59 protein-coding genes (1 of these 59 running past the window's edge) are annotated in these 57,671 nt (G+C 43.3%); 17 read left to right on the top strand and 42 right to left on the bottom strand.

Annotation, left to right across the window (positions count from 1 at the left end):
• Positions 1-891: the end of an ABC transporter substrate-binding protein gene (locus ABE021_RS07620; protein ID WP_430287858.1), read on the top strand. It extends 918 nt beyond the left edge of the window; 891 of the gene's 1,809 nt are visible here — the last part of the coding sequence; the start codon falls outside the window, past its left edge; its stop codon occupies positions 889-891.
• Between the two features lie 93 nt (positions 892-984).
• Here ABE021_RS07620 and ABE021_RS07615 read toward each other — a convergent pair whose 3' ends face one another.
• Complete coding sequence (locus ABE021_RS07615) at positions 985-2,178, bottom strand: DUF4317 domain-containing protein (protein ID WP_430287857.1); 1,194 nt, start codon at positions 2,176-2,178, stop codon at positions 985-987.
• A gap of 263 nt (positions 2,179-2,441) precedes the next feature.
• On the opposite strand from ABE021_RS07615, the gene ABE021_RS07610 reads away from it, so the two are divergent.
• On the top strand, positions 2,442-2,864 hold the full coding sequence (locus ABE021_RS07610) for an organic hydroperoxide resistance protein (RefSeq protein WP_430287856.1): 423 nt from the start codon (positions 2,442-2,444) through the stop codon (positions 2,862-2,864).
• A gap of 205 nt (positions 2,865-3,069) precedes the next feature.
• A complete protein-coding gene (locus ABE021_RS07605; protein WP_430287854.1) occupies positions 3,070-3,561 on the top strand; it encodes a hypothetical protein in 492 nt (163 codons plus the stop codon).
• A gap of 67 nt (positions 3,562-3,628) precedes the next feature.
• Here ABE021_RS07605 and ABE021_RS07600 read toward each other — a convergent pair whose 3' ends face one another.
• The 4 genes from ABE021_RS07600 to ABE021_RS07585 all read right to left on the bottom strand — a co-directional run bounded on the left by ABE021_RS07600 (position 3,629) and on the right by ABE021_RS07585 (position 7,144).
• Entirely contained in the window at positions 3,629-4,378 is a 750-nt protein-coding gene (locus tag ABE021_RS07600) for an alpha/beta family hydrolase (protein ID WP_430287853.1), read from the bottom strand.
• A 30-nt stretch (positions 4,379-4,408) separates the two neighbouring features.
• The gene (locus ABE021_RS07595; RefSeq protein WP_430287852.1) at positions 4,409-5,026 is read right to left on the bottom strand and encodes an NUDIX hydrolase; all 618 of its coding nucleotides are present in this window, start codon (positions 5,024-5,026) and stop codon (positions 4,409-4,411) included.
• Between the two features lie 147 nt (positions 5,027-5,173).
• Positions 5,174-5,950 carry a TatD family hydrolase gene (locus ABE021_RS07590; RefSeq protein WP_430287851.1) on the bottom strand — a complete coding sequence of 259 codons (777 nt, stop codon included), beginning with the start codon at positions 5,948-5,950 and terminating at the stop codon, positions 5,174-5,176.
• 117 nt (positions 5,951-6,067) lie between these two features.
• Positions 6,068-7,144, bottom strand: a complete 1,077-nt coding sequence (locus tag ABE021_RS07585; RefSeq protein ID WP_430287850.1) for a helix-turn-helix transcriptional regulator — start codon at positions 7,142-7,144, stop codon at positions 6,068-6,070.
• Between the two features lie 286 nt (positions 7,145-7,430).
• Between ABE021_RS07585 and ABE021_RS07580 the strand changes: the two genes are divergently transcribed.
• Positions 7,431-8,615 (top strand): YhgE/Pip domain-containing protein, encoded by a 1,185-nt coding sequence (locus tag ABE021_RS07580; protein WP_430287848.1) that lies wholly within the window; start codon positions 7,431-7,433, stop codon positions 8,613-8,615.
• 46 nt (positions 8,616-8,661) lie between these two features.
• On the top strand, positions 8,662-9,201 hold the full coding sequence (locus tag ABE021_RS07575; protein ID WP_430287847.1) for a PadR family transcriptional regulator: 540 nt from the start codon (positions 8,662-8,664) through the stop codon (positions 9,199-9,201).
• Between the two features lie 142 nt (positions 9,202-9,343).
• On the opposite strand, the gene ABE021_RS07570 is transcribed toward ABE021_RS07575, so the two are convergent.
• Entirely contained in the window at positions 9,344-10,033 is a 690-nt protein-coding gene (locus ABE021_RS07570) for a type 1 glutamine amidotransferase domain-containing protein (RefSeq protein WP_430287846.1), read from the bottom strand.
• A 74-nt stretch (positions 10,034-10,107) separates the two neighbouring features.
• On the opposite strand from ABE021_RS07570, the gene ABE021_RS07565 reads away from it, so the two are divergent.
• A complete protein-coding gene (locus ABE021_RS07565; protein WP_430287845.1) occupies positions 10,108-10,443 on the top strand; it encodes a MerR family transcriptional regulator in 336 nt (111 codons plus the stop codon).
• Between the two features lie 56 nt (positions 10,444-10,499).
• On the opposite strand, the gene ABE021_RS07560 is transcribed toward ABE021_RS07565, so the two are convergent.
• The 7 genes from ABE021_RS07560 to ABE021_RS07530 form a co-directional block, all read right to left on the bottom strand.
• Positions 10,500-11,330 carry a MetQ/NlpA family ABC transporter substrate-binding protein gene (locus tag ABE021_RS07560; protein WP_430287844.1) on the bottom strand — a complete coding sequence of 277 codons (831 nt, stop codon included), beginning with the start codon at positions 11,328-11,330 and terminating at the stop codon, positions 10,500-10,502.
• Positions 11,331-11,346: 16 nt separating this feature from the next.
• A complete protein-coding gene (locus ABE021_RS07555; protein WP_430288179.1) occupies positions 11,347-12,009 on the bottom strand; it encodes a methionine ABC transporter permease in 663 nt (220 codons plus the stop codon).
• Positions 12,002-12,748 (bottom strand): methionine ABC transporter ATP-binding protein, encoded by a 747-nt coding sequence (locus tag ABE021_RS07550; RefSeq protein WP_430287843.1) that lies wholly within the window; start codon positions 12,746-12,748, stop codon positions 12,002-12,004. The genes ABE021_RS07555 and ABE021_RS07550 overlap by 8 nt, the downstream gene beginning before the upstream one ends.
• A 143-nt stretch (positions 12,749-12,891) precedes the next feature.
• Complete coding sequence (locus tag ABE021_RS07545; protein WP_430288178.1) at positions 12,892-13,407, bottom strand: DUF1456 family protein; 516 nt, start codon at positions 13,405-13,407, stop codon at positions 12,892-12,894.
• Positions 13,408-13,666: 259 nt separating this feature from the next.
• Positions 13,667-14,194, bottom strand: coding sequence for a HEAT repeat domain-containing protein (locus ABE021_RS07540; RefSeq protein WP_430287842.1), 528 nt, complete (start codon positions 14,192-14,194; stop codon positions 13,667-13,669).
• Between the two features lie 137 nt (positions 14,195-14,331).
• Complete coding sequence (locus ABE021_RS07535) at positions 14,332-14,877, bottom strand: histidine phosphatase family protein (RefSeq protein WP_430287841.1); 546 nt, start codon at positions 14,875-14,877, stop codon at positions 14,332-14,334.
• A gap of 367 nt (positions 14,878-15,244) precedes the next feature.
• Positions 15,245-16,123: a LysR family transcriptional regulator gene (locus tag ABE021_RS07530; protein WP_430287840.1), complete on the bottom strand. Its 879-nt coding sequence runs from the start codon at positions 16,121-16,123 to the stop codon at positions 15,245-15,247.
• Positions 16,124-16,257: 134 nt separating this feature from the next.
• Between ABE021_RS07530 and ABE021_RS07525 the strand changes: the two genes are divergently transcribed.
• Positions 16,258-17,448, top strand: coding sequence for a coenzyme F420-0:L-glutamate ligase (locus ABE021_RS07525; RefSeq protein ID WP_430287838.1), 1,191 nt, complete (start codon positions 16,258-16,260; stop codon positions 17,446-17,448).
• A 225-nt stretch (positions 17,449-17,673) separates the two neighbouring features.
• Here the strand turns inward: ABE021_RS07525 and rlmH are convergent, their stop codons facing one another.
• From rlmH to ABE021_RS07510, 3 genes are all read right to left on the bottom strand, one after another.
• The gene (rlmH, locus tag ABE021_RS07520; RefSeq protein ID WP_430287837.1) at positions 17,674-18,153 is read right to left on the bottom strand and encodes a 23S rRNA (pseudouridine(1915)-N(3))-methyltransferase RlmH; all 480 of its coding nucleotides are present in this window, start codon (positions 18,151-18,153) and stop codon (positions 17,674-17,676) included.
• Between the two features lie 79 nt (positions 18,154-18,232).
• On the bottom strand, positions 18,233-18,397 hold the full coding sequence (locus ABE021_RS07515; RefSeq protein WP_430287836.1) for a CxxH/CxxC protein: 165 nt from the start codon (positions 18,395-18,397) through the stop codon (positions 18,233-18,235).
• A gap of 165 nt (positions 18,398-18,562) precedes the next feature.
• Complete coding sequence (locus ABE021_RS07510; RefSeq protein ID WP_430287834.1) at positions 18,563-19,867, bottom strand: S1C family serine protease; 1,305 nt, start codon at positions 19,865-19,867, stop codon at positions 18,563-18,565.
• A gap of 161 nt (positions 19,868-20,028) precedes the next feature.
• Between ABE021_RS07510 and ABE021_RS07505 the strand changes: the two genes are divergently transcribed.
• The gene (locus tag ABE021_RS07505; protein ID WP_430287833.1) at positions 20,029-20,196 is read left to right on the top strand and encodes a hypothetical protein; all 168 of its coding nucleotides are present in this window, start codon (positions 20,029-20,031) and stop codon (positions 20,194-20,196) included.
• A gap of 114 nt (positions 20,197-20,310) precedes the next feature.
• On the opposite strand, the gene ABE021_RS07500 is transcribed toward ABE021_RS07505, so the two are convergent.
• The 13 genes from ABE021_RS07500 to rpsF form a co-directional block, all read right to left on the bottom strand.
• Positions 20,311-21,099 (bottom strand): MBL fold metallo-hydrolase, encoded by a 789-nt coding sequence (locus ABE021_RS07500; protein ID WP_430287832.1) that lies wholly within the window; start codon positions 21,097-21,099, stop codon positions 20,311-20,313.
• A gap of 12 nt (positions 21,100-21,111) precedes the next feature.
• A complete protein-coding gene (locus tag ABE021_RS07495) occupies positions 21,112-21,930 on the bottom strand; it encodes a two-component system regulatory protein YycI (protein ID WP_430287831.1) in 819 nt (272 codons plus the stop codon).
• The gene (locus ABE021_RS07490; protein ID WP_430287830.1) at positions 21,917-23,251 is read right to left on the bottom strand and encodes a YycH family regulatory protein; all 1,335 of its coding nucleotides are present in this window, start codon (positions 23,249-23,251) and stop codon (positions 21,917-21,919) included. The genes ABE021_RS07495 and ABE021_RS07490 overlap by 14 nt, the downstream gene beginning before the upstream one ends.
• Positions 23,248-25,077, bottom strand: coding sequence for a cell wall metabolism sensor histidine kinase WalK (walK, locus tag ABE021_RS07485; protein WP_430287829.1), 1,830 nt, complete (start codon positions 25,075-25,077; stop codon positions 23,248-23,250). The genes ABE021_RS07490 and walK overlap by 4 nt, the downstream gene beginning before the upstream one ends.
• Positions 25,078-25,081: 4 nt before the next feature.
• Positions 25,082-25,792 carry a response regulator YycF gene (yycF, locus tag ABE021_RS07480; RefSeq protein WP_430287828.1) on the bottom strand — a complete coding sequence of 237 codons (711 nt, stop codon included), beginning with the start codon at positions 25,790-25,792 and terminating at the stop codon, positions 25,082-25,084.
• A gap of 232 nt (positions 25,793-26,024) precedes the next feature.
• Positions 26,025-27,314, bottom strand: coding sequence for an adenylosuccinate synthase (locus ABE021_RS07475; RefSeq protein WP_430287826.1), 1,290 nt, complete (start codon positions 27,312-27,314; stop codon positions 26,025-26,027).
• Positions 27,315-27,437: 123 nt separating this feature from the next.
• The gene (dnaB, locus tag ABE021_RS07470; protein ID WP_430287825.1) at positions 27,438-28,790 is read right to left on the bottom strand and encodes a replicative DNA helicase; all 1,353 of its coding nucleotides are present in this window, start codon (positions 28,788-28,790) and stop codon (positions 27,438-27,440) included.
• Positions 28,791-28,805: 15 nt separating this feature from the next.
• Positions 28,806-29,252: a 50S ribosomal protein L9 gene (gene rplI / locus ABE021_RS07465; protein WP_430287824.1), complete on the bottom strand. Its 447-nt coding sequence runs from the start codon at positions 29,250-29,252 to the stop codon at positions 28,806-28,808.
• A 2-nt stretch (positions 29,253-29,254) separates the two neighbouring features.
• Complete coding sequence (locus ABE021_RS07460) at positions 29,255-31,225, bottom strand: DHH family phosphoesterase (protein ID WP_430287822.1); 1,971 nt, start codon at positions 31,223-31,225, stop codon at positions 29,255-29,257.
• A gap of 12 nt (positions 31,226-31,237) precedes the next feature.
• Positions 31,238-32,236 carry a YybS family protein gene (locus ABE021_RS07455; RefSeq protein ID WP_430287820.1) on the bottom strand — a complete coding sequence of 333 codons (999 nt, stop codon included), beginning with the start codon at positions 32,234-32,236 and terminating at the stop codon, positions 31,238-31,240.
• Positions 32,237-32,374: 138 nt separating this feature from the next.
• Positions 32,375-32,611, bottom strand: coding sequence for a 30S ribosomal protein S18 (gene rpsR, locus ABE021_RS07450; RefSeq protein ID WP_191691937.1), 237 nt, complete (start codon positions 32,609-32,611; stop codon positions 32,375-32,377).
• Positions 32,612-32,653: 42 nt separating this feature from the next.
• Positions 32,654-33,175 (bottom strand): single-stranded DNA-binding protein, encoded by a 522-nt coding sequence (gene ssb, locus ABE021_RS07445; RefSeq protein ID WP_430287819.1) that lies wholly within the window; start codon positions 33,173-33,175, stop codon positions 32,654-32,656.
• Between the two features lie 44 nt (positions 33,176-33,219).
• Complete coding sequence (gene rpsF / locus ABE021_RS07440) at positions 33,220-33,507, bottom strand: 30S ribosomal protein S6 (protein ID WP_430287818.1); 288 nt, start codon at positions 33,505-33,507, stop codon at positions 33,220-33,222.
• A gap of 251 nt (positions 33,508-33,758) precedes the next feature.
• Between rpsF and ABE021_RS07435 the strand changes: the two genes are divergently transcribed.
• Positions 33,759-34,343: a DUF3267 domain-containing protein gene (locus ABE021_RS07435; RefSeq protein WP_430287817.1), complete on the top strand. Its 585-nt coding sequence runs from the start codon at positions 33,759-33,761 to the stop codon at positions 34,341-34,343.
• A 113-nt stretch (positions 34,344-34,456) separates the two neighbouring features.
• Here ABE021_RS07435 and ychF read toward each other — a convergent pair whose 3' ends face one another.
• On the bottom strand, positions 34,457-35,557 hold the full coding sequence (ychF, locus tag ABE021_RS07430) for a redox-regulated ATPase YchF (RefSeq protein ID WP_430287816.1): 1,101 nt from the start codon (positions 35,555-35,557) through the stop codon (positions 34,457-34,459).
• Positions 35,558-35,649: 92 nt separating this feature from the next.
• A complete protein-coding gene (locus tag ABE021_RS07425) occupies positions 35,650-35,853 on the bottom strand; it encodes a DUF951 domain-containing protein (protein ID WP_430287815.1) in 204 nt (67 codons plus the stop codon).
• Positions 35,854-35,984: 131 nt separating this feature from the next.
• On the opposite strand from ABE021_RS07425, the gene yyaC reads away from it, so the two are divergent.
• Positions 35,985-36,626, top strand: coding sequence for a spore protease YyaC (gene yyaC, locus ABE021_RS07420; protein WP_430287814.1), 642 nt, complete (start codon positions 35,985-35,987; stop codon positions 36,624-36,626).
• Here yyaC and ABE021_RS07415 read toward each other — a convergent pair.
• The 11 genes from ABE021_RS07415 to rpmH all read right to left on the bottom strand — a co-directional run bounded on the left by ABE021_RS07415 (position 36,537) and on the right by rpmH (position 46,852).
• Positions 36,537-37,241, bottom strand: coding sequence for a DUF554 domain-containing protein (locus tag ABE021_RS07415; RefSeq protein ID WP_430287813.1), 705 nt, complete (start codon positions 37,239-37,241; stop codon positions 36,537-36,539). The two genes, yyaC and ABE021_RS07415, sit on opposite strands and share 90 nt — an antisense overlap.
• A gap of 63 nt (positions 37,242-37,304) precedes the next feature.
• Entirely contained in the window at positions 37,305-38,147 is an 843-nt protein-coding gene (locus ABE021_RS07410; protein ID WP_430287812.1) for a ParB/RepB/Spo0J family partition protein, read from the bottom strand.
• Positions 38,140-38,901 (bottom strand): ParA family protein, encoded by a 762-nt coding sequence (locus ABE021_RS07405; RefSeq protein WP_430287811.1) that lies wholly within the window; start codon positions 38,899-38,901, stop codon positions 38,140-38,142. The genes ABE021_RS07410 and ABE021_RS07405 overlap by 8 nt, the downstream gene beginning before the upstream one ends.
• 145 nt (positions 38,902-39,046) lie before the next feature.
• A complete protein-coding gene (gene noc / locus ABE021_RS07400) occupies positions 39,047-39,910 on the bottom strand; it encodes a nucleoid occlusion protein (protein ID WP_430287810.1) in 864 nt (287 codons plus the stop codon).
• 220 nt (positions 39,911-40,130) lie between these two features.
• A complete protein-coding gene (gene rsmG, locus ABE021_RS07395; RefSeq protein ID WP_430287809.1) occupies positions 40,131-40,847 on the bottom strand; it encodes a 16S rRNA (guanine(527)-N(7))-methyltransferase RsmG in 717 nt (238 codons plus the stop codon).
• Positions 40,848-40,902: 55 nt separating this feature from the next.
• Complete coding sequence (gene mnmG, locus ABE021_RS07390) at positions 40,903-42,792, bottom strand: tRNA uridine-5-carboxymethylaminomethyl(34) synthesis enzyme MnmG (protein ID WP_430287808.1); 1,890 nt, start codon at positions 42,790-42,792, stop codon at positions 40,903-40,905.
• A 57-nt stretch (positions 42,793-42,849) separates the two neighbouring features.
• On the bottom strand, positions 42,850-44,235 hold the full coding sequence (gene mnmE, locus ABE021_RS07385) for a tRNA uridine-5-carboxymethylaminomethyl(34) synthesis GTPase MnmE (protein ID WP_430287807.1): 1,386 nt from the start codon (positions 44,233-44,235) through the stop codon (positions 42,850-42,852).
• A 399-nt stretch (positions 44,236-44,634) separates the two neighbouring features.
• Positions 44,635-45,441 (bottom strand): RNA-binding cell elongation regulator Jag/EloR, encoded by an 807-nt coding sequence (jag, locus tag ABE021_RS07380; protein WP_430287806.1) that lies wholly within the window; start codon positions 45,439-45,441, stop codon positions 44,635-44,637.
• A complete protein-coding gene (gene yidC / locus ABE021_RS07375) occupies positions 45,438-46,220 on the bottom strand; it encodes a membrane protein insertase YidC (RefSeq protein WP_430287805.1) in 783 nt (260 codons plus the stop codon). The genes jag and yidC overlap by 4 nt, the downstream gene beginning before the upstream one ends.
• A gap of 74 nt (positions 46,221-46,294) precedes the next feature.
• Positions 46,295-46,639, bottom strand: coding sequence for a ribonuclease P protein component (rnpA, locus tag ABE021_RS07370; RefSeq protein ID WP_430287804.1), 345 nt, complete (start codon positions 46,637-46,639; stop codon positions 46,295-46,297).
• A 78-nt stretch (positions 46,640-46,717) separates the two neighbouring features.
• Positions 46,718-46,852: a 50S ribosomal protein L34 gene (gene rpmH / locus ABE021_RS07365; protein WP_025784280.1), complete on the bottom strand. Its 135-nt coding sequence runs from the start codon at positions 46,850-46,852 to the stop codon at positions 46,718-46,720.
• A 519-nt stretch (positions 46,853-47,371) separates the two neighbouring features.
• Between rpmH and dnaA the strand changes: the two genes are divergently transcribed.
• From dnaA to ABE021_RS07330, 7 genes are all read left to right on the top strand, one after another.
• Entirely contained in the window at positions 47,372-48,721 is a 1,350-nt protein-coding gene (gene dnaA, locus ABE021_RS07360) for a chromosomal replication initiator protein DnaA (RefSeq protein ID WP_430287803.1), read from the top strand.
• A 173-nt stretch (positions 48,722-48,894) separates the two neighbouring features.
• The gene (gene dnaN, locus ABE021_RS07355) at positions 48,895-50,031 is read left to right on the top strand and encodes a DNA polymerase III subunit beta (protein WP_430287802.1); all 1,137 of its coding nucleotides are present in this window, start codon (positions 48,895-48,897) and stop codon (positions 50,029-50,031) included.
• Positions 50,032-50,129: 98 nt separating this feature from the next.
• The gene (gene yaaA / locus ABE021_RS07350; RefSeq protein WP_430287801.1) at positions 50,130-50,369 is read left to right on the top strand and encodes a S4 domain-containing protein YaaA; all 240 of its coding nucleotides are present in this window, start codon (positions 50,130-50,132) and stop codon (positions 50,367-50,369) included.
• Positions 50,359-51,483, top strand: a complete 1,125-nt coding sequence (gene recF / locus ABE021_RS07345) for a DNA replication/repair protein RecF (protein WP_430287800.1) — start codon at positions 50,359-50,361, stop codon at positions 51,481-51,483. The genes yaaA and recF overlap by 11 nt, the downstream gene beginning before the upstream one ends.
• 79 nt (positions 51,484-51,562) lie before the next feature.
• Positions 51,563-53,485, top strand: coding sequence for a DNA topoisomerase (ATP-hydrolyzing) subunit B (gene gyrB / locus ABE021_RS07340; protein WP_430288177.1), 1,923 nt, complete (start codon positions 51,563-51,565; stop codon positions 53,483-53,485).
• A gap of 79 nt (positions 53,486-53,564) precedes the next feature.
• The gene (gene gyrA / locus ABE021_RS07335; RefSeq protein ID WP_430287798.1) at positions 53,565-56,117 is read left to right on the top strand and encodes a DNA gyrase subunit A; all 2,553 of its coding nucleotides are present in this window, start codon (positions 53,565-53,567) and stop codon (positions 56,115-56,117) included.
• 111 nt (positions 56,118-56,228) lie between these two features.
• Positions 56,229-57,341: an HD-GYP domain-containing protein gene (locus ABE021_RS07330; protein ID WP_430287796.1), complete on the top strand. Its 1,113-nt coding sequence runs from the start codon at positions 56,229-56,231 to the stop codon at positions 57,339-57,341.
• Positions 57,342-57,671 lie beyond the last annotated feature (330 nt).

The following is a 57,671-nucleotide window of genomic DNA, read 5'->3' as shown; positions in this document are numbered from 1 at the left end:
GACAAGGATTCTGTACCGGATCATCGGACATATAGTTTGCATGAACATATTAAAAGTGCTGAAATCGTAACTGACTTGGCGGAATTGGAAAAAACAACTCTGTCAGGTAGTGGGGAAACGGTTCAAGACGCTCTTGAAAATGATCTGGATACGAAGCTGTCTGCACTTGTTGAAAACAAAACAGAAGCTGACAATTCAAAAGGAAGCTACCAAGTAGTTAAAGTAACCACAACAGAACCATTCCCTCAAGTGTTGAACTATTTAGCTCACCAATCTGCAGGAATCGTTTCAGAGAAACAAGTGAAGAGCATAAACACGTATGACGTTGCATCCTTTAACATAGACACGGATATTCCATATGGAGATCAGCGCACTGTAACAGAGGGTGCCAATTACAATAATCAGTTGTATGCAAGCGGACCTTACATTCTTGTGAAGAAAAACGATTACCAAGCAGATTTCGTTAAGAATCCCGGCTATCGCACAGGCAGTGATGTTGAACCTAAGATCTCAAACGTAACGGTGCGCTTCATCGATGATGCAGATAGTGCCCTGTCTGCCTTACGCAACGGTGAAATCCACATCTTTAATGGAGTTCCGGAAACGAAGTACGACCTTGTAGAAAAGGCGGAAAATTTGCAGCTTCAAAAGAGCGACAGCAACGCTGTGACTTACTTGCAATTCAACACAGCCGGCCGAGAAGTATCACAGAGTGAAAACCTGCGGAAGGCGATCCTGTTTTCCATCAATCAAGACGAGTTCTTGAACTATTACCAAGGGAACAAGAAAAAGGCCTATTCGACAGTCAGCCCACTCGTAGACACAGGAAACGAGCTCATAGCTGATTCTGATAAAGTAAAAGAATTTTTGGAAGCTTATCACAAAGAATAAAAGAAATCCGCACACCAACCTGATTCTTCAAGGTTGGCGTGCGGGTTTTTACTTTTGCTTTAAGTAATCCGGAATACTCAAGAATTCACACACTTAAGACTCAAACAACTCTTCTTCCATCAACGTAAACCCTTCGATCATCGTATCTTCTTCCACCTCGATCAAGAGACAGCGTTTGCCGTTATAATTGACTTGTTTCACATATTTTAAATCTTGTGGACTGATTGATATATTCGCGACTTTCGTGCTGATTTTTATAGATTTAGATGTGTAACTCGGGACGACATGGCTCGCTTTCAACTCGAAGTATTCATCTTCAACTACAGATTGGAATGCTTGTTGTACTTTTTCGGTATCGACGTCTTCCGCCCCACTCAATTTCAATACACGTTCCATTTCTTTCGTATCCAATGTCGGAATGTAGTCCTCATCTTCCCCTTCATTTTCAACGGTTGTCATTCGGTTGAGCTCATCATAGACGTTAGCCAGCATTTTGGTATTGACTTCAGCCCCTACGACATGCTTGACGATTTCTTCAAAGACCGCTTTGTCATCTTCAGCAGTCATGATTTCTTCACCATCCAACACTTTTTCAATAAATTGATAATCCGGTTTGTTCGCCTTACCCGCAGCATACAAAATGTGATTCACATCTGCTGCATTGTCCGTGAAACAAGGGAACAAAAACCCACCGACAGGCGAAGCCAGTTTGACGACAGGGTCCGTCATTTCGCTGGACTTGAACTCCCGCTCGATAAAGTCAAACACGAGTGAACTCTTCGGCAGTTCGGTATGGTTCATGCTGCAAAGAATGAACGGTGTTGTATACGCTTCATCACCTTCAGCCATTTCCAACTCTTCCAAGTTCTTTTTCGTCGGCTTATAATACTTCCCGCGAATGAACGTAATGACCAAGTCTTTTTCATATGGCGTATCCTTGACCATTTTCTGGGCGATCAACTGCATGTTCTCTTTCCAGTCATCCGCTTCTTTTGTATGGAGTCCAGCATATAAAAGTTGTTGAGTATTATCCGTCTGCCCTTCTTTTACTTCCGCAAATCGAACCTCGAATAGCTTCATGGCCAATTTTCCGCCTAACACCTTTTTGAAGTTCGCTAAAAACAACTCTTGTTGCTCCCGCTCCATTAATCCGAATGCTTGGCTCTCCTCGTGATAGATTTCATCACTTTCCTGACGAACGTACACATTATAGATGTCCGTAATCATAAGTAAATCCGTATCCACTTTAAATTGCTTGCGAATTTCAGCAATGTCTTTTTTATTCATATAAAGTCCCTGCTTCCTATCTATAAGATCGATTGTTCCGGGTCTGCCTTAGCTCATATCCAACTTAGAGGTTTCCAAGTTCACGGCTCGCTTTTGACACTCTTACATTATAGCAATAGTTGGATCCATGAAAGTAATCTTGAGCGCTCCTGTTCCTTTGTATGAAACTTCTGCAGTGTCAAACTGCTTCCTGTGCTTAAAAAACTGCACACAGGGTAAACATGGACCATAGCACAAAATAGAAGACGAGGAGAAGTGATACCATGTCAGAAACACTATTCACATCAACAGCAACAGCTAAAGGCGGACGTGAAGGACACGTGGAATCATCCGATAGCGTCGTCAGCTTCGACACGGCAATGCCAGGAACACCAAGAGCTAAAAAGCTGGAACACTCCACCAATCCCGAGCAATTATTTGCTGCAGGCTACGCAGCATGCTTTGACGGGGCACTTCAATTGGTTGCTGGTAAAGAGAAGGTCAAATTCGAATCTGAGGTCACTGCAAATGTCAGCCTTCAGAAAGACGAAACAGACCAAGGCTTCAAATTAGCCGTGAAGCTGCAAGTGAAAGGGACAGGCATTGAAAAAGACCAGTTGCAAGAGTTGGTCGAAAAAGCTCACAAGGTCTGCCCATACTCGAAAGCAACGCGAGACAACATTGAAGTTACATTGGAAACCCTTTAAACCGAAAAACGTTTTAACAACTAAAACCCCAACGTGAACAGGCGTTGGGGTTTTGGCATTCTTCATAATAGGTGGTCTAACAAATAAATGATAGCGGATACTCTATAAGGGCATGGAAAAGATTCTATTAATCTGTCACCGTAGGGCCGAAACAACATAGGCTAGATAGACAGGAGAGACTGCTTAACAAACAGGAGGAATCAGAATGATGAACTATCAAGCCTTTACAGGCATCGTGACTGCCATCAATGACTTTTCAGCTGGCCAGTATAATGAAATGGGCTGTTATAAGCTGCTGTCCGTTGATAATGGCTATGGAAACGCAGTGAATTTTGTAGTGGCGCCTGCTACTTACTTTGTGGATCAGGCAGTGGTATCCATCGGGGACCAGGTGACCGGATTTTACGACGGGAATGCTCCGGCCCCGCTCATCTTCCCACCGCAATTCAATGCGCTGATCATGTACAAAAACACGCCTGGGCAATTTGTGAAAGTGGATCATTTTGATGACCAATTAGTGAGCAGTGATCATACGTTACAGTTGAATATGAATCCCGCTACTAAAGTCATCCTGAAAAACGGGCAGCCTTACACGGGTAGCCTGTCCAATAGGGACCTGCTAGTCGTATATGGCGCAACAACTCGAAGTATTCCTGCGCAGACGACACCTTACCAAATCGTCGTGTTATGTCCGTGATTGCACCCTGCATGTGGATGAAGTTTCCGCATGCAGGTTTTTCACGTCAGCGTCCGTATAATTCTCTTCACTCATCCAGTTTCCCCAAAAGTCCGACTACGTATTTGACGGTTTCCTGAATCTGCTGTTCCCCTGAAAGTGAAGATTCTCCATCTCCCTTTTGATGGCCATACTCTCCAAATCCACTGTGGTTTCCACCTTTTATAACGATGAATTCAGCATCGCTCGGCATCATCTGCTTTGCGTCTTTCACTTTTTCCAAATCAGCAACTTTGTCATTGCTTCCCCACAGTGACAACACCTTCAACGCGGAATCACTTAAATCCGTTTTACTCTGCGGATAGGACGCAAGTAAGACAAGTCCTTCTATTTCCTTATGATCCAACGCATAATCCGCGGCCATTACACCACCTAATGAGTGGCCGCCAATGATCCACCTCTTGATCTCTGGATGATCACTAATGATCTTATCGGCACGATCAGGAGAAAGAATCGCTAAGTTGAACGGGAGATCTGCCACGAGGACAGGATATCCCTTTGCTGCAATTTCCTTTGCCATCTTTGCATAAGCAGGAGCCTCTACCTTGGCGCCCGGATAGAAAATGAAACCGATATCGCGTGCTTCGGCAACCGGTTCAAAGAGGAGATCTCCTTCTCGTTTAACGGTTACCTGATCATCGGATTGTAAGCTTTTCATTTCAAGGGGAATTGCCTCATAAGAAGTGCTGACAAAGAGGAAAAATCCAGCCGCCGCAATCAGCAGAAGCGCTGCCATTCCGATAAGGATCTTAACCGTCCAAGACTTCTTCTCTCTCATTTCCAACCTCCCTTTAACAGACATCCACCCTTATTTAATCAGATCGATAAAGTGTTTCAATATGCGAGCTGTCAATCCCCAAACAATATACTCTTCATACTCATAGAACCACTCTTCCTGTGTACGCGTTCCCCATTGGTACTGCTGGCCATTGTAGATCTTATCGAACGGGAAGTCCGGCAACGGCGCGGGTTGAACAGGAACTCTGTGCAAAACAGGTTCGTGTTCAAGTAACCACTGCAATGGAATCGCAAAGACTTCCTCGACTTCGTCTTTATTAAAAGAGTGGATAATTTCACGATAGTCGCATACCGCCACAAAGGGATAGACGACAAACGATGGAGACGCAATATATGGACTCAGCTTTCCAATGACCTTGACTGTGTCCGGATCAATCCCTAATTCTTCATGCGTTTCCCGCAGTGCAGCGTCCATCGGCGAAGCGTCTGCCAAGTCAATCCGACCTCCTGGAAAACTGCTGTCTCCCGGCTGTTTACGCATTGTCAGGGAACGTTTCTCAAAAACCACGTGCCACTCACCTGATTCTTGAACAAGCGGCACCAATACCGCAGCGCGAAATGCAGTATCCTCCCCAATGAACATGGACTTATTGTCATCCAGCTGTTTCTTCAGATCCTCCAAAAACATACAGTTTCTACACCTCCATGCTTTCTCATAACGCTATCGTATCATTGGCAGGTGAATAATTAAAGAAGCGCATTAGGACACGTTTTGAGCCGTTCATAGAATGTATACACTATATGCATGCAGTCTGGCATCACCACATCCTCTTCCTTACAACCGATAAAAATTCCGGGTTGTCTCATAGATTTGGTGATAGGTTTTTTCTAAGCTTATTCCCTTAATATGCGCAATGGTGTATAGACTCTGGTGCATCATGGAGGGATGCGTCATTTTCTTTGCAAATTGGCCTTTAAATGGCCAAGGTCCGTCCGTTTCCACCATTAACTGCGAGAGTGGAGTCTGTTTGACTATATGCTGAATCTCTTGTTCATACGTGACATCCGGTGTAACCGATAGAACGTATCCATTCCGAAGCATACGCTCTAGAACTGCGTCATCCCCTTTAAACCAATGGAAATGCGCTTTTGTAATGTCGTAGCTTTCCAGCAGGTCACATACGAGCTCCGCGTCTTGGTAAACGGCATGCAGGACAATGGGTAAATCACACGCTACAGCCTTTTGCATAAAACGCTCCAGCAGAACCACATATGGCCCCACATCCATCTCCGGTTCATCCTGACGCAAATAATACGGAAGGCCGACTTCTCCTACTGCAACAAGAACGTCCCGATTGGCATCAATCAGTTGCATTATTCCTTCAATTTCCCTTTCACTTGGCAGTAACTGTTCTGGATGATATCCAATAGCTGGCTTTATCCGACTGTCCATTTGGGCAAATTCCAATTGCCTAAGTGAAGAGGCTAAATTGGTTGAGACAGCAATCAGTGATTCAGCAGACGTTTGTTCTAACCCATTTAGAATTTGAAGACGTTCAGTATCCGCATACATATCTAAGTGAATGTGGGCGTCGATTATTTTCCGGTACATTCGTTATCACCTGCTTGTATAGTTTGGTTTTGCAAGCGCTGACGGTTTAAGTATTCCGCTCCCAAGCTGTCCTCTACATGATAACTGCTGCTTCTATACAAGGACATTCCTGTACATCTACCTCACTTTATTGATCAGCTCCATATATTGTGTATCTCCATACCCGATCATCGGAAAAATCTCAAATAATCGCTTAAGCAATTCCGATTGAGACAGCTGTCTATTTCTTGCGATGTATTTAGTGACCGGATTGTTGTCTGTCTGCATTTCTAGATATAACCCGATTGCCTGGTACATCAGGGGCATCACTTGATGACTTGGCTTTTTATGGTTCACGAGTACATTGTCATAGATTGAATGATAGCTGCCTAAAACTAGTTCCGTTTGAGTTACTTTAAACTCGTCTTCCCTGAAACTATTTAAAAACACCGTACCTTTATACTCCGACTGCTCAAGATACGCCAGAACGGTCAGAAGATTCATCTGACAAAACATATCTTCACCAAACCATAAAACTATATAGTTATAGTTTTTTTGATCAAGTACCGTCAATGGCTGGATCACTTTGCCGATGTAACTTTCAATAGATACATCATGTCCAAAAGCTCGTGTTCGAATGAACGTTGAATCGAAAATTGGAGTTGTCGTTTCATGGACACACATCGCTTCATTGAATGGGGCATAATCGGAATTCCCCATCAGTTTTTTACTTTTGAACTCCTCATACATGACCTGTCCATTTAAGATATTCAGTACATCTTGGTCAAATAATTCACTTTTCTTACTTTGTAAATGTGAAACTTCCGTCTCTCTCGGAGCAGTCATACGATTCCCACCCTCTCCTGAATACGTCATTAGCTTGGTAATGGATTGAACTGGCATTTGACGACGTTGAAGCTCACTTGGACTGATGCCAAAAACTGATTTAAAAGCTCTGCTATACGCTTCTTGCGATGAATAGTTATAGTCGGTAGCAATATCGATGATTTTGCGATTCATTACTAAATCTTCCGTGGACAAATATAATCTTCGCAGCAAAATGTAACGTCTCATACTGATACCGGTGACCTGATGAAACTTAAAAGAACAGTAGTAAGGAGAATACCCCATATGACTTGCTAACCCCTCTAAAGAGAACTCCTCTTTTAACCTGTCCTCTATCCAATCAATCATGTGCTGGATGTACTCATTCAATTTCATCACTCCCGAATACCAGTATACGGTGTCGCTAGTCTAATCATATGATAGTTGTTGCGCTGAGGACCGACAGAGATAGACTTTCCTCATTTTTTCCGTCGGCTTGCACATTCAATTAAAAAATTTCCACATCTCACGTTCTACAAATCCCATTAAATGCTCCCCCGACCTAATCAGTTGACTTCTTAGAAAAAAAGAATAAAATAATGACATACTTTAAACAAAGTACTTTTATGAAAGTCGAATTGTTAACGTGTATTTTGAAAGGGAAAGAGGAAAAAACATGAAATTCACACAGTTTCTAAAAACGAGAGGTTCAATTGCCGCCATCATCATGGGCGTATTCTATGCAATTGCCATGCTGGGAATTTTCTTACCTGGTTACACGGCAATCCCACGAAATATTGATAAATTACCGATTGCCATCGTCAATGATGACGCGGGTGAATATGGAGCAACGATTGCAGAGCAACTGCAAAAGAATTTACCTTTTAAAGAAGTAGAGACAGATATCACGAATAAGAAGGCGTTAAAAGAATTGGAGAAAAATGAGTTAGCCTTAGTCGTACATATTCCCGAATCATTTTCTGCGGCTATGCAAAACGGTGAGACGTCATCCAGTATTGACTTTACAATTAATGAAGCAGGAGCAACAGTCATTTCTTCTTCTATGAAATCCGTTGTTGCGGAAATCAATAACCAGCTCAGTCAGCAATTCTCTCAGCAAACTGCTCAGAGCGTACTAATGAACTTCAATGTGCCAGAAAAGCAGGCTGCTGAATTAGCCGAAAAAATTGAAACTGCTTATGTAGGAAATGTAGTGACAATCAATAAGATTCCTGATGGTATGCATAATAATATGCTTCCTATGTTCCTGACCATGGCGAGTTACATTGGGGCGATGATCGGTTCCATGCAATTAGTGGATGCCTTTAAAGAGAGCCGGGGAAAAGCTAGCAAAACCCGGTTATTCATCTATCTGCAATTGACTGCTCTTTTGATCGCCGTGTTATCCTCGTTGGCTGCGACAGGAATCACCTATTTAGTGAATGAGCCGAGCGGAAGCCTGTTCATGAGTATAGTCGGGCATCAAACCCTTATTTACATGGCTAGTTTCAATTTCACAGCGATTCTGATTTTCTTACTCGGACCCGCTGGTATGATTCTCAATATTCCCCTTATCTTCGTCCAAACGTTAGCCAATGGGGCAGTCATCTCACGTGATATGATGTACGCACCATATGAATGGGCAAGCCATATCACACCTATGTATTACTCCGTACAGGGTTACGTAGCAGATCTTTACGGAAGTATTAGTGCAAGTCCATTCCTTTGGTCACTAACTGCAGTCGGTTTAGGTGCCATGATCATCAATATCATCATCGTTGCGACCGTTCACAAATCCAAGCCGTCCGACAAGTCCGCAGCGAGGACTGAAATAGAAGAAATCACTAAAGTGTTGTCTTAACCATGTTATAATAAGAATAATTATTCTTATTAAAGGGGCATTGTAAATGAGCATTCAAGTGTTTATATTAAGTAAACTAATGATAGGAAAAACCTATCCTTATGAGCTGAAAAAACAAATGTCCGAACCTATACCATTGGACGAATTAGGTGGAATCACAGAAAGTAAACTCTACTATCACTTCGATGCTTTGGCAAAACATGGGTTGATTGAACCCGTCGAAATCATCAAAGAAGAACACCGGCCCGACAAACAAGTATTCGCGATTACGGCTAAAGGCCGTGAAGAGCTTCCAAAAAAGATTTATAAGTTGTTTGAATCTGCCAATGATATTAATGACATTGTAATCTGCTTGGCTAACATCAAATACGTTGACCCTGAAAAAGTTGTAGTTCTTTTAAAAGGGCGCTTAGACGATTATAAAGACCATTGGGATCGTATCATGAATTTTGAAAACAATACCCCTAGAGACAAAAAAAGTGAGAATCTCAATGAGTTGCTTCTTGGTTATTTTACAACTAAATCTGATCACACCATTTATTGGCTTGAAGAAGCCATTAAACAAATTGAACAGGGCAACCTATAAAAGGACTTTCCAGAAAGTCAGTGAGAACTGATTTCTGCGAAAGTCCTTTTTTTAAAGGTGTTTTCATACAAAAATAAAAAAGCAAAGCTATGATGATAGTTGATCATAGCTTTGCTCCTGCTTATAGCGAATACGTTTCCTGTTAGTTAGCTGCATTAAAAATGGATACTACTTCAGCTGCGACCGCGCCGCCGGATGCCGGGTTCTGTCCCGTAACGACGCGATGATCTGAGACAGCAAATGCAGCCCAGTCATCACCTTTCACATAGTTTGCCCCCTGGCTGACGAGTGCATCCTCTGTTAAAAATGGTACCGTGTTCTCTAAACCTAGTGCGGCTTCTTCTGTATTGGTAAAGCCTGAAACTTTCTTATTCGCGATCAGCGGCTGACCTGCTGCATCTTTAATATTCACTAAACCTGCAGAACCATGGCATACTGCAGAAACGACTCCACCCTTTTGGTAGATGGTACTTGCGATGTTTTGCAAGTGTGCATCTTCTGGATAATCCCACATGACCCCGTGTCCGCCCGTATAGTAGATTGCGTCATACTCTGCCGCTTTCACTTCAGCTGCCGCCAATGTCGTACCCAACTTATTCATGAATGTCTGGTCTTCGTAATATTGCCAGTCGAGCTCCGACATCTGATCTGCTTGCAGACTGTGCGGGTCAATCGGTGTATATCCGCCTTTAGGGCTTACATAATCAATTTCATGTCCTTCTTTTTGCATGACATCTACAAAATGTACTGCTTCACCCAGCCATAACCCTGTAGCTCGCTCAAGATTCGGATACTTGGACACATTCGTAACGACGACTAAAATCTTTTTCATTCCATTCACTCCTCTTTGTCTGATAGAATCAACCTTAAAGGTTAAACCTAACTTTAAGTCAAGGAGGTTGCTCCATGTATCCCATCCAACAAGCAAGCACACTAGCTCAAGTGCCATCCAGCACAATCAGATACTATGAAAAGATCCAGCTCATCCCTGCAATCACAAGAAACGCTCAAGGAAACCGGACGTTTGATGATAAAGACATTGAAATCTTGAATCTAATCAGGTGTTTCCGGCATCTTGGCATGTCCATTGAGGATATCCGAGAGAACCTCTCACATATCCATGGTGCTTATGAAAATGTGAATACGAAAGCGATTCTGTTCCAGCATAAAGAGAAGCTGGAAGAACAAATCCACATTCTGAATTCATTCATCCGTGAGATTGACGACAAGATAAGGGCATGATTATTGAAAAAAGGCTTTAAGAGACAGGTGTGGTCCTGTTCTTAAAGCCTTTTTTGTTAGAATGCTGGAATTGCCGTTTCATCGTAGTTGTCTTCTAAAAACTTACGCACCTCATCGGAAGTCATCGCCTTGGATAGCTTTTGGATTGACTCCGAGTCTGCATTGTCTTCACGGGCAATTAACGTAATGGCAAAATCATTTTCGACCCCTTCAGTTAGCAGTGCATCACTTTTCGGCGTCAGGTTGAGTGGTGCTGCATAAGCAGGTGTCATGATGACTGCATCTGCGTCATCATACATTCTTGCAAGCATCAGTAAATCCACTTCTTTGAACTCGTAGTTCTTCGGATTCTCTAAGATATCCGCTTTTGTATAGTACGGTCCCTTTTTTTCTTTTAATGTGATGATGTCTTGCTGAGCTAACAGGGCTAACGACCGATCAATATTTGAAATGTCATTTGCGATTGCAATACTCGCACCCTTCGGTAATTGTTCCATGGAGTCGTATTCTTTTGAATAGACACCGTAATTGGCAAAATAGATCGGTGTTATTGGAACTAAATTCGCATCGTTGTTGCGATTAAACTCTTCCATGTACGGTACGTGCTGGAAGAAGTTTGCGTCTACTTCTTTTGCGGCAAGGGCACTGTTCGGTTGAACATTATCGCCTAGTACGACGATATCAAGTTCAATACCTTGCTCTGCAAGAGTCGGTTTCACCAGTTCCAGGATTTCCGTCATCGGCGGGATAAGTGAAGCGACTTTCAATGTGACGACTTCATCTTCTTTTGCTGGAGCTTTTTCAGGTTCCTTGGCAGAATCGGACTTGTTACACCCGGCTACTACAAGAAGGATACTTAACGTGAGTATTAAAAGAATTTTTTTCATGATGTTCTCCTATTCTTTATCTTTTGTCGATCCATCTGGATACAGTCGTCCCCGTAAACTGGATGAGCTGCACCAAAATGATCATGATCACAATCATATAGATCATTAAATCCGTCTTGAACTGCTGATACCCATAGCGAATCGCAAAATCACCGATTCCACCGCCTCCCACCACTCCCATAATCGTGGAATAGGAGATGAAGCTAATAATGGACGTTGTGAGACCGAGGACCAGTCCTGAACGGGCTTCCACGTAAAGGAATCTAAAGATGAGTTCTTTCATGGAAGCCCCCATGGAAATCGCTGCTTCTATGACACCCTTAGGAACGTCCAATAGCGCTTGTTCCACTAATCTTGAATAATGGGCAATGGCGATAATTGAAAGGGGCACAGTGGCAGCTGCGGTACCGATTGCCGTTCCAATGAGAAGCCGGGTAAAAGGAATTAAAAAAACGACTAACAATAAAAACGGAAAGGAACGGACTACATTTACGAATAAGTTGACGACGGTAAAGACCATCTGATTTTCAAAAGCTTGCCCTCTCCGGCAAATGAATAACAACGTTCCAACAGGCAGCCCTATTAAAATGGCCGCCAGGATGGAAATTCCCACCATGATGAACGTTTCACCGATCGCCTGCCAAATTTCAGCTTGGTATTGAATGAGTACTTCAGGCATCGCGATCACCATCTTCCTTGAGGCGTTCCACAAGATGCGCAGCAGTATTTACCGTTTCTTGAATGCCTCTCGGTGTAATAGCTACCGTGTCATGAATGGTTCCGTCTGTCAGCACAGTGACGCGGTTGCAGATACTTTTAATGACGTCCATCTCATGGCTCACCAGGACAATGGTGACCCCAAGCCTTTGATTGATATCCGCTAAGACTGCGAGGATTTCCGCAGTCGTATGAGGGTCAAGTGACGACGTGGGTTCATCACATAATAATACATGTGGATGATTCGCAAGCGCTCTCGCAATGGCAACCCGTTGCTTTTGACCGCCACTCAGCTGGGCTGGATACTTGGCGTGAAAGCTTTCAAGTCCAACAAATTGCAGACATTCCATAACCCGTTTGCGAAGTTCCGTTTTGGGGTACTTGGCGAGCTCCAACGCGACCACTACATTTTCGTAAACGGTTCTATTGGCCACTAAGTTGAAGTGTTGAAAAATCATTCCAATGGATTTACGAGCTTGCCGAAGTTGCTTCGTGTTGAGAGCGGTCAGCTTTTGGCCGTTCACTTCCACAGCCCCTGCATCCGGTGTTTCCAACAAGTTCATGAGTCGCAACAACGTCGACTTTCCCGCACCACTCGCTCCGATAACGCCATGGATATCGCCTCGAGCGATTGAGAGTGAAATGGAATCGATGACGGGTACATCTGTGAAACTCTTACTGACATTATGTAATGAAATCAAAGAGACTCCCCTCTCTCTAGTTGAAAGGTGGCTGCAACCTTCATGATTATAGCTTATCCAGTATACGCTGTCATATGTTCTGCAAGGCAACGAGAAAAGGCAGGCCCCGATAAATTGGGAGCCTGCCTGGTTTGTCGTAGGAATCATGCTCGATAGATGTGTGCCAACCCTTTTAAGAAGTTTCTCGCGTACCGATCGCCGCACTCTTTATAGTTGCGATGACCTTCTTTACGCAGTACCGCACTCAGTTCACTCTTTGACACCGTGACTCCTGCGTCATGTAAAATATCCATCATCTCTTCACTCGTAAGGGACAGGGCAATTTTCAACTTCTTGAGCAAAATATTATTCACATTTCTATTGTCGTCTCTCATTAAAAACTGATTTTTGACGGACTCCGGCGTTTCTTCTTGAGGCCCTCTTTTCAATGTGACACACCCATTTAAGAAAGACTCTAACGTTTTGTTGTCGATCATTTTTACATACTCTTCATCTGGCGTTTCGCCATCCGGACTGTTTTTTGACTTCGACAGCATGTCCTGGACTTCCGCTTTCGTTGTTTCGATTCCGCCCAGTGCGAAGATCTCAACCATTTCTGCATCTTTTATGTCGAGTGCATATCGGAGTCTGGTTAGTATATCGTTTGCATTCATTGTGATCACCTTAACCCTTTCGTATTTGTATCGTGAGTATTAGTATAATGCTTTTCCCGTGTGAACTCCTCATTTGAGCATGAATAGTTAGGTTGGCCCTCTTTTTTTGGAGTCAACCGTCAGTTTTATCAATGAAGAGCGATTCCTTGCTCTTATGATCCACCAGTTTTTCTTTGTCGACAATCAATTTTGATAACCTTATCCAAAACTTATTTTTTATATGGATTGGAACGTTCAGACTTTCAATGGTAACACATTACTTGCTTTACTTTCTTATCTTCACCGCTTTTTTTAACGCCTTGACATACTGGTTCTTCACGCCATTATTTTGTTCCTTCTCACATATATCACTGATTTGATCATATAAGTCCGTATTGGCATATTCAGTCAGCACAATAATTCTGGAGAGGGCATACGCACTCCCCCAACGAACAACGGTACTATCATCAGTAGTATTTTTTATTAAGCATTGAATAACTGAATCCAACTTATTGGGATACTGCTCTGCCAAATTGCCAACAATCCTTGAAGCTTCACGTTTACATGAATTATTATCTGAGAGAATATATTTCTCTACAAAATCAATATAAGCAGGATCGAGTTGTTTCATTTTTTTATTTGTTATTTCCTCAATCGCTTCAAGAATAATGGCTATTTGCTTATCCTTCAATGAATCACAGATCGTGATAAGTTCTTGTAAAGATAAATTATCTTCGAGCAAGATTTCTATGATTTGAATCCTTTTTTCCATCGCCTTAAGAGATTTATTGTTTACTAGTTCAACAATATTCATTGGTACGCCCCTCCCGAATTCGGATTTATCCATTTATTTTAGCATCTACAAATGGTTTCATCCTGCTTCTTTAGTTACGTTGTAATTTCGTTGTATAGTATGGTCTGTATTTTTTTACATTTCAATCGGCTCTCTTGCTAACTATCCAATTTGCTCCACTCTGCTAAAGATAATTGACCTACAACTTCATAGCCCTTTCCTCTTCCTTTAGGCTTTATTATAACTGTCCCCATATCAGGTAGTACGCCTAGTCCCACTCCTTCCGGGAAACTGTGCGCAACAATCACGGCGTTTTTCCCTTCTACCGGAAGTGTTTCCAAAATAGCTTTTAAATCACTCAAAGTTTTTTGTCTAGAGCTGATAGGTAAAGTTCCACTCAACTGATAGATCTCAAACCAAAATGGATGAACTTGAACATGATCACTTCCAACTGCTAACTGTGCTGTTTCGATTGCCCGGCAGAAGGGGCTTACGGAAACAGGAAATTGAATCGGTATTTGTAAGTATCGAAGAATCTCTCCATAGTAATGAGCCTGCCACCGTCCCTGTTGAGAAAGATTTCTTTGGGTCGCGCAGTCTTGAAAGTTGAGATAAGGTAGATCCTCTCCAACAGTCGCTTCTCCATGTTTAGCATAGAATATGAATCCGCCTTTTCTAAGGGCCGCAAGTAGCGATTCGTTCAAATCGAATTTCTCCTCTCATATGGTCATTCTAATTTACTGCTACTATATGTATTGGATTATGAATCGGCATCAAAAAAACAAACGGGAACAATTGTTGGTTCTTATTTTTAATAACTATTACGCTGCTGGATCTTCGAGTGATGATAATGGATACTAATTCCCGTCTAGTTGTCATGCTGTCAGGTATTTTTTGGGGGACTTGTAAAATGGAATGATTATAGAGACCGATGTATGTAAGGTTTAACTAAAACAACAATCACCTAACGCGTTAAGTTCCCAACACGTTAGGTGATTGTTGTTAAAATACTACATACTTATGATCCGGTTCAGCGTACTACATGTAACTATGCAAATTTAACTTCATGCATTATTTTACAAGCTCGATAAATGATTTTGCAGCACGCGTTAATGGGACATTCTCTAAATAACATAGACCAATAATCCTCTTTGGAATTTCCTCTACTAGCTGGATCTCGTATAATTCTCCACTTTCTAAATAACTCTTTGAGAACTCCTTAATCACACATGAAATCCCTAAATTTATTTTTGCGAATTCTAAAACCAAATCAAATGACCCTAATTCAAATACAGGAGAGAACTTAAAACCTTTTTTCTCAAAGAAGTGTTCCACAAACAATCGTGAATTCGATTTCTTTTCCAAAAAAATGAGTGGCATTTTCATTAAATACTCAAAACTAACCGGTTGTTCCGTAAGAGATTTATATTTTTCTCCGCAAACAAAGATATCTTGTATTTCCTTACAAGGAATGACTTGTAGATTTTCTTCATCCATTGGTAAATTACACACACCGATATCTACCTTTCCTGATTTGATCAAGTCACTGATTTCTGTTGTTGTGCCATTTAATATATTTAATTTGATCCCGGGGTATCCCTTGTGGAATTGTTCCAAATAAGGTAATAGGAAATAGCGAGAGATGGTGTCTCCAACGCCGATTCGCAAGTGTCCCGTCTTTAATGTTTTAAATTCTAACAATTTGTCTTCTGCGGCGTTTATGATCCCTAGTGCTGACTTAATATACTCATTCAACAGTTTTCCTTCATTTGTTAATACGACTCCCTTGGACGTTCGATGGAAAAGTAGAATATCCAATTCCTTCTCCAACTTCGAGATCGCTTGACTAACAGCTGGTTGTGTCATATATAGTTCTTGTGCGGCTTTTGAAAAACTTTTATTGGAGCTAACAACGTTAAATATACGGTACAAATCCAGTTTCCCTATCATATAAGCTCTCCTTATACCTGATATAATGAATATTAATTTTACTTATATCACTTTATAGAGGTATAGTAAACATATAATGTTTAAAGATATAGACATAATGATATAAAATATACTCGATTTGAGGAGAGATTACATTGACAAGAGCCGTTGGAACAGTAGTTCGTGGGCTTCGCAGTCCCATCATCAACCAAGGTGATGATATGCAACAAATCACTGTTGAAACCGTATTAAATGCAGCAAAGCTTGAATGCTTTTCGATAGAGGATCGCGATATTGTAACCATTACTGAATCCATTGTTGCTCGTGCGCAAGGGAACTATGCGACAATTGATGATATCGCAACGGATATAGAAACTAAATTCGGTGATGATACAATTGGTGTCATTTTCCCGATTCTTAGTCGTAACCGATTTGCAAATTGCTTGAGAGGGATTGCAAAAGGCGCAAAAAAAATAGTCTTAATGTTGAGCTATCCTTCCGATGAGGTGGGCAATCACCTGGTAGACATTGATGAGCTAGATGCGAAAGGCATCAATCCATGGACGGATGTATTAACTGAAGCCCAGTTCCGTGAACATTTCGGGTATGGGAAACACACTTTCACAGGTGTGGATTACATCGAATACTATAAATCCTTGATTGAGGCTGAAGGGGCAACTTGTGAAGTGATCTTCTCCAACAATCCAAAAACAATTCTGGACTATACAAAGAGCGTGTTAACTTGTGACATTCACTCACGCGTAAGAACAAAACGTATTTTGACAAACAATGGTGCTGAAAAAGTATATGGCCTAGATGATGTTCTTTCAAAATCAATTAACGGCAGCGGCTTTAATGAAGCCTATGGTCTACTTGGTTCAAACAAAGCCACGGAAGACAGTGTCAAGCTATTTCCGAACAACTGCCAACCAGTCGTTGATGGAATTCAAGCAAAACTCAAAGAATTGACTGGTAAAACTATTGAAGTAATGGTTTATGGCGATGGAGCTTTTAAAGATCCCGTCGGTAAAATTTGGGAGCTTGCGGATCCAGTAGTATCACCTGCTTATACAACAGGACTTGACGGTACACCAAACGAAGTGAAACTAAAATACTTAGCAGATAATAACTTCTCTCATCTTCATGGTGAAGAGTTAAAACAAGCTATTACTGAATTCATCCATAATAAAAAAGAAGACCTTGTAGGTTCAATGGAAGCACAAGGCACTACACCTCGTAAACTAACTGACCTAATTGGATCTTTATCTGATTTAACTTCAGGAAGTGGAGATAAAGGAACTCCCATTGTCTATATTAAGGGTTACTTCGATAACTTTACAAAATAAACCCATCATAAAAGGATGTCTCTTTAGTCGAGACATCCTTTTTACTTTTTTATATTAGGGATCAACTAATAATCTCGTGAGTACTAAAACTTCTCCCGTTATTGTTACCTTGAATACCTTATTTCGGGAAATAACGTTGATGTTTTGTTATTGAAGTAAGAGATAATTTAAGAATTGTGAGGCATCACTTTTTGCTACTGCAAATCATGCTTTATGAAACCTCATTTACTTATGATAAGGTTCATTCCTCATAATCCTAAACCCACGATACACCTGCTCCAACAAAATCAGCTTCATCAACTGATGCGGAAATGTCATCTTGGAAAACGATAGCAGCTCATCCGCTCGCTTGTAGACATCTGCATGCAATCCAAGTGATCCTCCAATAATAAAAGTGATTTTGCTTTTTCCATAAGTCATCAGAGATTGTAGATTTTCTGCTAGCTGCTCGGATGTTTTCTGTTTCCCTTCAATCGCCAGTGCAATGACATGAGCGTCTGGTGAAACTTTCGCTAGGATGCGGTCCGCTTCTTTTTTCTTCACGATTTCCATGTCGGCTTCGCTAAGTTGCTCGGGCGCTTTTTCATCCGCCACTTCGATTAAGTCGATTTTGGCATACGTACCAAGTCGTTTTGTATACTCCTCGATGCCCATTTTCAAATACTTCTCTTTCAATTTCCCTACCGTCACAATTGTAATATTCACAGCGTTGTCCACCTTTTTTGAAAAGTTATACACGGAAGTTATACACATATCCACAGGTTCATCTAGATATAGTGCCCGATTATGTGTTCGTCACAAGATAGACAGCAAGTGTATCACAGTAATCGCACGTTGTGGATAACTTCTCTTCGTTTGTTATCGGTTCCATGTTCGGAAATGTCTCCTCTTTTGCAACAAATTCGTCAAGTGCCCGGTTTATATGGGTTTCACAGCTATTAATTTTCAAATAATTCACCCCTTTTTCACTTTTACTTCCCCACAGAGTTATGCACAAATTTTCAGTTTTATCCACAAACGTAGAATTGTTGATAAAAAAAGCAGACACAATAGCGGTTTCTCTGCTATCGTGTCTGCTGTGGATAACTAAGTGGCGATTTTATGCACATGTGTATTAGAACGAGTTGCCGTCTTTCAGAACCATGTCAATTGTAACAGGTTTTCCTTCACGATAGACTTTCATCGTCATACTATCCCCGACTTTCTTTTCGTTGTACAAGTGTTTACGCAACGTCACCATGTCTTCAATCGGTTCTCCGTCCATTTCCACAATTGTATCATATTTTTGGACACCTGCGCTTTGTGCTGGCGTATTGCGGAAGACTTCTGTGACTACAACACCGTTTTTAACGTCTTCCGGTAACTTCAGCACGCTCTGCTGCTGGACCGGAATACTCCGTAAGTCGAGAAGCGACACACCCATTGTCGGCCGATTCACTTCACCTGTCTGTTCCAGCTGCTCAATTATTGGCAAGGCTAAGTTGATCGGAATGGCAAGACCAATTCCTTCTACCGTTTCTTCAGTAATTTTCATGGAGTTGATTCCAATTAGCTGCCCTGCCATATTGATAAGCGCTCCACCTGAGTTCCCTGGGTTGATGGCTGCATCGGTTTGAAGGACATCCGCCTGCCAGTCAACGGCGCCATCTGAGTTGATGTCGATTGGAATAGAACGGTCTTTACCCGAAACGACGCCAACTGTGACCGATCCCGAAAAACCAAGACCTAACGGGTTCCCGATCGCAATGACCGTTTCCCCGCGTTTTAGCGCATCAGAATCTCCAAATTCCATAATGGACGTGATGTCTTTGCCATCGATTTCAACAACTGCGAGATCTGTCCAGACATCACTCCCAATTAACTTACCTGCAATCTTTGTTCCATCGTCAAGTGTCACTTCCAGTTCTTCTGCATTTTCGACGACGTGATGATTGGTGACAATGTAGGCTTTCCCATTTTCTTTCTTATAGAGGACGCCCGATCCGGTTCCAATTGCTTGCGGTGTATCCGATTGCGTCCAGAAATCTTGTCCTCGTTGTAAATTCGTAATTCCAACAACTGCGTCTGTCGATTTTTCGACGACTCCTGTTAAATCACTATCAATGTCGACACTCACTTGTTTGGAACTTCCCGATTCCTTCACGGTACCCGTTGTTTTGTTGTCGTTGTCATCTGATCCGCCAACAGTAAACATGAGTAACCAGACGAGCAGGCCGCCTAGGATGGCTCCAAATAATGCAGGAAGAAATCCACCTCTTCGTTTTGGTGGTTCTGGAGGCGGCGGCGGTGGTGTGGTTGTTCGTGTTCTGTATGAAGGTTCACTTGGTGGAGCCTCGTAATTTTCCGCAGGCGTCGGTTCCTGTAGTGGATCCTTTGGCCGCTGTTGTTCCTCTTCTCGATCCCTGTTGTAGTCGTCCATGGCTCTCGTCCTTTCGATTCAATTCTCTCCTTACACTTTACCCCATTCTGAAGAATTTAAAAGAAATATGGGAACTTCTATAAAAGAGACGATGGTATGGAGTGAATCGTTCCCACTTTAGAAGATATAACGATTGGACAACTCGAGTTTTGTAATTTTAAATGAGCGGGTTTCTCGGCGAATCGGGCGGGTGGACGTCGGAAACGAGCGGGTTCCTCGCAGAAACGGGCGGATTCCCGACTGAAACGAGCGGGTTCCTCGGCGAAACGGGCGGGTGCAAGATCGAAACGAGCGGGTGCAAGATCGAAACGAGCGGGTTCCCCGACTAAACAGGCAGGTGCAAGACGGAAACGAGCGGCTAGCTGAGAATACCAGCGGCTGGCACTCTAATCGAATTCATCCTATCAAAAAACCGTAGCGCTTAAAGCGCTACGGTTTCCTTCTCACACTGTGATTAATTCAGTTGGTTCTTCTGCGTCCGTATCGTGCAGATGGACGAACTCTCCTGCGACGATGCCGCATGTTTGTAACGTCTGCTCGACACTCATGCGGGCAAGGTCTTTCATGTTGTTGTCGCGGCTTAAGTGAGACAGATAGATCTGGGTCTCTTTTTGTTCAATGACATCACTCATTGCAATTGCGGCATCCTCATTGGATACGTGACCGACATCACTCAATATACGCCGCTTCACACTCCACGGATAGCGACCCATTTGAAGCATGCCGACGTCGTGATTCGATTCGAAGACAAAGGAGTCCGCGTTCTTAATGATTCCTTTCATCCGATCACTTACGTATCCGGTATCGGTAATGATCGCGAGTTTACGATCATTCTCATGGAACACGTAGAACATCGGATCGACGGAGTCATGGGAAACGGCGAACGATTCTATAGAAATTGAACCGAGTGAATGGACTGTTTCCATGTCGAACTGAAATCGTTGGTCAAGCGCGATTTCTCCTACTAGGCCATCCATCGCTTGCCATGTCTTTTCATTCGCGTAAATGGGAACGCCGTGTTTTCTCGCTAAGACACCCACACCTTTAATGTGATCGCTGTGTTCGTGCGTAACGAAAATAGCGTTGACGTTTTTCATCGAACGCCCGATTTTTGCAAGCTGGGCTTCAATTCGTTTTGCTGTTAAGCCTGCGTCTACTAAATAAGCTCCTGAGTCGTTTTCTATATAAATGGAATTACCAGTACTGCCACTGGCAAGTATGCTGAAACGCATTGTAAAAACTCCTTATTCGGATTGCTCTTCGTTTACTTCGGGTTCTTTCTCCAGTTGGAACTCAATTACTTTACCTTCATTGGCACTGAGGAAGTGATGCTCTTTTTCCCCATTCTCTAATTTTACTTGAACATCCCAAGTTGGGGCAAACACTTGGGTTTCCGTTAAACGCACAAGCGTTGAATAGCCCATTTTGACATTCGTCACTTCAGAGTTCTGTTTCAGCAAACCTCGTGAAGCGAGCGAACCAATGATCTCTAGCGGTGACAGCAAGTCTTTTTTGTTGAAATTCGCAAAGTCCTTCAACATGTGCTGCTCATAAGATTGGATCTTTTCGTTCTCATTCCAAGAGACCTCGAGCATCGCACTTGGACTATAATAGATCGGACGCCCTTCGAATTGTTGGAAGAAGACTGCTTTCTTTTGATCATCCGCCACCTCCCACAGAACGTATTCCGTGCCGTTCAATACGTATTGGGATAGGAAAGCTTTAAAATCATCTTTCTTCGCTTCTTGAAGTGTTATTTTATCTGTAATGGTTGACCTTAGTAGATTGTCACCTATAATGGATGTTTTTTGGCCCTTTAGATCTTTTAGCGATTCTTTATGGAAGTCAACGATATCTGCAGAAACAAACGATGCTTCTTTGTCTACGAATGGAGGCAGTTTGTACGTGATGTTCTCTTGCTTTAAGACATCTTCCATAGATGTTTTACCCGTCACCTCAAGGTTTTCAATATTAGCATTCCGGTTCAAAAACAAGAAATACAAGAATACGTTCAGTATCGAAAATACAATGATGAAGATTGTTTTGGTTTTACTCCAATCCAAGAAGGCCGCCTCCCTTCCGATTCAGCTCTTCCTTATAGACTTCCCATTTCCCTTTGATGTAATAGAACCAATGGGGTTCGAACTTCAAAACACCAACATCGGTATCTTGAACAAGTAAATAGCCAGGCTTTATTTCTTCGATTGCTGTGAAATCGAGATCGTCTGAAGCTTCTAGGTGACGGGCAACCTCCGTTGCTGGAGGGAGTGTCACTTCATAACTTTTAATCGGTGAATTGAGTGTAAAATAAGGACGGCTGTAGCGGTGTACTCGATTGTCTCCGAGCACCTCCGTTATCTCTGCACCGTCCGGGACGTCACTGAAAACTGGAAGTCCATTGTCATGGAGCTGAAACTTAATGTAACGTGATACTGGATTCATATAAGAATAGCGATAATCATCTGTCCAGCCGCTGTGATCATTTACAAATTCTATAGTAGCTGTCATCAGTTCAGACGGGATCGCTATTTCCTGACTTTCAGGAGGATACACGAAGTTCAGAAATTTTGTCTTCGTATTTATATTCATCAGTGCATGATCGTCTCCATACTCTTCTGTATTGGTATCCACCAAATTTCTGCGTACGGCATTCGGATCAGTAAACAACGCGTCTTTAAACAGGGAGGGGTTGATCTCCTCTTCAATGTATGTTGATCGGATGGCTGGGATTGGTTCACTTGATATCGCTATTGTTTTAGTTTCATTCACCTGTACTTCTTTAAATTGAGACAACTTTTTTCCTTTATCAATGATCGACTTTTGGAAACGCTGCGTATCTTCCATTTTGACCTTCGCTTTATAATGCGTCATGCTGACGGTACTGATAAAGTGGACCTCAGGTAAACTGTCTTCAGGGTTCCAATTAATAATAAGTCGATTGAACAGAATTTCCGGAACGTTTTTGTCCTCGATTTCCAGCACATCTTCATAGACGGACACCGGTACTTCTCCTGGATAATAGAGGGTATACTGATTTCCTTTTGTGAGCATAGTATTCAGTTCTTCCTCCGTTAGATCTTGATTCACTGGAGTTAGCCCAAACACTTTCCAGCGCATCATTTCCTCAAGAACCGGGCTTATCACCGTCGTATCTGTCGTTCCATATAGTTCTTCATCGGTAAATTTAAAGACCCATTTGTAAGGAAGCACAATTTCGGATATCGGTTTCTTGTTTTGTATGCTTGTAATCGATCCATCGACCGCCTGATTCTGGTCAATCGGATCGAACTTTGGTGCATACGACCATATTGAAAATGTAAACGTAATGCTCAGCAGGACGAGCAGCAGCAGGACGACTGATTTGATTGTCTCTATATGTCTCATACGTCCCACTCCCCATCATCGTGTTGTTCATAAGGCAATGTGAAGAAGATCGACGTCCCTTCCCCTTCGACACTATGCGCCCAAATCTTGCCGCCATGTGCACTAATCATTTCTTTCGCAATTGCGAGACCTAGTCCGGTACCGCCCATTGCACGGGAACGGGCTTTGTCTGCACGGAAGAAACGATCAAAGATCCTATTCACGTTTGCCGCTGGGATACCGAGGCCTTCATCTGAAATACTTACCCGGATCGAGTCCTCCAATACCGCAACATTGAAACGGACAATTCCACCGTCAGGGGAATACTTCAGCGCGTTCGAAATGATGTTATCAATTACTTGCGTCATTTTGTCCGTATCAATTTCAACAAACAGGTCCACGGGCGGAACAATTCTACGGAAGCTCACTTCTTGTGATTTGGAAAACTCGAATCGATCTATAATTGAGTTAAAGAACGTATTGAAGTCAACCCACTCTGTGTTGAGCTCGTATTCGTTACTGTCCATTCTGGAAAGTTTCAGCAAATCGTTCACAAGACGGATCATTCGTTCCGTCTCCGTTTGTGTCACCTTCAAGAAAGCAGGTGCAATGTCTTCGTTTCTCCAAGCTCCTTCAGCGAGGGCCTCCAAGTAACTGCGCATTGTCGTCAGTGGTGTCCTTAGTTCGTGTGAAACGTTTGAAACGAACTCACGACGTTCCATTTCAATCTTTTCCTGCTCTGTGTTGTCGTGCAGAACGACTATGAGGCCATTCACAAAGCCCGTCTCTCGCTGGGTCACAGAAAATGTTGCGCGTAAAATAGACGGTTCGTCTTCCGTACTAAAATCCAGCGCAATCGATTCACGCATCTCTATCAAATCTTCAAAGGAATACTCTTTTTCAATTCCAAGAATAGTATTGATCGGTCGGTTCAATACTAGATCACTGGTCATACGGAGCATGCTGAGCGCCGAGTCATTTATCAGACTTACCCGGCCTTTCCGATCTGTTGAAATTACTCCGTCTGTCATATTTTCCAACACAGACGCCAATTTCCGTCTTTCCGCTTCTGTGCTGGATTGAGACTCCAACAGCTGGTTCGTTAAATGGTTGAACGCAATGGCCAGCTGTCCCATCTCATCGTTTCCATAGACCCGGACTTTCCTGGAGTAATTCCCCTTCGCCATTGCTTGGGCTTGCCTACGCATGTCCGAAATAGGACGGGTGAACGTCTGAGCGATGAAGATTCCAATGATGATGGTGATCGTAAGCGAGACTGCAGCAGCTCCTGCAAGGATCCGATTGATTTCGTCGATCTGCTTAAAGACCTTTTCAATGTTGGACTCCACGTAGAGTGCTCCGATGACTTCACTGCCGTTCATAATCGGATGCGTGCGCATATGCACTCGTTCATTTGTTTTTTTGTTGAATTGAATGACACTTTGAGGACTTTCAGAGACAATGGCACGTTTGACGATATCGTCCGTGGATTTCTGTCCCACCATCGTTTTCTGATGATCCAGTACTGAAGATGCTAAAATACGATATTTCGAATCGATGACTCGTACTTCATTGATATCATCCGAACTAAACCCGTAAAGGACGGTCCGTAAACTCGTTTCGAGTGACGGATCGTCCGAGGATCGCTCTTTCAGCATTTCTTCACGTACGCTGAATTCAACCAGATTAATACGATCTTTAACCGAGTTGGTAAAGTTATCTTTTAACGTATCTTCTAACTCTTTTGAAAAGTACAGACCGATAATCTGCAAGGCGAGCAAGATGAGCATGACGTAAATCAGCACAAACTTAACATGAATGGAATTGAAAATCCCCACTTTTCTCATTCTGTTACTCCTGTTCCGGATCTCGCAAGTAGTAGCCAACGCCACGACGTGTCACAATCCATGTCGGATGGCTTGGCGTGTCTTCAATCTTCTCTCGAAGTCTCCGGATAGTAACATCCACTGTCCGCACATCTCCGAAGTAATCATAGCCCCAAACCGTTTGCAACAAGTGCTCTCGTGTCATCACTTGTCCAATGTGATTCGCTAAGTAATGCAGCAGTTCAAACTCACGGTGGGTAAGCTCTATGGTTTCCCCTCGCTTTTGGGCTAGATACGCATCCGGCTGGATGACGAGACTGCCGACCGTGATATCATTTGTTACTTCCTCCGCATCCTCCGCTGCAGCTTTTTGGTGTCTGCGCAAATTTGCTTTGACGCGAGCAATCAGCTCTCTTGTTCCGAAGGGCTTCGTTACATAATCATCTGCACCGAGCTCCAGTCCTAGAACCTTATCAATCTCGGAGTCTTTAGCTGTCAGCATGATAATCGGAAAATCATATTTCTTGCGGACTTCCCGACATACTTCCATCCCATCCTGTTTTGGCAGCATGATGTCGAGCAGCATTATATCCGGCTGGACCTCTTCCACTTTCGCCAGCGCTTCGTCCCCATCATATGCTGTATAGACAGTAAAGCCTTCTTTTTTTAAGTTGAATTCCAATATATCCGCAATGGGTTTCTCGTCATCTACAACGAGTATCGTTTTGTTTTGCATGAGTTCTACCCTTTCTGGCCGAGTCGGCGCATTTACTTGGTATCCTTTTACTCTACCATTCTTCATGCATTTTCGCACGTTCCAATCGTTTCCTAAACCGCTTGAAGAAGGCATTCTCCGCATATTATTTCCCGGGGAATATCCCCCGGTTTTTGTCGAAATTCCCCGCATGCAAAACGCTTCCCCACTCTGCCCATAGGCAGGAAATGAGGAAGCGTTTTATAGAATTGATTTAAGCACGCCAAACGCTTTTTACAACGTTTGTTTGTGTGCGATCCGGTCCTACTGAGAAGATTGAAATCGTTACGTCTGTAAGTTGAGAAATGCGTTCCAAATAGTGACGTGCGTTCACTGGAAGCTCATCAAGTGATTTACACTTGGTGATGTCTTCTGTCCAGCCTGGCAGCTCTTCATAAATCGGTGTACATTCAGCAAGCATACGCAAGTTAGCCGGATACTCTGTAATTGTCTTACCTTGGTATTCATAAGCTGTACAGATTTTAACTGTATCCAAACCTGTCAATACATCAATTGAGTTTACAGATAGGTCTGTCAATCCACTTACACGGCGTGCGTGACGGATGACGACACTATCGAACCACCCGATACGGCGCGGACGACCTGTTGTCGTTCCGAATTCTTTACCGACTATACGGATCTGATCGCCTATCTCATCGAATAGTTCCGTCGGGAAAGGACCATCACCGACACGTGAAGTATACGCTTTACATACACCTACGACGTGATCGATTTTTGTTGGCCCGACTCCAGAACCGATTGTTACCCCACCGGCAACCGGGTTGGATGATGTAACAAATGGGTACGTCCCTTGGTCGATATCGAGCATGACGCCTTGAGCACCTTCAAAAAGGACACGGCGTGCTTGGTCAAGTGCATCGTTCAACACTTTGGATGTGTCTGTCACATACTTTGCAAGTTCTTGACCGTATCCGTAATACTCTTCTAAAATGTCTTCGATACTGAATCCTTCTGTATCGTACATCTTTTCAAACAGACGGTTCTTTTCTTTCAAGTTCATACGCAATTTCATCTCGAACACTTCATGGTCAAGCAAGTCTGCCATACGAATCCCGATTCGTGCAGCTTTGTCCATGTAGGCCGGACCAATTCCTTTACCTGTTGTCCCGATTTTGTTTTCTCCGCGGCTCTGTTCTTCCACAAGGTCTTGTTTCAAGTGGTATGGCAAGATGACATGAGCACGATTTGAAATACGCAAGTTGTCTGTGTTGACGCCCCGGTCTTGAAGGCCTTTCAATTCGCCGACGAGTGCTTTAGGATCGACAACCATGCCGTTTCCGATAACAGACGTCTTCTCTTTATAAAAAATGCCGGATGGTACGAGGTGAAGTTTATATGTTTCGCCGCCGAAAATAATCGTATGACCCGCGTTATTTCCGCCTTGGTATCGTGCAATTACTTCTGCATTTTCTGAAAGGAAATCTGTAATCTTCCCTTTCCCTTCGTCTCCCCACTGTGTTCCAACAACTACTACTGATGGCATTATCAGCACCTCCGCTGGATGCATAAGCATCCTCATTCAAACAGCTATTATTGTAACAAGCTTTAAGGCCCACGTCAAGAAAAACACGAACGTTAGAGAACTACTATTCTCTAACATTCGTGTTTAAGCACCAAAGGACTCATGCTGCGACCAATCGATATTCAAGAACTTGTTGTATTCCTTTGCAAAGGCTAATGTTACCGTTCCTGTTGGACCGTTACGTTGCTTTGCAATGATAATCTCTATCATATTTTGATTTTCAGTTTCTTTGTCATAATAGTCTTCACGATACAAGAACGAAACGATGTCCGCATCTTGCTCAATACTTCCAGACTCTCGTAAGTCGGACATCATGGGACGTTTGTCTTGACGCTGCTCAACACCCCGGGACAGCTGGGACAAGGCAATGACAGGGACTTTCAATTCACGCGCGAGAGCTTTCAATGAACGGGAGATTTCCGATACTTCCTGCTGCCGGTTCTCACCCGATCTGCCACTCCCCATAATGAGTTGCAAGTAATCGATCATAATCATTCCCAATCCATGCTCCTGTTGAAGCCGCCGGCATTTCGAACGGATTTCGTTGATTCGGATACCGGGTGAATCATCGATGAAGATTCCTGCGTTGGATAGACTGCCCATCGCCATCGTCAACTTGCGCCAGTCCTCCGCTTCAAGATTCCCTGTCCTTAGAACAGATGCATCAATATTACCTTCTGCACATAACATACGCATGACGAGCTGTTCAGCGCCCATCTCCAGACTGAAGATTGCAACGTTCTCATCCGTCTTTGTTGCTACGTTTTGTGCAACGTTCAAGGCAAATGCCGTCTTACCCACTGAAGGTCGTGCGGCCACAATGATCAGGTCATTGGGCTGGAACCCAGCAGTAATCTTATCCAGGTCAGCAAACCCTGTAGGAACTCCCGTGACGTCTCCTCTACGCGTATGCAAAATTTCTATGTTGTCATACGTGTCCACGAGCACGTCTTTAATATGACGGAAGTCACCTGCATTTTTACGATTCGCAACTTCCATCATCTTCTTTTCCGCTTCGGACAGGAGTGCCTCCACTTCGTCCTCTCGTGTGTATCCATCTTCCATAATCGTAGAGGCAACTGAAATCAAGCGTCTCAACAGCGACTTTTCTTCCACGATACGGGCATAATGTTCAATGTTTGCAGCCGTTGGAACAGAGTTGGCTATCTCTGTTAAATAAGAGAGGCCCCCGACATCTTCCAATTCCTTTTTCGCAGACAGTTCTTCCGTGACAGTGACCACATCGATCGCCTGCCCCTTATCACTTAAGCTGATCATCGTTAGAAAAATCTTATGATGTGCAGTCCGGTAGAAATCCTCGGGAATCAGAATTTCAGCCGCTGTAATGAGCGCTTGAGGATCCAAGAAAATTGCGCCGATAACGGACTGCTCAGCTTCGTTATTATGAGGGGGAATACGATCTATCATTTGATCCATCAGACTATCTCCTTATCATTCTTCAGTTACGTGGACTTTCAATACCGCGTTGACATCGAGATGCAGCTTTACAGGGACATTCGTATAGCCAAGTGCACGGATTGCATCCGGCAGATCCATTTTGCGCTTATCCAGCTTAATGCCGTGTTGCTTTTCCAGAGCAGCTGCAATTTGCTTGGAAGTGACCGATCCAAATAGTCGACCGTCTTCACCGGACTTCGCTGTCAACTCGACTGTGAGCTCTTCGATACGCGCTTTCAGTTTTTTTGCCTCATCCAATTCTTCGGCAGCATCTTTTGCCTGGCGATTCTTTTGTCCTTCTAACTTGCTCAGTGCTGCTGGCGTTGCTTCGACAGCTACATTGTTTTTTAGTAAGAAGTTTTGAGCATATCCTACTGAAACCTCTTTTACGTCCCCTTTTTTACCTTTACCTTTTACATCTTGCAGAAAAATCACTTTCATGTTCAATCTCCCCTTTCCTGATCGTCCAAAATTACTTGTTTCAATTGTGCTTCAGCTTCTTCTACACTATCTAACGTCAGCTGTGTTGCGGCGTTCGTCAAGTGCCCCCCGCCGCCAAGCTGTTCCATCACTCGTTGGACATTCAGTTCACCAAGCGAACGGGCGCTTATACCGATTTTACCATCTGAACGCGGTGCGATGACAAAGGAAGCTGAAACTCCCTGCATCGTCAGCAAGATGTCTGCGGTTTGTGCAATCAATACGGAATTGTATGGCTCTCCGTTTTCACCTTTCGCAATGGCAACCCCGCCATCCATGATCTCAACCGTTTCAATTAGTTTCGAACGCTCTACATAGGTTTCAATGTTCTCTTTCAACAAACGTTGTACGAGAACGGTGTCTGCCCCATTTGTTCGCAAATAAGAAGCTGCTTCAAACGTACGGGAACCCGTCCGTAATGTAAAGCTCTTCGTATCGACCACGATACCCGCTAGCATCGCTGTAGACTCAAGCATCGTCAATTTCTCATTTTTCGGCTGATATTCAATAAGCTCTGTCACCAATTCAGCAGTCGATGATGCATACGGTTCCATGTAAACGAGCATTGTATTTTGTACAAACTCTTCACCACGACGATGGTGATCAATGACAACCAATTTTTCTGCTTTGTCGATTACGCGTTCATCGATGACCATGCTCGGTTTATGTGTATCCACTATGACCACAAGCGACTTGTCCGTCATTTTAGATAATACCTCGTCAGGATGGATGAAATGATCATACAAATCGGTATCACGTTCTATTTCGTCAATCAGTCGATTAACACTCGCATCCAATTCATCAAAATTCACCACGACATATCCCGGAACATTGTTCATCCGCGCCATTTTACGGACACCAATTGCTGCGCCTATCGCATCCATGTCCGGCATCTTATGCCCCATGACAAAAATCTGATCACTACCTTGGATCAAGTCACGTAATGCATGCGATATGACTCGAGCTCTCACCCTGGTCCGCTTCTCCACTGGATTCGTCTTGCCTCCGAAGAATTTCAGCTTTCCATCCGATCGTTTAATTGCGACCTGGTCTCCACCGCGTCCGAGCACGAGATCCAAACTGGATTGTGCGAGTTCACCCAATTCGATGAGTGAAGGAGAGCCTGCACCCACTCCGATACTTAACGTCAGACCGTTACTTTGTTTCGCTGTTTTTTCCCGCACGTCATCGAGAATCGCGAATTTGTTCTTTTCCAGCTCATTCAGCATGGATTCATTGAATACTGCTATGAACCGGTCTGAGGAGACACGCTTCACAAAGATGCCATTGTCCGCGCCCCAGCTATTAATGAGGGAAGTCACAAGGGAGTTCAGCTGACTTCTTGTTTGATCATCCATTGTCTGTGCCAATTCGTCATAGTTGTCGACGAGTAAGATACCGATTACCGTTCGATCTGCATAATACAATGACTCGATCTCACGCTTTTTCGTTATATCAAATAAATATATGAGCCGATCCTCCGGCTTATATGCGAGTCTGAAGGAACGTTCTCCCACCTTCATCGTCAAATCATCAGGTACATCGTCTTTTAAAAATGAACGGAACTGTTCAGAGAGCTCGAAAAGCTCTTCGCCAATCAACGAGTCTTCTCTGAAGATTTGTGCCGCGTAAGGGTTGGCCCATTCAATAACCTGCTTTTCATTCAGCAGAATGATTCCAATCGGCAATTCAAGAAGTGCTTCTTCACCGACTTTTTTCATTCGGTAAGACATAGTCTCAATATGTTTTTCAGTATCCACATAGGTTTGTTCTTCAATTTTCCATGAAGAGCCGATGAGTGCAAAGAAAAACACCGTATAGATCAGCCCCACCCAAAAGTTGAACATAAACAAAAATACTGCCGCCAGGACGCCGAGGAGTGAGACGGCAGCAAGCGGATAACGAATCGCTCTCTTCCTAAAAAAAGATGTCATTGTCTCATCCTCCTAGTTCACCTTGTCTTTTCCTATCCAAGACCGAATGTCAATGGCCGTGTCCAGTGTCCCAAGCAGTATCGTCATCGGATTCAACATCACTGCAAAAACTGTAGCCAGCACAGTGATAAAGCGAGGTAACTGTCGTTCATGCAAAAAGTAATAGATTAGCGAAAGTCCTTGCAGCAAAAATGCAAAGCGTAATATAACCATGGCATTGATATAGACTAAGTAATACGTGGACGTTGTATCATTTTCCATCAAGAAAGAAGAAAGAATCACTAGCGCATAAACAACTATTGTCATAAATGGAAGTTTCATTTCCCGGAAAGGTGGGAACTTCTGAATGTTCGCCCCTACTCGTCCTGCTGTATAAAAGCTCGCAGCAACAAACAAATAGCCGGCAAATAAGGATCCCAGTATGACCATTGCCGGAATTGTGGAACGGTAGTATAAAAACGTATCGGAAATGATTTTTTCATAATCCTTTGGAAGTGTACCTACGTCTGATAAAAACTCCGTCATCTTTTTTTGTGCCTGTTGGAAAGTATCCATCATCACTTCAATCGCATTGAATTCAAAAAACAACACGCCGCCTACATATGTAACGACCATTGAAAAAAGGACAGTGAGGCTAACGGCCATTACAGTATAGAACTTGGATTTCCCTAGTTGAATCGTCTCGCCCATTACAAAACCAATGAGAACAAGTGAAATTGCAGCGGGAATCCACAGGAAACCGCCTAATAATGAAGAAACTAAAATAGCCGCAACAGCGACAATAAGACTTGCGCTTCGATCATAGCGAAGTCGGTAAAGCAGAATGGGGAGCGGAATGAAAAACAGTGTCACACTGCCAAGCAGCGGGATAAAAAGGCTCACCGCAAACAAGACTGCAAACAGTGCAATCATCATGGCTCCATATGTCAGTTTTCGTGCATTGTCTTGCATAATTTGGATTCCTCCGGTTCGTAATGCATCATCTGTGTAGAAAAGCGCTATAGATTTCATCCAGATGTCCTCCACTGATTGTATCACGATTAGAGGACAGACACCAAAACCACACAGCTGTTCCCTGGATTTTTACTGGGAATAAAAAAGCCACCCCGCACCCTAGGACATCCCAGGCTGACAAGGTGGCTTTTGTAATTATCTTTCTTCTGCTACGAATGGTAGAAGTGCCATGATACGTGCGCGCTTGATAGCGGAAGTCAGCTTACGCTGATACTTCGCGCTTGTACCTGTAACGCGACGTGGCAAAATTTTACCACGCTCAGAAACAAATTTCTTGAGCAAGTCTGCATCTTTATAGTCGATGTGTGTAATGTTGTTAGATGTGAAATAACATACCTTACGACGTCTTTTTCCTCCACGACGTGGTGCCATAATCGTTTCTCCTCCTTTTTATCCGTAGGGATGAAATCCGGATCAGAACGGTAAATCATCGTCCGATACTTCAATCGGACCGCCGCCTGATTGGAACGGATCTTCATCAGTACGTGTATAGTTTTGCTGGTTAGGCTGATAAGATGGCTGATTCTGTTGCTGATTCTGATTATACGGACGGTCGGACTGTTGGTTTCCGTACGCAGGTGCACTATCTTGTGAGCCGGATCGTTCAGAGTTTGCATTCCGAGGTTCCAGGAATTGCACGCTGTCTGCCACAACTTCCGTCATGAAGACACGCTTGCCATCTTGTCCTTCAAAATTACTTGTCTGAATGCGACCGTCTACACCAGCCAGACTTCCTTTGCGTAAGAAATTCGCAGTGTTTTCCGCCTGTTTTCTCCAAGCTACACAGTTAATGAAATCTGCTTCACGTTCGCCGGACTGGCTTGAGAACGGTCTGTTCACAGCCAATGTAAAGCGAGTGACGGCGATTCCACTTTGTGTATATTTGAGTTCAGGATCTTTTGTCAATCGGCCGACCAATACGACACGGTTAATCATCAGAATTCAGCCTCCCTCATCGTTTTTTACGTTAGTTTTATGGATTATGCGTCTAGACGGACAGCCATGTGACGAAGGATACCTTCGTTGATGTTCGCAAGACGTGTAAATTCGTTGATCGCTTCTGTATCTGCGTTAAGTGTTACCAATTGGTAGAAACCTTCACGCAAATCGTCGATTTCGTATGCAAGACGGCGCTTGCCCCACTCTTTCGACTCGATGATCTCCGCACCGTTAGAAGTCAAGACTCCGTCGAAACGTTCGATCAATGCTTTTTTCGCGTCATCATCAAGACTTGGGCGAATAATGTACATAATTTCATACTTTCTCATCTGTAGTCACCTCCTTATGGACTTGGGCCCTGCTGCATGCAGCGGGCAAGGAGTAAGTAAATTCGTTTACTCACATCAATACATACTATCACAAGTTCCTTCGTAATTCAAGCGTTTCTCCTGTACAATAAAGAAATAGTTGGAGTTATATAAATTGGATTCAAAAATCGACCTAGTTACTGACAACGAGATCGTCAAACAGCATAAGAAATTCAAATTCAACCTAGGAATTCGTAGAGAGAGGTGGTTCAATGCTTCCATCCAGTGAACCTGCACATATTGTGGACTTAGATTTGCAAAGAGTGGCGAAAACAGGACTGTGGGTGACCTTATGGGTAACTCTCGGCATATTTGGCTGCGATATCCTGATTCAATGGGCTATCCGCCAGGAGCTGACAATTTCTTTTTCTTTTTGGAAAGTCCTTTTTGTGGTCATCGGATATATTGTTCTGATTGTTGTTCATGAGTTGTTTCATTTGTTAGGGTTTCGCGTATTTGCCGGTGTTCCATGGCGGAAGATGATTGTCGGAGTGAATTTGAAGCTTGGCATCGCTTACGCTACAACGGATGAGTGGATGACGAATGCTGCCATTCGAAAAGCGCTGCTATTACCATTTTGGACGACAGGTGTTATCCCGGCCCTCGTTGGTTTGTACCTTTCGGACGGTGTATGGTTATTGCTTGGTGGGCTTCTAATTGGCGGAGCTGCTGGAGACTTTGCAATGTATAAAGAGCTTAAACAATTTCCAGACGAATGGCTCGTGAAGGATGATCCGGAACGCCCGCGTCTTTATCTGCATGAGCCTTGCGAATCGCTGGGCTCAAACAATGCATGAGTGGCAGACTTCTAAAGAGACGAATCGTGTATATCCTAACCCTTTCACCGATATGAAAAAGCAAGGCATGAAGGAATAATCCTCTCATGCCTTGCTTTTTCTGTTCAATCCACTTAAACGTTAAAACGGAATAACATAACATCGCCGTCTTTAACGAGGTATTCTTTTCCTTCAAGACGGACTTTTCCCGCTTCTTTTGCAGCCGCCATAGAACCCGCCGCTATCAGATCATCATAAGCAACCGTTTCAGCACGGATGAATCCACGTTCAAAGTCCGTGTGGATGACACCGGCACATTGAGGTGCTTTCATGCCTTTACGGAATGTCCACGCACGAACTTCCTGCACGCCCGCCGTAAAGTACGTCGCCAATCCAAGCAGCTGATACGCAGCACGGATCAGCTGATCAAGGCCAGACTCCTCAATCCCAAGCTCATCGAGGAACATCTGCTTCTCGTCATCATCTAGCTCGGCCATCTCCTCTTCGATTTTCGCACAGACAACGATGACTTCTGCATTGTCTTTTTCCGCGAAGTCACGAACAGCTTGCACATGCTCGTTGTTAGCAGCATCCGCGATTTCATCTTCCGAAACATTCGCTACGTAGAGCATCGGTTTAATGGTCAACAAATGCATCCCTTTAACAATTGCTGTTTCTTCTGGAGTAAGGTCAACCGAGCGGGCAGACTCTCCTGCTTCAAAAGCATCTCTCAGTTTCAGTAATACCGGCTCTTCAATCATTGCTTCTTTGTCTTTCTGCTTAGCCATTTTAGCGACGCGTTGGAGACGCTTGTCCACGCTCTCCATATCCGCGAGAATCAATTCAAGATTGATCACTTCGATGTCTGACAACGGATCCACTTTGCCGCTTACATGTGTAATATTGTCATCTGCGAAACAGCGGACAACCTGACAAATCGCGTCTGTCTCCCGGATGTGAGATAGAAACTTGTTTCCAAGTCCTTCCCCTTTGCTTGCTCCTTCAACAATTCCAGCGATATCTGTAAACTCAAAAGCAGTAGGTACTGTCTTTTTCGGAGTTACAAGTTCCGTCAGCTTTTGAAGCCGCTCATCGGGTACTTCTACGATTCCAACATTCGGATCGATTGTACAGAACGGATAGTTTGCAGCCTCCGCACCAGCTTTTGTAATTGCGTTGAACAACGTGGACTTTCCGACGTTCGGAAGTCCGACGATACCAGCCGTCAATGCCATAACTTTCCCAACCTTTCATCTATACAAAATTATGATGTTCGATTATTCAATGCAGCTCTTCCATTATAAGGAGAGAACGTCTTTCTGTCCATTCAGCTTTCGGTTTCACCTTGCTGGATAACGCGCTTCATTTTTTTTGTGAATTCGTTACGCGGAATCATTATACTATGGTCGCACCCTAAGCATTTAATTCGAATGTCTGCACCCATGCGGATGACTTTCCAAGAATTCGTTCCGCATGGATGCTGTTTTTTCATCTCTACGACATCATTGATACCAAATTGCTTTGCTTCCAATCTATTCACTCCGATCATCCATTCTTAAACATTCACTTGAGATTAGTTATGTACGTATAATCTGGCTTTGTTTTGAGTATACTGCAGGACACCACACATTCCTACTACTATTCCTAGACAGGAGCCTGATTATGCAAAAACTTGAACAAGCTGAATTGAACTCTCGTATTCATTACAAAGAAACTGGAGCCGTTTGGAAATTGAGCACGTTATTCCTTGAGAATATCCCTTTTACTACACGTGAAATCCTGTTCTTATGCATTGGAACAGATCGTTCAACTGGTGATGCTCTAGGTCCGCTCGTTGGCTCGCTGCTCACAGAAACTCGAGCATTTCCTTACCGCGTAATCGGTACTTTAGAAGAACCTCTTCATGCACTCAACATTGAAAAGATCGTCTCTGAGCTTACTGTGACCCATCCCGATGCCTACTTGGTCGCGGTTGATGCGTGTCTTGGCAAAAGTGAATCAGTCGGCCATCTCCTTATCCAAGACGGTCCTTTGCAGCCAGGAAAAGCAGTCGGAAAAGAACTGCCTTCCGTTGGTGATATTGCAATAAAAGGTGTCGTTAATATCGGTGGATTTATGGAGCATTCCGTCCTTCAAAGCACGCGGCTTCATCTGTCCTATGAAATGGGACGAACTATTTCACGAGCACTGCAACTCGCTCATGGCCGCCTGCAGTCAAAACGCGTATATGATACTTACAATCAGAGCCACTACGGGAATAGCGGGAATGAAATTCGCTACTCGGATCTTAGTCAAGCCGATTAAGTTCAGGCCAATTGCCAAAATCATCAGACCCCCAGTCGCCGACATCTCCGATATGAAAAGTTCTAGAAGATCATCTGGGACAAAGCGACTGATCTGTGTAGAAAACAAAGTAATCAGTCCTTGGTACAGCAATACAGGTACCGCGGAAAAGATCACCCCAATTCCAAGTGTCGAGCTGAGAATGATGGAGGTGAATCCATCAATGATTCCTTTCATCATCAACACATCATGATCATTTCGCAACCCACTGTCAATTGCCCCGATTATCGACATGGATCCAATGACAAAAATCATGGTCGCTGTAATAAATCCTTGGGAAATGCCTTGTCCACCTTTTTGGACAGGCATTTTTGATTCCAACCACTTTCCCGCCTTCTCCATCATATGATCGACATTGATCCATTCCCCGATTACAGCCCCTAGAACAATGCTAATTATTACTATAAGTAACTGTGTACTCTCAAAGGTCATTTGAATACCGATCGCCATGACAGCTAACGCAATTCCATACATGACTGTCTGTTTCATACGATCAGGGATGTTTTTAAACACCCTGCCTATCAAAGAACCTGCGACAATCAATGCTACATTCACTAACGTACCGTAAAACACCACTCATATCACTTCCCGACCATTAAAAAATAGTACCTATTCCGCTTATGCGGAATAGGTACACGTTCAGTCATTGAGCAAGTCCAGAATTCGCTCAAAATCTTCTTCAGAGAAAAATTCAATTTCAATTTTCCCTTTATGTTTTGTCTTTTTAATTGAAACATTCGTTCCGAAGTGTTCACGCAACGTTGTTTCCTGTTCCACGAGAAACAAGTCTTTCTTTTCTTTCTTTTTAATTGTTTCACGTGAAACATGCTCGTTTAGCTTTTGAACTAACGCTTCCAATTGACGAACGTTCAAGCCTTCTTTCATCGTCTTTTCCGCGATAATACTAATTTGTTCCTTTTTCCGCAACCCGAGTAACGTACGACCATGCCCCATCGATAATTTCCCTTCCGTAATATCTTTACGGATTTTTTCTGGCAATGCGAGCAACCGGATGTGATTGGCGATATGAGGACGACTCTTCCCTAAACGGAATGCAAGTTGTTCCTGGGTGAGACCTAAACTGTCCATTAAGTTTTGATAAGCTTCTGCTTCTTCAATTGGTGATAAGTCTTCACGTTGAAGGTTTTCCAAAATTGCGAGTTCCATTGATTCGGCATCTGTAAGTTGGCGAACTACTGCAGGAATCTCTCTCAACCCAGCAAGCTTTGCTGCTCTGAAACGACGTTCCCCTACAACAATCTCGTGAGCAGATCCGACTTTTCGTAAAATGATCGGCTGCAAGACACCGTGTTCTTTAATAGAAGCACTGAGTTCTTGAATGGCTGCTTCATCGAAACGTTTCCTCGGTTGATATGGATTTACAGTAATACTTTTAAGATTGATTTGCTCCACTGATTCCGCTTTTACAAGCGACTCTCCTGGAAACAATGCATTAATTCCCTTACCAAGACCTTTACCCATTGTGAACCACTTCCTTTGCCAGCTCTAAGTAAACTTCCGCTCCACGTGAACGCGCATCATAGATAATGATCGGTTCACCATGGCTCGGTGCTTCACTCAACCTTACATTTCGTGGAATAATCGTTTTATATACTTTGTCTTGGAAGTATTTTTTCACTTCGTCTATTACTTGAATTCCTAAATTCGTGCGTGCATCAAACATCGTCAGTAACACACCATCTATGACAAGATTTTCGTTTAAATGCTTTTGCACAAGACGAATGGTGCTGAGTAACTGACTTAACCCTTCCAATGCATAATATTCACATTGGACTGGAATTATTATTGAATCTGATGCAGTCAGTGCATTGATTGTCAACAAGCCTAAAGAAGGCGGACAATCAATAATGATGTAATCGTAATTGGCTTTCACTTCCTGAATAGCGTGTTTCATACGAACTTCCCTTGAAATTGTTGAAACTAATTCAATTTCCGCTCCTGCCAATGAAATTGTTGCGGGAATACAATCCAGTTGAGGCACTTTCGTCGGCAAAATAACGTCTTTCATTGGGACGTCATCTATCAGGATGTCATAAATACAGTTCTGGACATCCCCTTTGTTAATGCCTACCCCACTCGTAGCATTTCCTTGTGGATCTGTATCAATTAACAAGACTTTTTTTCCAATATGAGCAAGACAGGCGCTGAGGTTTACCGAGGTAGTTGTCTTTCCAACGCCGCCTTTTTGATTGGCTATTGCGATAATTCTTCCCAAACGAGCACCTGCTTTCTTCCTTACATGCTGTTCGATCCTTACATAATTGTTCTATCTATCAGTTTACCAAAAAAGTGCACGAAATGGTACGAATAACAGAACAAAAACTCTTGCCAACTGGAAGCAAGAGTTTTTTACACAATTTTCATTTAGATTTCGGGATTTTCACCGTGAATGTGTAATAGTCCTCAGAGTCTTCCTCTTCCGTTGTAAGGTCAATTCCACTCTTCGTTACCATCGTCAGTGATTGACGAATTGTATTGACTGCAATGCGCACATCTTTACTTACCGACTTCCTGCGTGGAGCTACCTTTTTCTCTTTCGACTCAGGAGGCGTCAACACTTCCTTTATTCTTGCTTCCAATTGTTTGACGTTGAGCCCTTTTTCTAACGCTTCCTGAAATACTTGTTTCTGAAGTTCAGGATCTTTCAGCGCAATGAGGGCGCGGGCGTGGCGCTCAGATAACTCTTTAGACAATATTGCTTGCTTAATTTCCTCAGGAAGCTTCAACAACCTCATTTTGTTTGCAATGGTTGATTGACCTTTTCCTAAACGTTGAGCCAACGCTTCTTGTGTCAGCGCATGGAGCTCCAACAACTTTTCATACGCGTACGCTTCTTCAATTGCTGTCAGTTCTTCCCGTTGTAAGTTTTCAATCAGGGCAATAGAAGCGGTTTCTTTATCATCCAAGTTACGAACGATAGCGGGAACCTCTGCCCATCCGAGTTTTTTCATTGCCCGATAACGACGTTCCCCGGCAATAATTTCATAAGCGTCTTCTTCAGTCTGTCTTATGACGATTGGCTGGATGACTCCGTGTGTATGAATCGTACGGGCCAGCTCTTCAATTTTCTCTTCAGAGAAGATGGTGCGCGGTTGAAAACGATTCGGCTTAATACGATCGATTTGAATTTGTTCTACGGATTCATTCACCATAGGTTCCGCCTCTTCTATCGGGGGGAGTTCTTTTTCTCCATTCCCAAAAAAACGTGAGAACGTATTTTTCATTCCAGACACCACCTTTTTAAGACTATCCTCTGTTGTGAACACGTCCAGTCGCTGCAGAGAGGATGATTTCCATCCATCGCTCGTTCAACTATTTTTCCGTTGATACATTTTGATGGCAGTCCACTTCCTTTGAATTGGACTGAAAACCTATGTAAGAAAGAGAGCAAGCAACCAACTCACTCCCCTTCTTTCTGGCCTACAATGTTCCACGTGAAACAGTTCAACAGATTGGCGTCTTATTTGGAATGCCCGGTTTTCGTGGATACTTTTTAGGCGTTTTTTTGACTTTAGAGAAAACAAATACAGTCCGTTCACTCTCTTCAAGCGGAAGAGAGAATGTATGTTTATCTTCTAACACAACGCCGAGAGTTTCAAGTGCTTTTTTTGCATCAGACATTTCGTCTGCCGCTGCAGCACCTTTCATGGCAATGAATTGCCCCTCTACTTTCAGCGCGGGAACACACAGCTCTGCTAAAACGCTTAGCCGTGCCACCGCCCGTGCTGTTACGATATCGAATTGTTCACGGTATAGTGGATTTTGCCCGAAATCTTCAGCACGCGCATGGACGAATCGGACATTTTCCAAATTCAATTTCTCTGCAAGTTCATTCAGAAAATTAATGCGTTTATTTAATGAATCCACTATGGTTACGTGCAGATTAGGGAAGCAGATCTTTAACGGAATGCTTGGGAATCCTGCACCTGCACCTACATCACAAAGCGTTACTTCCTTCGACAAATCCGAGAAGAATGCCGCCGAAATTGAGTCGTAAAAGTGTTTAAGATAAACTGACGGTGCATCGGTAATAGCCGTCAAGTTCATTTTTTCATTCCATTCTACAAGTAGTTTGAAATACAAGTCGAATTGAGCAAGCTGTTGCTCAGTAAGAGAGATTCCTTTCTCTTGTAGTGCTTCAATAAATTGTTCTTCGTTCAATGGGATCCACCTTTCAAAAAAGCTAATACGGACTTTATATCCGTATTAGCTGGGATTAGCCGGATATTTTAGCGATTTTACCTTGTTCAATGTAGACAAGAAGGATGGATATGTCCGCTGGATTCACTCCGGAAATTCGAGAAGCTTGTGCAATCGATAATGGACGTACATCACTGAGATTCGCTCTTGCTTCTTTCGCAAGTCCAGTAATTGCGTGATAATCGATACCTTCTGGTATTTTCTTGTTCTCCATCTTCTTCATTCGATTCACTTGTTGCATCGCTTTTTCAATGTACCCTTCGTACTTGATTGAAATTTCAACTTGTTCCGCCACGTCGGGAGTACATACTACTTCAGGGGGAATGACTTTACTGATTTCATCGTATTTCATTTCGGGTCGTTTTAATAGATCTGCAGCTTTCATCGGCTCACGCAGAGGTGTTCCACCTGCTGTTTCAATGATTGTTTGGATTGCTTCGTCAGGTTTTACAGAGACTTTCCGTAACCGGTCAATTTCTTCTTCGATCTGTTGTTTTTTCATTACGAATTTTTCATAGCGCTCATCAGAAATCATTCCAAGCGCATGTCCGATTTCCGTGAGACGCAAATCCGCATTGTCATGACGCAATAATAGGCGGTATTCTGCACGGGATGTGAGCAACCGGTATGGTTCACTGGTCCCTTTGGTCACAAGATCATCGATTAGGACACCAATATAAGCATCCGCCCGTCCAAGAACCACTTCTTCTTTTCCTAACACACGACTTGCTGCATTGATACCCGCCATGATTCCTTGTGCAGCAGCTTCTTCATAGCCGGATGTACCGTTCAGTTGACCTGCTGTGTACAAATTCTTGATTTTTTTCGTCTCCAGTGTTGGCCATAGCTGTGTCGGTACGATTGCATCATATTCGATCGCATAACCTGCACGAAGCATTTGAGCTTTCTCTAATCCCGGGACACTTTCAATCATTTTTCGTTGTACGTGCTCAGGTAAACTTGTAGATAATCCTTGCACGTACATTTCCCTCGTATTCCGGCCTTCTGGCTCAAGGAAAATCTGATGGCGTGATTTATCTGCAAAGCGGACAATTTTGTCCTCAATTGATGGACAGTAGCTTGGTCCTTTACCTTTAATGACACCAGAATACATTGGTGACAAATGAAGATTATCATTTATAAGCTGGTGTGTTAAAGGTGATGTATACGTTAACCAGCATGGTAGCTGATCTGTAATGAATTCCGTTGTTTCGAAACTGAATGCACGCGGTGTATCATCACCGGGTTGAATTTCAGTCTTGCTGTAATCCACCGTATTACTATTCACTCGCGGAGGTGTTCCGGTTTTGAATCGGACTGTGTCGAACCCGAGTTCACGAAGACTATCCGCCAATCGGATAGAAGGCATTTGGTTATTCGGACCACTGGAATACTTCAAGTCTCCAATGATCACTTCTCCTCGTAAAAATGTTCCTGTCGTGACAATGACTGTCTTCGCACGGTAGATGGCTCCAATTTGTGTGAGCACACCTTTCACTTCTCCGTCCTCTACGATCAGTTCCTCGACAACCCCTTGGTGAAGAGACAAATTCTCCTGATCTTCTAGCATGCGTTTCATTTCTTGCTGATAAAGGACTTTGTCCGCTTGTGCACGAAGTGCTCGAACTGCAGGCCCTTTTCCTGTATTTAACATCCGCATTTGTATGTGTGTTTTGTCGATTACTTTACCCATCGCTCCGCCAAGTGCATCGATCTCACGGACAACAATCCCTTTTGCAGGACCTCCGAGTGATGGATTACAAGGCATGAAGGCAATCATATCCAGATTCATGGTAAGTACGAGAGTGCTCGCTCCCATTTTTGCTGATGCATATGCTGCTTCTACGCCTGCATGGCCGGCGCCGATGACGATACAATCGAACGTGCCTGCTTCAAATTGTGGCATGCTCGTTCATCCTTCCTATATGTGAATCACTTGGCTAAAATCCAAGTGTTCAATTGATTATTTCCCGAGGCAAAACTGAGAGAATAGCTGGTTAATGAGACTGTCTTGAACGGTATCTCCAACAATTTCACCGAGAAGTTCCCACGTCCGTGTAATATCGATCTGAATCATATCAATAGGAACGCGTGCTTCTGCTGCTTGAATAGCATCTTCAATCGATGTCTTCGCTTGATGCAGCAACGCAATATGGCGCTCGTTCGAAACATATGTCGGATCTTCCGCTTCAATGCCTCCACCGAAAAAGAGGCCTGCAATCGTTTCTTCCAATTCTTCAATCCCTTCATCTTGAAGGATAGAAGTCGTAATGACGTGCTTTTCACCCGCCAGTTGTTGAACGGATCCGATATCGATCTTCTGAGGAAGGTCCGTCTTGTTCACGACAATAATCGCATCCATTGGATGGATCGTTTCAAGTAACCGTTCGTCTTCCGGTGAGAGTTCTTCTGAACCATTCAACAGCAAGATGACGAGATCCGCTTCTTTTAGTACTTGTCGAGAGCGTTCTACACCAATCCGTTCCACTATGTCTTCCGTTTCCCGAATACCCGCTGTATCAACTAATTTCAAGGGTACGCCTTTCACATTCACGTACTCTTCAATAATATCACGAGTTGTCCCCGCTATGTCAGTTACAATTGCTTTATTTTCCTGGACAAGGCTGTTAAGCAAGGATGATTTCCCTACGTTTGGCCGTCCGATAATGACCGTAGAAAGCCCTTCCCGTAAAATTCTGCCTTGCGAAGAGGTGGCAAGGAGCCGAATAATTTCACTTCGTACCCACTCCCCCTTCTCAATCATCAGAGGGATAGTCATTTCTTCTACATCATCGTATTCTGGATAGTCGATATTCACTTCCACTTGTGCAAGCGTCTCGAGGAGAGCCTGACGCAATTCGCCAATAAGGCGTGACAATTTTCCATCCATCTGATTTAACGCTACATTCATAGCACGATCCGTTTTAGCTCGTATCAGATCCATTACAGCTTCGGACTGAGACAAGTCGATACGACCATTTAAAAAGGCACGTTTCGTGAACTCGCCTGGTTCCGCTAATCTGGCACCATACTGAAGCACGAGACGGAGTACACGATTTACGGATACCAAACCGCCGTGGCAATTCAGTTCAATTACGTCTTCACGAGTGAATGTTTTCGGTGCTTTCATTAGTGACACCATGATCTCTTCCACGGTTTCGTCAGTTGATGGGTCCACTAAATGGCCATAATGAATCGTGTGGGATGATGAATCCACTAAACGTTTTCCGGATGGTGAACGGAACAATCTGTCCGCAATCCCAACCGCTTCATCCCCGCTGATTCGGACGATTGCAATTGCTCCCTCTCCCATCGGCGTTGAAATTGCTGCTATCGTATCAAATTGCACGCTGACTCACCTTCCTGTTTCTCGTTATCCACATGTGCACAACCGTTTTTCGGGCATAACTATCTAACAGTAAATTTTATCATAAATCGGTCTGTTGTCCTAGTGTATGACATGAAAAAATGTGGATAACTTGAAAACTTTGTGGCTGTTGCTTTGTTAATGTCGATATGACAGCTTTTCCGTAGAAAGTAATTGTATATAAATGTCGCTTAAGACGTACGGAATGGTCCATGAAAACCGGAAGTTTGATGGGACTATTCAAATTATAAATAATCGAATCGCAAGTATCTGATACGGGGATGTTATTCATGAAATGCAGGGTGAATTTAGAGGAATTAAGGAAATTGCAGTCTTTTTCCGTTGAAAAAGGCATGAAAAAAAGGGCTCTTCAGCCCTTTTTCACACTATTGGTTCAATCACTAAGTAACGACGCGGATCTTTTCCTTCAGAGTACGTTTCAATATCGAGTCGGTCTGCCAATGCATGGTGCAAAACCTTTCGCTCGTTTGACGGCATTGGTTCCAGCTGAACCTTTTGTCCGCTTCGAATGGCTTTGTCAGCCATTCGCTCGGCAAGTTGTTCAAGCGCCTCTTCACGACGAACTCGATAATCTCCCACATCGACCCGGACTACTTTGTAAGTTCCCGTGCCTTTGTTGGCTACTAATTGAGCTAATTGCTGTAATGCATTCAGTGTACTTCCTCTTTTACCTATTAAATAGGCTGCTTTTTCACTTTCCAATTGAAAGTGAAGAGTTTTCCCTTGTTTTTCACTGCTGATTTGTAGATCTTCTACACCCATGTCTTTCGCAATCTGACAGATATATGCACTCGTTTCTGCAATAATTTCATCATCTGTCAAGATCGGTTCGGACAGGTCTGCTGACTCTGCTTGTTCTGCAGTATCTTGCTTGACAGTTTGTTCTATTAAGGTTTCACTTTCAGAAACTTGAACGGATACCGGTTCTTTTGCAATTTTCTCAACAGCCTTTTCATTTGGATATGAGAAGGATGAAGTACTTTGAATCGGTTCTTCAGGAAGACGTTTAACTAAAACTTCAGCAGGCACTGCACCGAAACCTAGAAAACCTTTCTTTCCTTCAGTGATCACTTGGACATCGACTTGCTCCCGCAAAGTATTCAATTTCTCTAATGCAGAGGCAATTGCGTCTTCAACGGTTTTGCCGGTCTGTCTGATCTCACTCATTTCCGTTTCGTTCCCCCTTTACCTTTAGGCTGTTCCACCACGACCTCTTTTTTCTTAAAAGGTTTGTAGATGAAGAAGTTTTGTACAATCGAGAATATATTACCGACTACCCAATATAACGCGAGTGCTGCAGGTAAAAATGATCCGAATATCATGATGAAAAACGGCATGATATACATCATGATCTTCATCTGAGGGTTATCCATTGCTGGCCCAGTACGTAAGACAACGAATTGCATGATTCCGGCAAAAACAGCCAACGCAATACTTGGTGCAGCTAAGTCAAAGATGAGGAATTTACCTAATGGAATCTCAGGTGTGGCATTCATACGGCTGATCGCATGATAGAAGCCGATCAATATCGGCATTTGAACAAGTACAGGGAGACATCCCGCTACGGGATTGACTTTGTTTTCCGACATGACCGCTTGCATTTCTTCGCGATATTTCTGCTGTGTCACTGCATCCTTGGACTTGTACTTCTCTTTTAATGCTTGCAGTTTCGGCTGAATTGCTTGCATTTGTTTTGAACTTTGAGTTTGTTTCAGTGTGAGTGGCAATAAAATGAGACGAATGATAATTGTGACTGCGATAATCCCGAGCCCGTATGTCCCAAGCAATTCTTTAAACGTTTCAATTAAAGAAACAAGTGGCCATACAATATATTTACTCCAGAATCCTTCGCTCGAAGCCGTTATCGGCTGATTGAAATCTGAACAGCCCGCTAAAAAAACGGACATCGCTGTTAGCATGAACAGCAATCCTGCTTTTTTCTTCAATATAGTTCCCCCAAACCTTCATTCTTTTTCTAGTCATACATAGTGTCAGTGTATCACGAACGCCGATTTCAGTTCTACTTCTTCTTTAAGACACGCGCAATCTTCAACACGTGCTGTAAACTCTTTTTTGTTTCATGGAAATCTAGAGTGGCCGCCGGATGTCTGGCGATAATGACATAATCCTGGTCCTGTCGGAGATCTTCTTTCATTTCTAAAAATGCTTGCCGTATACACCGCTTGATCCGATTCCGCATGACCGCATTACCGATCTTTTTGCCGACTGAAAGTCCAATTCTAAACTCTTCCTGGTTTTCTGCTTTACATACGTATACGACAAATTGCCGGTTGGCAAAAGACTTTCCTTGTTTAAAAACTCGCTGAAACTCTTCGTTCTTTTTAATGCGTTGTCTCTTTTTCATTTGGCACCTGCTTCACTGGCGTGGTTGTAGCAATACTGTGATTATGGCATAAAAAAAACCACTGATTGTGTCAGTGGCTTACGCTGAAAGAACTTTTCTTCCTTTTCTGCGACGGGCTGCAAGGACTCTGCGTCCGTTTTTCGAGCTCATACGTGCACGGAAGCCGTGGACTTTTGCGCGTTTACGTGTATTTGGTTGGAATGTACGTTTCATATTAGAAGACACCTCCTGCTTTACTGACTCAATTACATGTTACATATAACAGTCTTGACAAGTATAGCTGTCCAATGAGTCAATGTCAAACGGTTTTTCAGCAGGGATGGAGTTCTTCTAAACTGATCCGTTCCCACATCTGTAATTTATCCGCATCCAGTTATCCACAGTTTTTAGACGGAACGAATTTCCACTCTGTGCATCTATGCCTTTTTGACTTTTTCAAAAATCATCATTTATCGACAGCTTTTTCACATATACCTGCTTGTGGATAACATTCCCGTCCACATTTGCGGGCGATGTGTATAACTCAAGCAATCCCTTGCGATGAAAGAGAATTGCTGATACAATGAGAAAGATTTTGCTGTGTATATAATTTCATACATTTAACCTTATCCACAATTGTTAATAAGTTGTGGATAATTTTTTCAACAACTTTGAACAATAGTTACCCACAAGCGTGGAAACTGTGTATAATACATACTTCCGGGTTTAGTTCGGCAAAAAGGAGGTTCACTTGTGGAGCATTTAGAAAACCTTTGGCAGGAAGTTCTGTCGAAAGTAGAAGAAAAAATCTCCCGGCCCAGTTTTGAAACGTGGCTGAAATCGACAAAACTTTTATCGTACGGAGCTGAAAATGTAACGATCGCTGTTCCAAATTCATTTTCAAAAGAATGGCTGGAGAGCCATTACGTACATCTAATAACCGGAATTCTATCTGAGTTGACTGGTGAAGACCGGTTGATTCAATTTGTAGTTCCTGAAGACATGGCTGAGAAAGACTTCGCTGTGCCAAAACCAGTTGTTAAAAAGGTGGAGAAATCAGCTGTAGCAACGACTGCAGCGATGCTGAATCCTAAATATACATTCGACACGTTTGTCATCGGATCAGGCAATCGCTTTGCACATGCTGCGTCACTGGCAGTTGCAGAAGCGCCTGCCAAGTCCTACAATCCATTATTCATCTATGGGGGCGTAGGCCTTGGGAAAACTCACCTCATGCATGCAATCGGACACTATGTATTGGAACAAAACCCTGCGCTTAAAGTCGTCTACCTGTCGAGTGAAAAATTCACAAATGAATTTATCAACTCGATTCGTGACAACAAAGCGGGGGAGTTCCGTGACCAATACAGAAGCGTAGATGTGCTGCTTATTGATGATATTCAATTTCTTGCCGGAAAAGAACAGACGCAAGAAGAATTCTTCCATACCTTTAATACACTGCATGAGGAATCCAAGCAAATCGTCATCTCCAGTGATCGGCCTCCGAAAGAGATTCCTACTTTGGAAGACCGGCTCAGATCACGCTTCGAGTGGGGCTTAATCACTGATATTGCGCCGCCTGACTTAGAAACACGAATTGCAATTCTTCGTAAAAAAGCGAAAGCGGACGGTCTTATTGATATCCCAAACGAAGTGATGCTATACATCGCCAATCAAATTTACACGAATATCCGTGAGCTTGAAGGCGCGCTAATCCGGGTCGTTGCTTATTCTTCACTCGTCAATATGGACATCACACCGGATCTTGCTGCAGAAGCGCTGAAGGATATTATTCCGAATGCACGACCGAGAATCGTGACGATCGTTGACATTCAAAAAACGGTAGGGGAACACTTTAGTGTGCGTTTGGAGGATTTCTCAGCTAAAAAGCGGACTCGTGCCATTGCATTTCCACGTCAAGTTGCGATGTATCTTTCTCGTGAACTGACGGATGCTTCTTTACCTAAGATCGGATCGGAGTTTGGGGGGCGGGATCACTCAACAGTCATCCATGCGCATGAGAAGATTTCAAAAATGATCAAAGAAGATAAATCGCTCCAGCAAGACATTCAAGATATTAAGGCTGCGCTGGGAAGAAGTTAAAGAGACTGTGGATATCTTAGAATAACTAATGCACGTCCACACACAAGTTATTCACATGTGGAAAACCTTGCTAGGTATTCTCTCAAAGGACTTTTCCACATATCCACAGCCCCTACTACTATTACTACTATTCTTTTAAGTACTTTAATTCATTATATAAGCGAGGGGTTCCTATGAAATTTGAAATCATGAGAGACAAATTGCTCGAAGGTTTGAGCGATGTCATGAAAGCCATTAGTCAAAAAGTGACGATCCCGATTCTTACGGGTATCAAAATCGAAGTGAATGAAAAAGGATTGCAGATGACCGGAAGTGATTCGGATATTACAATTTCTACATTCATCCCAGTAGAACAAGACGGTGAACAGATCATTCAAGTGATGGAAAGCGGAATGATTGTTCTTCAAGCAAAATTCTTCAGTGAAATCGTACGTAAGCTTCCGACGAATGAAGTTGTGATTGAAGTAACTGAAGGCATGCACACACATATCCGTTCCGGGAAATCGGAATTCCATCTTATTGGTTCTGACCCATATGAATATCCTGTACTTCCTGAAGTCTCCGATGAACACAGGATGACTTTGCCATCGGATCTCATCAAGTCTGTCATTCGTGAAACCGTATTTGCGGTCTCTCAACATGAAACCCGTCCTATACTTACAGGCGTGCATTGGGAGTTGAAAGATGGAGAGCTCATTTGTGTCGCTACAGACAGCCATCGTCTAGCCAGTCGGAAAACCCGTCCTGAGCAAGTGCCTGAACAACCATTCAGCATTGTTATTCCCGGCAAGAGTTTGCAAGAGCTGAACAAGATTCTCCCGGATACACTGGAACCAGTGGAAATCATCTTTGCGGATCAACAAGTTTTGTTCAAAACACGTAATGTTTTATTCTATTCAAGATTATTAGAGGGCAATTATCCAGATACTTCACGTCTGATTCCTTCTGAATACAAAACGTCGGTTACTGTGAACGGTAAACATCTTTTGCAGGCAATTGACCGCGCCTCGTTATTGGCTCGTGAAGACCGTAACAATATTGTCCGTTTTTCTGCAGAAGGCGGCAACACGCTCGAAGTATCTTCGAACTCTCCTGAAGTGGGGAAGGTCGAGGAATTGATCGAAGCACAAGAAGTGACAGGTGAAGAGTTGAAAATCTCGTTCAGCGCTAAATATATGATGGATGCTTTGAAAGCAATAGATGGACAAAATATTGAAGTCCATTTCACCGGGACAATGCGTCCGTTCATCCTAAAAGCGACAGACAACGATTCTATTCTTCAACTCATTTTGCCTGTTCGCACATACTGAACAGAAAAGGATGGCCGTAAAGCGGCTATCCTTTTTACTTATAGTCAAAAATCCGGTAAAATAGAAATCAAACTAACTTTGTGAGGGATTGAATGCAGATGGAAGAAATACATTTCAATACGGAATATATAACACTGGGACAACTCTTGAAAATGGCGAATGTCATCAGCTCAGGAGGAATGGCTAAATGGTTTCTCAGTGAGAACGTGATTTACGTGAATGGTGAAGAGGAGCAGCGTCGAGGTCGAAAACTATATGATGGAGATCTTATTATGGTGCCAGGTGCTGGTAAGTATAAGCTCATCGCTGACCCGTATGGAACTCGGGATGCACATTGACCGCCTCGCGTTAACCGACTACAGAAATTACGCCTCCCTCGATTTATCATTTTCTCCGCACATTAACGTATTCATTGGCGAAAACGCACAAGGAAAAACCAATGTCATGGAAGCAATTTATGTGTTAGCTATGGCAAAATCGCATCGTACGTCAAATGATCGTGAACTTATCCGCTGGGGTCAGGAGTATGGTAAAATAGAAGGTGATGTGGAACGAAAGTATGGACATCTTCCCATTGAGCTTGTCATTTCCAAAAAAGGGAAAAAGGCTCGTGTGAATCATATTGAGCAAAACCGGCTGAGTTTGTACATCGGGCAGGTAAACGTCGTTATGTTTGCCCCTGAGGATCTTAATCTCGTAAAAGGAAGCCCTCAAGTGAGACGGCGTTTCCTGGATATGGAGATTGGTCAAATTTCGCCGGTTTATCTGCATGACTTGCTGCATTATCAAAAACTCTTGAAACAGCGGAATGCGATTTTAAAAGATAACCGTGGAAAACGGCAGTTCGAAGATGTCATGTTTGACGTCTACACGGAACAATTTGTCGATAAAGCGGTGCAAATTATAAAAAAACGATATTACTTTTTGGAGCTATTGCAAAAATGGGCAGGACCGATTCATCACGGAATTTCCCGTGGTCTGGAGGACTTGGACGTTTCTTATAGCACACTCAAAGAATTGTCATCCGAACAATCCGATGAAGAGATGAAAAAGGTCTTGATGGACAAACTTGCGGAAGTCAAAACCCGCGAACTGGATCGAGGGATCACTCTAATCGGGCCCCATCGCGATGATTTAACATTTATGGTGAATGGTTATGATATACAAACCTACGGCTCCCAAGGTCAACAGCGTACGACGGCCTTGTCGTTGAAGCTCGCTGAAATTGAATTGGTCCGTCAAGAGGTTGGAGAAGCACCTATTTTGCTGCTCGATGATGTGTTAAGTGAGCTGGACGATTATCGACAGTCCCATCTGCTGAATACGATTCAAGGGCAAGTGCAAACGTTCGTTACAACTACAACCGTTGCAGGAATCGAACACGAAACGATTCGTCAAGCTGCCATCTATGAGGTTGAAGATGGGACAGTGACAAGACGGGAAGACGTGTAAGACCTTTTATGGATAGGTACCGGAAAAACAAGACCGGGATGCCGGCGTGTTCGAAAAAGGAGAGGTGAACAGTTTGGCCATGGAAGAAAAAGAGTTGCAAAACGTATATGATGCCAATCAGATCCAAGTGTTAGAAGGGTTGGAGGCAGTTCGTAAACGACCTGGTATGTACATCGGGACAACGAGCGGAAAAGGTCTTCACCATTTGGTCTGGGAAATTGTCGATAATAGTATCGATGAAGCATTGGCAGGTCATTGTGACCACATCGAAGTTACGATTGAAAAAGGGGACTGGATTCGAGTCGATGACAATGGTCGGGGTATCCCTGTAGGTATACAAGCTTCCACTGGACGTCCCGCAGTAGAAGTCATTATGACTGTGCTGCACGCTGGAGGTAAATTCGGCGGTGGCGGATATAAAGTTTCAGGTGGATTACACGGTGTAGGGGCTTCAGTCGTTAATGCCTTATCCTTGGAGACTGAAGTGTTTGTTAAACTGAATAGCAAGTTGTATTCGATCAAGTTCAGTCAAGGTAAAGTGGTTCAGGAATTGAAAGAAGTGGGCGTTTCCGATGAAACAGGTACGACGATCCGATTCAAAGCCGATCCTGAAATCTTTACAGAAACGACTACTTACGAGTACAGCATTTTAGCACATCGCCTCCAAGAGCTTGCTTACTTGAATCGGGGACTCAGAATTACGATTACAGATGAGCGAGGCGAAGAAGCGCGCCAAGATACGTATTACTATGAAGGCGGCATTAAGTCATACGTAGAACATTTAAACGAAAACAAAGAGCCGATTTTTCCAGAGCCGATTTTCATTGAGGGTGAAAAAGACGGAATTTCCGTTGAAATCGCTATGCAGCACAATAGTGGTTATGCAGATAATCTGCTCTCTTTTGCAAATAATATTAATACGTATGAAGGCGGAACGCATGAGTCTGGTTTCAAGACTGCTTTAACTCGTGTGATTAACGATTACGCTCGTAAAAATGGTCTATTGCGCGAAGCGGATCAAAACCTGACGGGTGATGATGTACGTGAAGGTTTGACAGCAATCGTCTCCGTTAAACACCCGGATCCACAGTTTGAAGGACAGACGAAAACAAAACTCGGAAATTCTGAAGTGAGTACAATTGTGAATTCACTGTTCTCAGAAGGATTCCAGCGTTTCATGCTCGAAAACCCACAAGTTGCTCGAAAGGTGATCGACAAAAGCTTGATGGCAGCCCGTGCCCGTCTTGCTGCGAAAAATGCACGTGAGTTTACGCGCAGGAAGTCTGCACTGGAAGTTTCAAGTTTGCCAGGTAAACTTGCCGACTGCTCATCGCGTAATCCAGCGATCAGTGAATTGTACATTGTAGAAGGTGACTCTGCGGGAGGGTCTGCAAAAGGAGGACGGGATCGTCACTTCCAAGCCATTCTACCGTTACGCGGTAAAATCCTGAACGTAGAAAAAGCTCGTCTAGATAGAATTTTAAGCAACGAAGAAATTCGGATGATGATCACAGCACTCGGTACAGGAATCGGAGAAGAGTTCAACTTGGAAAAGGCCAGGTATCACAAGATTGTGATCATGACCGATGCGGACGTCGACGGGGCACACATCCGGACGCTGCTGCTGACCTTCTTCTTCCGTTTCATGCGTCCGTTGATCGAGGCTGGTTATGTATATATTGCACAGCCCCCACTTTACCGGGTCAAACAAGGTAAGAACGAAGAGTATTGCTACGATGAACAAGCGCTCCAAGAGATTATGAACCGTTTATCATCGACACCGAAACCGACCATTACACGATATAAAGGTCTTGGTGAGATGGACGCGACCCAGCTATGGGAAACGACGATGAATCCGGACCAGCGTACATTGCTTCAAGTACATCTTGAGAATGCGATCGAAGCTGATGCCATTTTCAACCGGCTCATGGGAGACGAAGTAGCTCCAAGACGAAAATTCATTGAAGATAATGCGATTTACGTGAAGAATCTAGATGCTTGATTGCCAAGCAGTTTGACTGTTATGGAGAGCCGCTCTTGTTTCTCATAAATAAGGGTCAGGCTGAAAGGAGTATGACAACATGGCAGATCTGCCACAACGCGGTGTGCAAGAAATCAGTATTAGCAAAGAGATGGAGACGTCATTCCTTGACTACGCAATGAGTGTTATCGTCTCTCGGGCACTGCCCGATGTGCGTGACGGACTGAAACCGGTTCACCGCCGTATTTTATATGCAATGCAGGACCTCGGTAATACTGCAGATAAACCGCATAAAAAGTCGGCGCGTATTGTTGGAGACGTTATTGGTAAGTATCATCCGCATGGTGATACAGCTGTTTACGACACGATGGTGCGGATGGCACAAGATTTCAACTATCGCTATATGCTTGTCGATGGCCACGGGAATTTCGGTTCTGTGGATGGAGACGCAGCAGCGGCGATGCGTTATACAGAGTCCCGTATGTCAAGAATCGCGATGGAACTCTTACGTGATATCAACAAAGACACAATCGACTACAAAGATAATTATGATGGTCAGGAAAGGGAACCTATTGTTTTGCCGAGCCGTTTCCCGAACCTTCTCGTCAACGGTACATCTGGAATCGCGGTAGGTATGGCAACAAATATTCCTCCCCACCATTTAGGCGAAACCATTGATGGTGTTCTCGCTCTTGCGGAAAACCCTGCAGTTACGACGGAAGAGCTGATGGAAATCATCCCAGGCCCTGACTTCCCTACAGGTGGAATCATCTTAGGTCGCAGCGGGATCCGTAGAGCGTATGAAACGGGTCGCGGATCTTTGTTAGTACGTGGCAGAGTTGAAATCGAACAGGCGGCTAATGGAAAAGAAACCATTATTGTGCACGAGCTGCCTTACCAGGTGAACAAAGCTCGATTGATCGAAAAAATCGCTGAACTCGTACGAGAGAAGAAAATTGAGGGAATCACCCACCTTGCGGACGAATCCGACCGTACAGGTATGCGCATTGTCATTGAAGTACGCAGAGATGCGAATGCCCACGTGCTGTTGAATAACTTATATAAGCAAACATCGCTTCAATCAAGCTTCGGTATTAATATGCTTGCACTTGTTGACGGGCAACCAAAAGTCCTTGCATTGAAAGAAATCTTATATCACTATTTGGAGCATCAAAAAGTGGTGATTCGTCGCCGCACACAATATGAATTGAAAAAAGCGGAAGATCGTGCCCACATTCTAGAGGGTTTGAGAATCGCACTCGATCACATTGATGAAATTATTGCTCTCATCCGCGGTTCTAAAACTGCAGATGAGGCTAAAAGTGGTCTAATGGAACGTTACAGCCTATCTGACCGTCAAGCTCAAGCTATTTTGGATATGCGTCTGCAACGTCTGACAGGACTGGAACGAGACAAAATCGAAGAGGAATATCAGCAATTGGTGCTGCTTATCAATGAATTACGTGCTATTTTAGCTGATGAACTCAAAGTTATTGAGATTATTAAAGAAGAATTACTTGAAATCAAGCATCGCTTCTCGGATAAACGCCGTACAGAAATTACACTGGGCGGTACGGATATGCTGGAAGATGAAGACCTGATCCCTGAAGAGAACTCCGTTTTAACGCTTACGCATCATGGTTATGTGAAACGCTTGCCAGCAAACACATACCGCAGTCAGCGCCGCGGCGGACGTGGAATTCAAGGAATGGGTACAAATAATGATGATTTCGTAGAGCACTTGTTAAATACATCCACCCATGACACGATTCTGTTCTTTACGAGCAAAGGTCGGGTATTCCGGAAAAAAGGTTACGAAGTTCCGGAGTTTAGCAGAACAGCTAAAGGTTTGCCGTTAGTGAATCTGTTGGACGTTGAAAAGGATGAAAAGGTAACGACAATGATCCCTATCAATAAGTTTGAAGAAGACCAATACTTGTTCTTTACAACTCGCGAAGGTCTCGTTAAACGAACATCTGTCATGGCATTTGCTAACATCCGATCTAACGGTCTGATCGCCTTGCGTCTTCGTGAAGAGGATGAGCTCATTAACGTGAAGTTGACGGATGGCAGTGAGACGATTGCCATCGGCACTAAGGACGGTATGCTCATTCAGTTCACTGAAGAATCGATTCGTCCATTGAGTCGTACAGCAAGCGGAGTCATTGGAATTCGTCTACGTGAAGGTGACCATGTTGTCGGCATGGACATCGTCAAAGAAGATGACGAAATCCTTGTCGTAACAGAAAACGGATTCGGTAAACGGACTCCTGTTGCAGAGTATCGCTTGCAATCGCGTGGCGGGTTCGGTTTGAAGACACTTAATATCACGGACCGTAACGGCAAGATGGTTGCAATGAAGTCTGTAGACGGCACAGAAGATCTCATGTTGATCACACTTCACGGTATTTTGATCCGTATGGATATTCACGACATTTCGATCATTGGCCGAAGCACACAAGGTGTAAGGCTGATCCGATTAGGAGATGAAGAATTCGTCGCTACCGTTGCAAAGGTTGAAAAAGAGATTTTAGAAGAAATAGATGAAGACGAAGAAGATATGATGGAAGAAGGTCAATCCAACAACTCTGAAATTGAAGAGCATACAGCTGAGATTGAAGAGAAACCATCAGAAACTGAATCAGAAGAGTAATACATGTAGTACCGGTTTGGAGAAAATTCCAAACCGGTATTTTTTTGATGGAAAGAATAGAGTATGATGAGGAGAGAACAATCATCCGGAAAAGGAATGCGGTGACTAAAATTGGAAAACTACAAAAATTCAAATGAACTTCGACCAGGTGTAACCATAGTCGAAGACATTTACGCAAATACGGCATTTCCCATCATTCGAAAAGGAACAATACTTGAAATTGAGCATTTGGAAGTACTTGATCTGTTTAATATTAAGAAAGTGAAAGTAGAAGAACGTATCGTCAATCGAGTTCAGACTGAGCAACGTGAAATCGGTAAGACAGATATGATTTCAAGTGACATAGACAAGTTGCTCGAAAACAAAATCAGTCGATCATCGGACTTACATACGATGTATAAAAAAGCAGTCGACGATTATAAAAGAGAATTCACATCATGGAGATCAGGCGTGAAGGTGGATATTGCTAAAGTACGTTTACTTATTATGCCGTTGCTTGAAACCTATATGGAACATAAAAAGATGCTTATCATGTTGAATGAATACTCGAATCGGAAAGAGTATCTCTACCATCATGCCGTATCGGTCGGCCTCTTGACTGCAGCTCTCGCTACTGAACTTAATTATCCTAAAGGAACAACCCTTCAATTAGGTCTTGCAGGAACGCTTACGGACTGTGGGATGGCTAAGGTGAGTCCGGCGCTATTAGAAAAGGCTGCTTTTTTAACAAAGGATGAATTTACCGAAGTGAAAAAACACCCCATATTCAGCTACCAGATGATGCAGGATTCTCCTTTGTTGCGCCAAGAAATGAAATTGGCCGTGTTACAACATCATGAGAGGCTGGATGGAAGCGGATATCCTCGAGGAGATCAGGGCGAAAAGGTTTCACAGCTTTCTCAAATACTTGCCGTTGCTGATGTTTTTCATGCGATGACATGTGAACGAGTGTATCGTGCAAAAGAGTCTCCTTATAGAGTTGCAGAAATGATGAAAGAAGAGGACTTTGGAAAGTTTGATCCAAAGATACTGGATGCTCTATATGAAGTGATAGGAATGCCGAGTATCGATGATAAAGTCCTTCTAACGAATGGAGATGTAGGAAAAGTCGTTTCAGTAAACCACAATTATCCTTTGCGACCCAATGTGAAACTGCAAGGAAGAGACGAAGTAGTGGATTTAACGACGAATCGAACGATTGCGATCGAAAAGGTAGTAAACTAAATAAAACGGCAGAAGAAGCTTGTCAGCAAAGCCTATCATTTTAAGTTAACTGTTGAAATGATAGGCTTTAAATTGTTTAAGGAGATTTAATCTCAAAAAGAACTAGATAAGGGTTGCACTATTAAACTAGGCATGGTATTATAGAACACGTTGCTCTTACAGTAAGTGATTGAAGTGAGCAACATTAAACAAAAAAGAAATTAAATAAAGTTGTTGACATGATGATTACAGAATGTTATACTGTAAGAGTTGCTGAAAACAACAGAAACACTATGAACCTTGAAAACTGAACAGCAAAATGTCAACGAATTATCGTTTGGGAAACCGGCT

Source organism: Sporosarcina gallistercoris, from assembly GCF_050459885.1.
GTDB lineage: Bacteria > Bacillota > Bacilli > Bacillales_A > Planococcaceae > Sporosarcina > Sporosarcina gallistercoris_A.
Note: the sequence above shows the minus strand (reverse complement) of the source record. Positions and strands in the feature narration are given on the sequence as shown.

Bases quoted from the DNA above. Each gene is read 5' to 3' on its own strand.
- ABE021_RS07615 (WP_430287857.1), bottom strand. From the start codon at position 2,178: ATGAATAAAAAAGACATTGCTGAAATTCGCAAGCAATTTAAAGTGGAT.
- ABE021_RS07610 (WP_430287856.1), top strand. From the start codon at position 2,442: ATGTCAGAAACACTATTCACATCAACAGCAACAGCTAAAGGCGGACGT.
- ABE021_RS07605 (WP_430287854.1), top strand. From the start codon at position 3,070: ATGATGAACTATCAAGCCTTTACAGGCATCGTGACTGCCATCAATGAC.
- ABE021_RS07600 (WP_430287853.1), bottom strand. From the start codon at position 4,378: ATGAGAGAGAAGAAGTCTTGGACGGTTAAGATCCTTATCGGAATGGCA.
- ABE021_RS07595 (WP_430287852.1), bottom strand. From the start codon at position 5,026: ATGTTTTTGGAGGATCTGAAGAAACAGCTGGATGACAATAAGTCCATG.
- ABE021_RS07590 (WP_430287851.1), bottom strand. From the start codon at position 5,950: ATGTACCGGAAAATAATCGACGCCCACATTCACTTAGATATGTATGCG.
- ABE021_RS07580 (WP_430287848.1), top strand. From the start codon at position 7,431: ATGAAATTCACACAGTTTCTAAAAACGAGAGGTTCAATTGCCGCCATC.
- ABE021_RS07575 (WP_430287847.1), top strand. From the start codon at position 8,662: ATGAGCATTCAAGTGTTTATATTAAGTAAACTAATGATAGGAAAAACC.
- ABE021_RS07570 (WP_430287846.1), bottom strand. From the start codon at position 10,033: ATGAAAAAGATTTTAGTCGTCGTTACGAATGTGTCCAAGTATCCGAAT.
- ABE021_RS07565 (WP_430287845.1), top strand. From the start codon at position 10,108: ATGTATCCCATCCAACAAGCAAGCACACTAGCTCAAGTGCCATCCAGC.
- ABE021_RS07560 (WP_430287844.1), bottom strand. From the start codon at position 11,330: ATGAAAAAAATTCTTTTAATACTCACGTTAAGTATCCTTCTTGTAGTA.
- ABE021_RS07555 (WP_430288179.1), bottom strand. From the start codon at position 12,009: ATGCCTGAAGTACTCATTCAATACCAAGCTGAAATTTGGCAGGCGATC.
- ABE021_RS07540 (WP_430287842.1), bottom strand. From the start codon at position 14,194: ATGAATATTGTTGAACTAGTAAACAATAAATCTCTTAAGGCGATGGAA.
- ABE021_RS07530 (WP_430287840.1), bottom strand. From the start codon at position 16,123: ATGATAGGGAAACTGGATTTGTACCGTATATTTAACGTTGTTAGCTCC.
- ABE021_RS07510 (WP_430287834.1), bottom strand. From the start codon at position 19,867: ATGGACGACTACAACAGGGATCGAGAAGAGGAACAACAGCGGCCAAAG.
- ABE021_RS07505 (WP_430287833.1), top strand. From the start codon at position 20,029: ATGAGCGGGTTTCTCGGCGAATCGGGCGGGTGGACGTCGGAAACGAGC.
- ABE021_RS07500 (WP_430287832.1), bottom strand. From the start codon at position 21,099: ATGCGTTTCAGCATACTTGCCAGTGGCAGTACTGGTAATTCCATTTAT.
- ABE021_RS07490 (WP_430287830.1), bottom strand. From the start codon at position 23,251: ATGAGACATATAGAGACAATCAAATCAGTCGTCCTGCTGCTGCTCGTC.
- walK (WP_430287829.1), bottom strand. From the start codon at position 25,077: ATGAGAAAAGTGGGGATTTTCAATTCCATTCATGTTAAGTTTGTGCTG.
- yycF (WP_430287828.1), bottom strand. From the start codon at position 25,792: ATGCAAAACAAAACGATACTCGTTGTAGATGACGAGAAACCCATTGCG.
- ABE021_RS07475 (WP_430287826.1), bottom strand. From the start codon at position 27,314: ATGCCATCAGTAGTAGTTGTTGGAACACAGTGGGGAGACGAAGGGAAA.
- dnaB (WP_430287825.1), bottom strand. From the start codon at position 28,790: ATGGATCAAATGATAGATCGTATTCCCCCTCATAATAACGAAGCTGAG.
- rplI (WP_430287824.1), bottom strand. From the start codon at position 29,252: ATGAAAGTGATTTTTCTGCAAGATGTAAAAGGTAAAGGTAAAAAAGGG.
- ABE021_RS07460 (WP_430287822.1), bottom strand. From the start codon at position 31,225: ATGACATCTTTTTTTAGGAAGAGAGCGATTCGTTATCCGCTTGCTGCC.
- ABE021_RS07455 (WP_430287820.1), bottom strand. From the start codon at position 32,236: ATGAAATCTATAGCGCTTTTCTACACAGATGATGCATTACGAACCGGA.
- rpsR (WP_191691937.1), bottom strand. From the start codon at position 32,611: ATGGCACCACGTCGTGGAGGAAAAAGACGTCGTAAGGTATGTTATTTC.
- ssb (WP_430287819.1), bottom strand. From the start codon at position 33,175: ATGATTAACCGTGTCGTATTGGTCGGCCGATTGACAAAAGATCCTGAA.
- rpsF (WP_430287818.1), bottom strand. From the start codon at position 33,507: ATGAGAAAGTATGAAATTATGTACATTATTCGCCCAAGTCTTGATGAT.
- ABE021_RS07435 (WP_430287817.1), top strand. From the start codon at position 33,759: ATGCTTCCATCCAGTGAACCTGCACATATTGTGGACTTAGATTTGCAA.
- ychF (WP_430287816.1), bottom strand. From the start codon at position 35,557: ATGGCATTGACGGCTGGTATCGTCGGACTTCCGAACGTCGGAAAGTCC.
- yyaC (WP_430287814.1), top strand. From the start codon at position 35,985: ATGCAAAAACTTGAACAAGCTGAATTGAACTCTCGTATTCATTACAAA.
- ABE021_RS07410 (WP_430287812.1), bottom strand. From the start codon at position 38,147: ATGGGTAAAGGTCTTGGTAAGGGAATTAATGCATTGTTTCCAGGAGAG.
- noc (WP_430287810.1), bottom strand. From the start codon at position 39,910: ATGAAAAATACGTTCTCACGTTTTTTTGGGAATGGAGAAAAAGAACTC.
- mnmG (WP_430287808.1), bottom strand. From the start codon at position 42,792: ATGCCACAATTTGAAGCAGGCACGTTCGATTGTATCGTCATCGGCGCC.
- jag (WP_430287806.1), bottom strand. From the start codon at position 45,441: ATGAGTGAGATCAGACAGACCGGCAAAACCGTTGAAGACGCAATTGCC.
- rnpA (WP_430287804.1), bottom strand. From the start codon at position 46,639: ATGAAAAAGAGACAACGCATTAAAAAGAACGAAGAGTTTCAGCGAGTT.
- rpmH (WP_025784280.1), bottom strand. From the start codon at position 46,852: ATGAAACGTACATTCCAACCAAATACACGTAAACGCGCAAAAGTCCAC.
- dnaN (WP_430287802.1), top strand. From the start codon at position 48,895: ATGAAATTTGAAATCATGAGAGACAAATTGCTCGAAGGTTTGAGCGAT.
- yaaA (WP_430287801.1), top strand. From the start codon at position 50,130: ATGGAAGAAATACATTTCAATACGGAATATATAACACTGGGACAACTC.
- recF (WP_430287800.1), top strand. From the start codon at position 50,359: ATGCACATTGACCGCCTCGCGTTAACCGACTACAGAAATTACGCCTCC.
- gyrB (WP_430288177.1), top strand. From the start codon at position 51,563: ATGGAAGAAAAAGAGTTGCAAAACGTATATGATGCCAATCAGATCCAA.
- gyrA (WP_430287798.1), top strand. From the start codon at position 53,565: ATGGCAGATCTGCCACAACGCGGTGTGCAAGAAATCAGTATTAGCAAA.